This window comes from Sphingomonas sp. PAMC 26605 (assembly GCF_000241485.1).
Taxonomy (GTDB): Bacteria; Pseudomonadota; Alphaproteobacteria; order Sphingomonadales; family Sphingomonadaceae; genus Sphingomonas.
Map to the genome: position 1 here is coordinate 932,185 of NZ_JH584241.1, position 57,671 is coordinate 989,855.

Genomic DNA, 57,671 nt, shown 5'->3' on the forward strand with positions numbered 1-57,671 from the left:
GGGCGAGCCTCCGCCCGCCCGCCGCACTCTCGCGCGCAAGCGCGATCAAGCGCATGACGCTCAGTGCTTCCCCCGCCGGAACCGGCGCTGCGGCGCCTGCGGTAAGCGTCGCCACGACCCCTTCGTAATAGCCCCGCCAGTCGCCGCGTTCGCTCGGCACCGCCCGCGCGACGCCGTCGGCATCGGTCAGCGTGCCATAGGCATCGGGCGCATCCTCCCCGAAGCCAGGCGTCGTCGGCGGCAGCCCCGCGCGCAGCACCGCTTCCTGCGGATCGATGCCATGTTTGACGAAGCTCCCGCCGGTCCCGTGGAGCGCAAAGCGCGGGCGCGGTGCCGCAAGCAGGGTTGCCGCCGAGACGATCACCCGGCGCGCACCATAGTGCAGCGTGAGTTCGAAATAATCCTCGGTCGTTGCCGCCGTGCGCTGCGTGGCCAGATCGGCAGTGAGCGCTTCGGGCATCCCGAACAGCTGCAGCGCCTGGTCGAGCAGATGCGGGCCGAGATCGTTGAGCAGCCCCGCCCCCGCGGTCTCGCGCCAGCCGGGCTTGATCGCCGGGCGAAAGCGGTCCCAGCGCAACTCGGCGAGCGCGATCTCGCCGAGCAGCCCCGCATCAAGCACGGCACGCGCCGTCAGGAAATCTGCATCCCAGCGCCGATTGTGGAACGCCGACAGCATGAGCCCCTTCGCGTCCGCCAGCGCGATCAGCGCGGCACCATCGGCGGGATCGGTCACGAACGGCTTGTCGATCACGACGGGCTTGCCCGCTTCGAGCGCGGCCATGGCGAGCGGCGCGTGGAGATGGTCGGGCGTGGCGATCACCACCAGGCCGATATCCGGATCGGCAAACAGCGCGTCGGCATCGCGCACCGCCTTCGCCTCGGGCCAGTCGCGCGTCACCGCCTCCGCCCGCGACGTCACCACGCTCGCGAGCCGCAACCCCGCAACCGCGCCGATCAGCGGCGCATGGAAGGACGCCCCGGCGAGCCCGTACCCGATCAATCCGACATCTATCATCCGTGCACCCTAGCCGAGCCCCTGCGTCCGTGCCCAGGCCAGAAACAGCTCGGGCCAGGCCTCGGCGGGCTTCCCCATCGCGCGGCGCAGCCCGAAGCCGTGCCCGCCCGCCGTGAAGAGATGCGTTTCGACCGCAATCCGCGCCACCTTGCACGCCGCGCGGAATTCGAGCGTGTTCTCGACCTTGACCGTGGTGTCGTCCTCGGCATGCGCAAGAAAGCACGGCGGCGTCCGCGCCGTCACCGCGTGCGCGGTCGAATGCGCGAGCGCCAGCGTCTCGCTCGCAGCCCGACCGATCAGCAGATCGCGCGATCCGGGATGCGCCAGCTCGGGCGTCATCGCTTGCACCGCATAGATCAACGCCGCGACATCCGGCCGCGCCGCCAGCCGGTCGGCGGCATCGACCGGGCTGTAGACGCGCGCATCGAAACGCGTCGCGAGATCGCCGCAGACGTGCCCGCCCGCCGAAAAGCCCATCGCCGCTACGCGCTCGGGATAGACGCCATAGTCCCGCGCGCGCGACCGGATGACGCGCATCGCGCGCTGCGCATCAGCAAGCGCGACGTCAGGGCCCGCCGCCCAGCCCTCGCCCGGCAAGCGGTAGAAGAGCACGAACACCGTGAAGCCGCGCGCCGCGAGCCAGCGGCCCAGCTCATAGCCCTCCTTGTCGATCACCACGCGCGCATAGCCCCCGCCCGGCGCGACGAGCACCGCCGAGCCGTTGGCGATGCGCGGCCTAAACACGACGAGCCGCGGGCGGCTGATCCCGGTCATTGCGCGATCGGCCAACACCGGATCGGTGCTGCGCTCCTCGACCGTCTCGACCAACGCGCGCGCGGGCGCACCGGGCGCGCCGTGCGGCCACAGGTCGATCGTCTCCTCGGGCTCGGGCAAGCCGGCCACCGCAGCACCCGCCCTCCGCGGAGGTGCAGTCTGCGCGAGCGCGCTGCCCGCCAGCCCGCTCGCCAGGGTCCCGAGTATCGCGCTGCGCCGGTCGAGCATCCAACGGCTCCTGAAAAAGAGACGGACGATGCCGGGGTCCGGCACCGTCCGCGAGGGGAGGAAAGCGTTCGAGGTCAGAGCTTCATGCGTGCGCCGACCAGGATCGTGCGCCCGAAATGGTTGTTCTCGTAATTCCGGTTCGCGTCGAGATCGGTGTAGCGATAGCGATAGGTGTCGGTGAGGTTGGTCCCCTCGATCGACATTTCGAGCCATTTGGTGAAGCGATAGCGCACCGACGCATCGATATTGGTCGTCGCGGTATAGCCTTCGAAGACGTTCCCGGTGCCGCTGTTCTGGTCGACATACGGCCCGCGATAGCTGATCGAGCCGCGCGCGCTGAACTTGGCGTCCTCATAATAAAGCGTGCCGTTGAACGCCTTTTTCGACAGGCCGAACAGCGTCGAGGTGCGCTGCACCGCGGCCGGCGCGACCAGCCGGCAGGTGAACTGCGTCGCGCACACCAGCGTCGACGGTCCGACCACGCCGTAGCTTGCCGTGCTGTCGATGAAGGTCGCGTTGGCGATCCCGCCGAAATTCTTGAGGAAGCCCGGCAGGAACTTGAACGGCGCCTGCACCGACAGTTCGATCCCCTTGAGCGATGCACCGGTCCCGTTGACCGTGGTCGAGATGCTGTAGAGCTGGGTCGGATCGAAATTGATGAACGCGGGCGAGCTCGGCGGAAGCACGGCCTTGGTCAGCCCGGCGTCGGCGAGCGTCCCCGTGATCGTGCTCGACACCGGGAAGCTGTCGATCGATTTCTTGAACAGCGCGATCGAGGCGATCGACTGGGGTGCGAAATACCATTCCAGCGCGAGATCGTAGGCGGTCGCGCGGAACGGATCGAGGAACGGGTTGCCGTTGGTGATCTTGAAGTTGAACCCGTCGACCGACCCGCCCGGCGTCAGATTGCCGAGCGACGGGCGCGTCATCACCTTGGCGACGGCGCCGCGGACGATGATGTTCTCGGTCGGATAGAGCGCGACGTTGAGCGACGGCAGCCAATCGTCATAGTCGCGCTTGACCGTCGCCGCGACGCCGCTGACCAGACCGGCCGAGACCTGGTCGGTCCGCACATAGCGCACCCCCGCATTGAAGGCATAGCGTAAGCCAAACAGCTCGCCCTTGGTGTCGAACTCGAGATAGGCGCCCTTGACCTCTTCGGACACGCTGCGCGTGTTGCCGGGGTCGACGACGAGCGCGCGGTTGTAGAGGTTGGTATAGGCCGCCGCGGCGGGAATGTTGGCGATCGCATATTGCGTCGTGGTCCCGGCGGGCTGCCCGGCGGAACCGAGGCTGACGACATCCGCCAGCGCCGCCGTCACCGGGAAGCCGTAGACCGACCCCGGCGCGATCGCCGAGCTCGGCGAGCAATTGAGCGTGCCGAGCACCAGATCCTTACCGCCATTGCCGCACACCACGGTGTCGCGCGTGAAGCCGACGGTATCGAAGCTGAACTTGCGGTAGACGCCGCCCGCCTTGATCTGGAACCCCTCGGCGACGTCCCACTCGCCGCGCAGCTGCGCGGTACGGAATTTGTTGACCGTGTCGGACGGGCGATCGCGGATTTCGGAGAGCTGATAGCTGGTCGGATCGGCGACGTTGCCGCCGAAGGTCAGCTTGGGGCTCGCCATGTTGGTGTAATCGTATTGATACCCCTGCGCCGCCTTGTTGTCGAACAGGATGGTCGTCTCGACCGGGATGCTCGCGTCGGACTTGGACACGCCGCCGAGCAGCGTGAAGCGGAGCTTGTCGGTGACGTCCTGGTCCCAGGTGCCGCCGATCTGGTAGAATTCGGTGCTCGACTTGCGCAGATAATGTTCGTTGCGGTTGTACGCGTCGTTGAGCGTCGCCGAGATCAGATTGTTGTTCTTGTCATAGACCGGGTTGACCAGATCGATCGACCGCTCGTTGCTGCGCATGAGCACTTCGGCCCATTGCTCCTCGCGCGTTTCCTTGAACTTCGAATAGAGCCCGTCGATCGAGATCCTGGTCTTCTCGGTCGGCGCGAACTGGACGCTCGCGGTCAGGCCGAGCCGTTCGCGGTCATGCTTGATCACGCCGTAGCGCGGGATGCGCGGGTGGAAGGCGAGCGACGCCTTGTCGCACGCCGCGCTCGAGCGATAGACGCCGCCGCTGTTCGACGCGCGTGTCGTGAAGACCTGCGCCGCGCCGGTGCCGGTCGTGTTGAAATAGCACGGTGTGCCGTTGACCGAGTCGAACTGCGCCTGCGCCCAGCGCGTCGTGTTGTTGCCGAGCTCGAGCGTGTCGAGCTTCGAATAGGCGCCCGAAATCGATACGCCGAAGGTCCCGGCGTCGTTGCGCCACGACAGCAGCCCCGCGACGCGCGGGCCGATCGTCTTGGCGAGCGTATTGTACGAACCCTGCACCGACAGCGCGCCGGTGAAGCCCGTTTTCTTGCCGCCGAGCGGGTTGCCCGTGTTGAGATCGACCACCGCGCCGAGCGAGCCTTCGTCGAGCGAGGCTTCGGCGGTCTTGTGGACGACGAGCGAGCTGAACAGTTCGGAGGCGAAGACGTTGAAATCGAATGCGCGGTCGCGGTTTGCGCTGGCGCCATCGGTCGAGGTCGCGACCGTCTCCATCCCGTTGACGCGGACGCGGGTGAATTGCGCGCCCAACCCGCGCACGGTGATCGCGCGGCCTTCGCCCGCGTCGCGCTGGATCGAGATGCCGGGAATGCGCTGGAGCGATTCGGCGAGATTCTGGTCGGGGAACTTCGCGATGTCCTCGGCGACGATCGAATCGACCGCGGCGACCGAGTTCTTCTTCACGTTGAGCGCCGCCTGCAGTGACTGGCGGAAGCCGGTGACGACGATGTCCTGGCCGGTGCTATCGGCGGCGGAATCTGGGGTCGTGTCGGTGGCTTGGCTGTCAACTGGACCCGCGGTGACCGGCTGCGCGGGCGAGCCCGGCGTGGCTTGCGCAAACGCGGCGGCGGGCAGCAGCAAGGCGGCGACGATCGCGCCGGCCGAAACGCCGTGCTGTAGCTTCAAGCTTTTGGAAAGCGTGCTCATATCTCATCCCCCCTAACCGCCGCGCGTTGTCGCGGAGCGGTGATTGACACCGGTTGCTGCGCCGGCTCCTTGGCGGAGCTTCGGAACAGCGAGCGGGAGAGGGAATTCTACGCCGCGACGGCGCGTGACTCCTCTCCTGCGCGACGGTCGCTCTGCGGCGATCTCGTCCTGGCGCTATGAATGTCCATTTTGGTAACCGGTGTCAACGACGTTTTTGAGTCAGCTGCCAGGCTGGATGTAGGGGACGCGCGCGAACAGTTCGCGCTGCCAGCGGCGCGGATCGTCGGCGCGCTGGGGGACGCTGTCGATCATCATCGTCGCACGTTGGGCGAGCCCGTAGCGCGGCCATTCGGGCAGGCCTGGATGGTTCGGATCGCCGGTCTTGGCGAAGGCAACGAAGCTGTCCTGCAACGCGCGCGATGCGGCCCGTGCGTCGGCGCCCGTGCCGGTCTGCGACCCGCGCGCGCCGAGCGTGCCGAACGCTAGCGGAATGTCCATCGTATGAAAGGCGCCGCGCCGCGGATCGGTGCGCGAGCCGAAATTGACCTGATAGACCCAGGCCGGCGCCCCGGCTTGCGCGCGCGCCTCGGCCTCGATCACCTGACCGCGCCAGCTCCGCCCGGCGGTGGTCGCACCGTAGAACACATCGACCGGCGACCAGTCGGGGAAATGGGCGCGATATTGCGCGACGACCCATTCTGGGAGGATATCGATCCGCAGTTCGGGCGCCATCCGGGCGGCGATATTGTCCCAGCTGAGGCCTTTGATCTTGGGACCGTCGATCGCGATGAAGCCGCGCGTCTCGTCGCGGACATTTCCCAGGATCAGCGGAATACCGAGCCCCTGCGGATTGGCGTCGGGCCAGAAGGGATGCCGCTCGAGCCATTTCATGTCGAGCACCGGGCCGAAATAGACCCCGCCGCCGAGGATCGGATCGGTCGCATCGAGCGCGGCGACGAGCCGCTCGGGCGGCATCGCAAGCAACGGTGCCAGGTTATGCTCGTCGACCCCGAGCTTGCCGAGATAGGCGCGCGCGCGCGCGGTCGCGTTCAGCGGGCCCGAGGCGGTGACCTGCTGCCCGCTCATCGTCGCGGCGCGCTGGAACAGCCCGCGCGCGGCGGGCATGCCCATCATTGTGGCGATCTTGGCCCCGCCGCCCGACTGGCCGAACACCATCACGCGGTTCGGATCGCCGCCGAACGCCGCGATATTGTCGCGCACCCATTTCAGCGCGAGGATCAGGTCGAGCTGCCCGGCATTGCCGCTATCGGCAAAGCGCGGGTCAAAGCGCGCCAAGTACAGATAGCCGAGCGCGTTGAGCCGGTGGTTGACCGTCACGACCACGACATCGCCACGCGCCGCGAGCGGTGCGCCGTCGTTGAGCGGATCGGTGACGCTGCCGCCGGAATAGGCACCGCCATGGATGTAGAGCATCACCGGCTTGGCGCGCGCCGCGCTGGGGTCGGTCCAGATGTTGAGAAACAGACAGTCTTCCGACTGTGGCCCGTACAGCGTCCCCGATTGCGGTGCGACCGCGCCGAACTGGTCGGCGCGATGGACGTCGCTGCCGTAGCGGAACGGCGTCGGCGCGCGGAAGCGCTCGGCGCGGCCGTAGCGGATCCCGCGATACGCGACCGTTTCCCCCGAGCGGACCCCCTCGAAGCGGCCCGCCTGACACGCGATCACGCGCGGCGTAGCCGTCGCCGCGCGCAGTCCGCTCGCGCCGATCGCCAAGGTTGCAACGCCGCTGCCGAGCAGCGCGCGCCGCGTCAGCTCAGCGCCGGACATCGAGCCCGCCCGCGAGATAGGCATCGATGTCGGCCTGGCGGAACAGCGAAGCGTCGCCGGGCAGCGAATGCTTCAACGCAGCGAGCGCAAGGCCCGTCTTGGCCGCTTCGCCAATGTCACCGCCGCGTCGCAGCGCGTGGAGCACGCCGGCCGCAAACGCATCGCCGCCGCCGATCCGGTCGACGATCCCGGCGAGCACGACCTCGTCGGTCTGCGCATGGCCCTGGCGCGTATCGATTCGCGCGGACAGGCGGTGGAGATCGACATGCTCGACGTGGCGCGCCGTGGAGGCGATCGTCTGGAGCTTTGGGAACGCTTCGAACGCGGCCTCGACCGCTTCGCGTCGCCGATCCTCGCCATCGCTGCCGAAATCGCGATCGAGCAGCAGCGCGATGTCGCGGTGGTTGCCGAACAGCAGATCGGCGTGCGCGACCAATTGCGTCAAGATGCCGCGCGGGTCGCTGTCCCAGCGCTCCCACAATTTGCCGCGCCAATTGCCGTCGAACGAGATCGCGATGCCCTTGGCGGCGGCGGCTTGCGCCGCGGCGATCGCGCTGGCGGCAGGGACTGGCCCGAGCGCGGGGGTGATGCCCGACAGATGCAAGCGGTCGACGCCGTCTAGCAATGCGTCCCAATCCCATGCTTCGGTCGGCGTTTCGGCGAAGGACGTGTAAGCCCGGTCGTAGATCACCTCGGTCGCGCGCAGGCCGGCGCCCGAGGTGACGAAATACAGCCCCATCCGCTCGCCGCGCAGCAGGACGCCCGTGGTATCGACCCCCGAACCGCGCAGGCTGGTCAGCGCCGCGCGGCCGAGATCGTTGTCGGGCACCGCACTCGCGACCGCGACATCGTGCCCGAGTCGGGCGAGCGCGCTGGCGACATTGGCTTCGGCGCCGGCGATCCACACGTCGAGCTTCGGCGTCTGCATCAGCAGCTCGCGCCCGGGTGGCGACAGGCGCAGCATGAGTTCGCCGAATGCCAGAAACGTCATGTCACCCAATCCCCAACCGTCACCCCGGCCTCGTGCCGGGGTCCACTCCTAAACTCGACCCCCCGCATGCGGCGCGGTGGACCCCGGCACAAGGCCGGGGTGACGGTTGAAGGCTCAGCGCGCCAGCCAGCCGCCATCGACCGCCAGGATATGCCCTTGCACATAGGCCGCCGCCGCGCTGCACAGAAACACCGCCGCGCCGCCGAGATCGCTCGCATCGCCCCATTTGCCCGCCGGGATGCGCTCGAGGATCGAGCGGTTGCGATTTTCGTCGGCCTGCAGCGCCGCAGTATTGTTGGTCGCGATATAGCCCGGCGCGATCGCGTTGACGTTGATCCCCTTTGCCGCCCATTCGTTCGCGAGCAGCTTGGTGAGGCCGCCGATCCCGCTCTTCGACGCGGTGTAGCTCGGCACGCGGATGCCGCCCTGGAAGGTCAGCATCGAGGCGATATTGACGATCTTGCCGCCACCATTCGCGATCATGTGGCGCCCGGCCGCCTGGCACAGGAAGAACACCGACTTGAGGTTGGTGTCGATCACCGCGTCCCAATCCTGCTCGGTGAAATCGACCGCGTCAGCGCGGCGGATGATGCCGGCATTGTTGATGAGGATGTCGAGCCCGCCGAGCTTGTCCACGGTTTCGTCCACGACTCTTTGCACAGGCTCGATCGTCGACAGATCGGCCGAGACGATCTCCGCGCGCCGCCCGAGCGCGCGGATCTGCTGGACGGTGTCCTCGGCCGGGGTGCGGCCGACACAGGCGACATCGGCGCCGGCCGCGGCGAGCGCAACGGCGATCGCCTGGCCGATGCCGGTGTTGGCGCCGGTGACGATGGCGACCTTGCCGGTGAGATCGAAGGGATTCATTCGTCTTCTCCTCCCCTCCCGCAAGCGGGAGGGGAGCAGGAAGATCACGCCAGCTGGCAGATATCCAGCACGCTCATGTCGGTATAATCCTGGTTCTCGCCCGCCATCGCCCAAATGAAGGCATAGGCCTTGGTGCCCGACCCCATATGGATCGACCAGGGCGGCGAGATCACGGCTTCCTCGTTTGCCATGACGATGTGGCGCGTCGCTTCGCCCTCGCCCATGTAATGGAACACGCGGTCCTTATCGAGATCGTCGAGTTCGAAATAGAAATAGATCTCGCTGCGGCGCTCGTGGATGTGCGGGGGCATCGTGTTCCACACCGAACCCGGCTTGAGCACGGTCAGGCCCATCACCAGCTGCGCGCTGTCGCAGATGCCGGGGATGACCATCTGGTAGATCGTCCGCTCGTTCGATTCGGCGAGGGTCCCGCGCTCGAGCGCGGTCGCATCGGCGACCGAGATCATCCGCGTGGTGAACGCCTTGTGCGCGGGGCACGACGCCAGATAGAAACGCGCGCCCTCGCCCGAGAACTGCACGTCCTTCGCGCCCATCGTGACGTAGAGGCAATCCTTGTTGCCGAGCGTGAAGGTCTTTCCATCGACGGTCACCACGCCCTCGGCGCTGCCGACATTGACCACCGCGAGCTCACGCCGCTCGAGGAACGGATGCCCCGCCGCCGAGGCCGGCTCGGTCTGGTCGGGCAGCTTGACCGCACCGCCCGCGACTGCCACGCCGCCGATCACGAAGCGGTCGGCATGCGTGTAGTTGAGCACGCACTCACCGGCGCGGAATAGATCCTGGATCAGGTAGCGATCGCGCAGTTCGTCATTCGAGACGCATTCCATCATGTCGGGATGCGTGGCGTAATAGGTACGGTCGAACATGGGGCTCTCCGGGGTCAGGCCGCCTTGGCGGCAGCTTCGGGTTGGTCGATACGGTAAGCGCGGCGGACGAGGCCGCTGGTGAGTTCGTGCGCGAGCTCGGCGGCTTCCCAATCCTCGAGCCGGTGCTCGGCGACGAGCTGTGCGAGGAAACCGCAATCGATCCGTCGCGCGACGTCGTGCCGCGCCGGGATCGACAGGAAAGCGCGCGTGTCGTCGTTGAAGCCGACGGTGTTGTAGAAGCCCGCGGTCTCGGTGGTCATCTCGCGGAAGCGGCGCATCCCCTCGGGGCTGTCATGGAACCACCATGACGGTCCGAGCTTGAGGCACGGATAATGGCCCGCGAGTGGCGCCAGCTCTCTCGCGTAGACGGTCTCGTCGAGCGTGAAGAGGATGATCGACAGCGCGGTCGACGTACCGAAGCGATCGAGCAGCGGTTTCAACGCGTGAACGTAGTCGGTGCGCATCGGGATGTCGGCGCCCTTGTCGCGGCCGTGGCTCGCGAACAGGCCGGCATTGTGGTTGCGGAAACTCCCCGGGTGGATCTGCATCACCATCCCGTCGTCAATCGACATCGCCGCCATCTCGGTCAGCATCTGCGCGCGGAACAGCTCGGCGTCGGCCGGGGTCCAGGTCCCGCCGACGATTTTCCCGAACAGCGCCTCGGCCTCGACTGGCGAGAGGTTGGCGGTGGCGGCAGTCGGATGGCCGTGGTCGGTCGCGGTCGCGCCCGCCGCGCGGAAATCGGCGCGGCGCTTGCGGTGCGCGGCAAGGTAGCCGGTCCAGCTATGGACGTCCTCGCCGGTCAACTCGGCGAAGCGCGTCATCGCGCGGCCGAACTGCTCGTGCTCGACGTCGATCACGCCGTCGGGGCGATAGGTCGTGACGACGCGGCCCTGCCAGCCCGATGCGCGGATGCGATGATGCGCGCCGAGATCGTCCTGCGGGCCCTCGGTCGTCGCGAGGAAATCGATCTTGAAGCGATCGAACAACGCACGCGGCCGGAACGCCGGGCTGGCGAGCTTCTCGGCGATCGTGTCGTAATACAGATCGGCGGTGCTTGCCTCGAGCGCGACATCGAAGCCGAACACTTCGGCAAAGACATGATCGAGCCAAATTCGCGACGGCGTACCGCGGAACAGGTGGACGTTCTGCGCGAACAGCCGCCACGCTTCGCGCGGATCGGTCGCGGGGACGCCGGCGCGGCGCGGGATCGCCAGCGCATCGAGGTCGATCCCCTGGCTGTAAAGCATGCGGAAGATGTAGTGATCGGGCGCGAGCAGCAGCGCGGTCGCATCGCTCCACGGCGCATCGTCGGCGAACCAGCCGGCATCGGTATGGCCGTGCGGGCTGACGATCGGCAGGTCGGCGATCTCGGCGTAGAGCGTGCGCGCGATCGCACGGGTCGACGGGTCGCTCGGAAACAGACGGTCAGGGTTCAAGTCGAGTGGTCGTGTCATCATCTTCTCCCTTCCCGCTCGGCTTTTGCGGGCTTGGTAACCGGTGTCAGGGTGTCTCGCAAGATCGCAGCGCGGGAAATTCTTTAATGGCTCGGCGCCGCCACCGAGGCGCGACGGATCAGCGTCGACAGGAACAGCGACGGCTCCTCGACGATCTCCTCGCCGTCGAGCCCCGCGGTCAACTTCAGCGCGGCGGAGCGCGCCATCGATGCGATCGGCCACCGCACCGTCGTCAAGGGCGGCCAGACATGCGCGGCGACGGGCGTATCGTCGAACCCGACGATCGACAGGTCCTTCGGGATATCGAGTCCCCGCTGGCGCGCGGCGTGCATCACGCCCGCCGCCATCTCGTCATTGCACGAGAAGATCGCGGTCGGCCGCGGCATCAGGTCGAGCAGCCGCTCAGCCGCGGTCAGCCCCGATTCGAACGTATAGGTCCCATCGGCGATCATGCTGCGCGGGAGCGCGATGCCGGCATTGGCGAGCGCCTGTTCGAACCCCAGCCGCCGCTCGCGCGCCGAGCGGAAGCCGTGCGGCCCGGCGATCAGCCCGATTCGGCGATGCCCCTGCGCGATCAGGAATTCGGTCGCGCCGCGTACCGCCTCGCAATCGTTCGACGCGACCATGTGATCGTCGTCGTCGAGCCGCGCCGATCCCATCCGGACGTAGCGACAGCCGATCTCGGCGCAGAGCTGCGCGATCGTGTCGTTCTCGCTGATCGGCGGGAGCAGGACGAGCCCGAACAGCCGCTGCCGCTCGAGGAAATGGCGCAGATCGACCAGCATCGTCGGCGAGCCGCGATCGACCGGGCGCACGACCAGCTCGAATTCGGTGCCGTGCAGCGCTTCGAGAATGCCCTGCTGGACGTTCATCACCATCTGCGCGTTGGGATTGTCGTGGACCAGCCCGATCAGGAAATTGCGGCGCAGCGCAAGCGCGCGTGCCTGCGGGTTGGGAATATAGGCGAGTTCGGCGATGACGTCCTCGACGCGCCGCCGCGTATCGTCGTTGAGCAGCGGCGAGCGGTTGATCACGCGGCTGACGGTCTTCTTCGAAACGCCCGCAATCCGCGCGACATCGTTGATCGTCGGTTGTCCGCTGCTCTTCATCGCTCCTCGCATACCCGTGCAGGGGTCGGCTTGGCTAGTGGCCTGACCATCGCGCGCCCATCACGCCCTTGCCAAGCCGCCGCCGTCTGGGGCAAGGCGATGATACCGGTTACCAAAAGGCCTTGCCGTGCCCAAAGCGCTTCTGATCGATCCCACCGACAGCGTCGCGACGCTGGTAGAGCCGGCGCACGCCGGCGATACGCTGCTGTTCGGCGTGCATCCCGTGATCGCGTTGAGCGACGTTCCGAGCGGCCACAAGGTCGCGGTCGTACCGATCATGCGCGGGACGCCGGTGCTCAAGTTCGGCTTCCCGATCGGCACCGCCACCGCCGATATCGCGGTCGGCGCGCATGTCCATTCGCACAATCTCGCGACCGCGCTCGACGGCACGCTCGACTATCGCTTCACACCGGGCGCGGTCGCCGCGCCGCCGGGCGGATCCGACCGCGCAACCTTTGAGGGGTATCCGCGCGCCGACGGCCGGGTGGCGACGCGCAACGAGATCTGGGTGCTGCCGACCGTCGGCTGCGTCGCGCGCACCGCGACGCGGATCGCCGCGCTCGCCGACGCGGCGCTGGCGCGGGAGACCGGCGACGGCATGGTCGATGGCGTGCACGCCTTCACGCATCCGTTCGGCTGTTCGCAGCTCGGCGACGATCTCGACGGCACGCGCAGCATCCTTGCCGCGCTCGCCTGCCACCCCAATGCCGGTGGCGTGCTGATCGTCGGGCTGGGCTGCGAATCGAACCAGATCGCGGCGTTGCTCGAGGAAATCCCGGCGACGCGGCGGCCGATGGTCCGCACGCTGGTAACGCAGCTTGCCGGCGACGAGATCGACGAAGGCGTCGCCAAGGTCGCCAAGCTCGTCACGCTCGCGCGCGCCGGGCGCAGCACGGTCGGGCTCGACCGGCTCGTGCTCGGCGTCAAATGCGGCGGGTCGGACGGACTGTCGGGGCTGACCGCGAACCCGCTCGTCGGGCGGATCAGCGAGCGCGTCGTCGCGGCGGGCGGCAGCGTCGTGCTGACCGAGATCCCCGAAATGTTCGGCGCCGAACGCCTGCTGATGGACCGCGCGACCGACGAAACCGTGTTCGATGGCATCGTCACGATGGTCAACGGTTTCAAACGCTATTTCCTCGACCATAACGAGCCGGTTTCGGAGAACCCCTCGCCGGGTAACGTCGCCGGCGGAATCACCACGCTGGAGGAGAAATCGCTCGGTGCGGTGCAGAAGGCGGGTCGCGCGGCGGTGTCGCAAGTGCTGGCCTATGGCGGGCGGGTTTCGGCGACGGGGCTGACGCTGCTCGAAGCGCCCGGCAACGATGCCGTGTCGTGTACCGCGCTCGCTGCGGCGGGCGCGACCGCGATCCTGTTCACGACCGGGCGCGGGACGCCGCTCGGCTTCCCGGTGCCGACGCTCAAGATTGCGTCGAACAGCGACCTGGCGATGCGCAAGCCCGGCTGGATCGACTTCGATGCCGGCGCAGTGCTCGAGCACGGCTTCGCCCCGGTTGCCGAGGACCTCGCCGGGACGCTATGCGCGATCGCCTCGGGGGCTGCGACCGCGGCCGAACGCAATGGCGAACGCGAGATCGCGATCTGGAAACGGGGTGTCACGCTGTGAACCGACTCGACTATGCCGCGCTCGACGCGCTTCCCGCCGCGATCGCCCGGCCCAGCCGCAGCGCGCCACCCGCGACCGGGATCGTCCATTTCGGCCCCGGCGCATTCCACCGCGCGCATCAGGCGGTCTATGTCGACACGCTGCTTGAGCACGATCCGAGCTGGGGAATCGCCGCCGTCTCGCTGCGCAGCGCGGGCACGGTCGAGGCGCTCTCGGCGCAGCAGGGGCTCTACACGCTCGCGATCCGCGATGCCGCATCGGCGTTCCGCGTGATCGGCGCGCACAGCCGCTTTCTCGGCCCCGACGATGCCACTGAAACGCAGGCCCTGCTCGCCGACCCGGCGGTAAAGCTGATCACGACGACGGTGACCGAGAAAGGATATTGTCTGGCGGCGGATGGCAGTCTCGATCCTGCGCATCCCGACGTGGTGCATGATCTGGCCGCACCGGCGGTGCCGCGCAGCGTGATCGGCTGGATCGTCGGCGGGCTTGCCGCGCGACGGGCGGCGGGGACCGCGCCGTTCGTGATGATGCCGTGCGACAACCTCGCCAACAACGGCGCCAAGGTGAAGGCCGCGCTGGTGGCGTTCGCCGCCGCGACCGACGCGGACCTCGCCGCCTGGATCGCGGCGGAAGTCCTCGTCCCCGGCACGATGGTCGATTCGATCACGCCCGCCAGCGATGCCGCGTTGTACGAGACCGTCGCCGCCGCGCTCGGCGTCGAGGATCGCGCCGCGGTCCAGCGCGAGGCGTTCACGCAATGGGTGATCGAAGATGTCGGCTCCCCCGTCTGCGCAGCACTCGCGCGCGCCGGCGCGACGCTGACCGACAATGTCGCGGGCTATGAGCAGGCCAAGCTGCGCGTGCTCAACGGATCGCATTCGACGCTCGCTTATGCCGGGCTGCTGCGCGGCCATGCCAGCGTGTCCGAGGCGATGGGCGATGCCGCACTCGCCGGCTTCGTCGATGCGATGATCCGCAAGGATATCATCCCGACGCTTCAGCCGGTCGCCGGGCTCGACCAGGATTCGTATCGCGAAGCCGTGCTCGCGCGCTTCCGCAACCCGGTGATCGTCCACCGGCTCGACCAGATCGCCGGCGATGGCAGCCAGAAGATCCCGTATCGGCTCGGCGATACGCTCGCCGCGCACCGCGCGCGCGGCGCGATGCCGCAGCATGTCGTCGTGGCGCTCGGCTGCTGGGTCGCCTTCCTGATGCAGCGCGCGCGCGCCGGGGTGCCGATCATCGATCCGGCGGGCGCTGCTCTCGCCAGCGCGGCTGCCGAGGGGGACGCCGCGAGCGTGCTCGATCGGTTGATGGCCGCCATACTTGGCTTCTCGGGCGACCTCGCGAGCGATCCCGACACGCGTGCGGCGATCGCCCGCGCTGCCCAGTCGGCCTTCGACGGGGACTGGGCGATCCTTTCGGGCGACTGAGCGCGCCGGGGGAAACGCGATCCATCGCACACCCTCTTGTCAATGACACCGGTTTCCCATACCCACGGCGCAGAAGCCGAAAGAACGGCGCAGGGGGGATTGCGGCACGTGACGTCCGACACCGGTCAAACCAACATTAGCCGAATCGCGAACGAATTCGTCGCCGCGCGGCGCAACGCGACGGCGCTCGTCGAGTATCCGGGTACGATGCCCGCCGCGCTCGCCGAGGCCTATGCGATGCAGGACGCGGCGATCGCGCTGACCGACAAGCCGATCGCCGGCTGGAAGGTCGGGCGGATCAACCCACCGATCGAGGGCACCGACCGTCTCGCCGGGCCGATCTTCGCCGACCAGACCTTTGACGCGGGCGACACGCCGCGCGCGATGCCCGTCTTCGAAGGCGGATTCGCCGCGGCCGAGGCCGAATTCCTGCTCCGCATCGGCACCGCGCCCGACCCCGCCAAGCACGACTATACGCTCGCCGAGGCGACCGCGCTGATCGACCGCGTCTGCGTCGGCATCGAGATCGCGAGCTCGCCGTTCGGCGGGATCAACGATCACGGCGCTGGCGTCACGATTTCGGATTTCGGCAACAATAACGGGCTCGTCATCGGCGCCGATATCGCCGACTGGCGCGCGCTCGATCTCAACGCGTGGGACGTCGAGCTGACGATCGACGGCGCGACGACCGGCGTGGCGACCGCCGCGACGATGCTCGACGGTCCGTTCGGCGCGGCGCGCTTCCTGTTCGAGCTGATGGCGGCGCGCGGGATCGCGCTGTCGGCAGGACAATGGATCTCGACCGGTGCGGTCAGCGGCGTGCATCCCGTCGGAATCGGCGCGAACGTCGTCGCGATCTTCGATAACCGCCTCCGCGTGGAGTGCAGCATCTCCGCGCAATAAGACCGACCCGACATTTGCGGACAAGGCCCAGCATAGGGCCGCCGACAGGAGAGTGAGCATGGCGACGGCCGAATTTCCGATCGACACGGGCCCGGCAAGCGTGGGGGGCGCGGCAAGCGTGGCGGGCGCCGCCGGGCGCTATCGCTGGGTGATCTGCGGCCTGCTCTTCGCCGCGACTGCGATCAACTATGTCGACCGGCAGATGATCGGGCTGCTCAAGCCCAACATCTCGGGCGAATTCGGCTGGGACGAGAACGCCTATGCCGACATAGTCTTCTGGTTCCAGGCGGCGTACGCGATCGGCTATATCAGCTTCGGGTCGATCGTCGATCGGCTGGGCGCGCGCGTCGGCTATTCGGTCGCGTTCGTCATCTGGACGCTCGGCCACACGCTGTGCGGCTTCGCCGGATCGACCTTGCAGTTCGCCGCCGCGCGCGCGGTGCTGGGTCTCGGCGAATCGGGCAATTTCCCGGCCGGCATCAAGGCGGTGTCGGAATGGTTTCCGGCGCGCGAGCGCGCGTTCGCGACCGGGCTGTTCAACGCCGGCGCCAATATCGGCGCGGTCATCACCCCGCTGATCGTACCCGCGATCACGCTCGCCTTCGGCTGGCGGATGGCGTTCATCGTCACCGGCGTGGCGAGCCTCGTCTGGCTCGTCGCGTGGATCGCAATCTATCGCCGTCCGCGCGAACAGCCGCGCGTCTCCGCCGCCGAGCTCGCCTATATCGAGAGCGACCCCGCCGACCCGGCGCAGAAGATCGCCTGGACGCGCCTCCTCGGCTATCGCGAAACCTGGGCCTATGCACTCGGCAAGTTCCTGATCGATCCGATCTGGTGGCTCTTCCTGTTCTGGACGCCCGATTTCCTGTCCAAGGCGTATCACCTCGACCTCAAGAGCTTCGGCCCGCCGCTCGTCGTGATCTATCTGATCTCCGATTTCGGCAGCATCGCCGGCGGCTGGTCGTCATCCAAGCTGATGAAGCGCGGCTGGTCGGCCAATCGCGCGCGCAAAACGACGATGCTGGTCTGCGCCTTCCTCGTCATGCCGATCTTCTTTGCGCAATATGTCGCCAATCTATGGGCGGCGGTGGCGATCGTCGGGCTGGCGACCGCGGCGCACCAGGCCTTCTCGGCCAATCTCTACACGATCCCGTCGGACATGTTTCCGCGAAAAGCGGTCGGCTCGGTCGTCGGGATCGGCGGGATGGTCGGCGCGATCGGCGGGATGGGGATGGCTAAGTTCACCGGCTATATCCTGCAGACGACGGGCAGCTACACGCTGATCTTCGCGGTCGCGGGCAGCGTCTATCTGATCGCGGTCGGGGTGATCCACTTGCTCTCGCCGCGGCTGGCGCGTGTCGATGCGCTGTAAGCTCGCCCTGACGAGCCTGGCCGCAATCGCCGTCGCCTCGCCGGCGATCGCGCAGGAAAAGGACGGCCTGCTGTTCCGCGTCTCGGCCGATACGAGCCTGACCGCCGACGTGGCGGCTGGCGATCCCGTACCAAACTTCCGCAGCAATGTCGGTGTCGTCCCCGACGGCGCGATCGGCGGCGCGGCGCGCTGGGCCGACGACGGCTATGTCGCGTGGAAGGCGCCCGGCAACATGCGCGCCGGGCGCGGCACGCTGAGCTTCTTCTGGCGGCCGCGCGAGCCGCTCGGGCAAGCGCCGTTCGTGATCTTCCGCGCAGGGTTCGCCGATCATACCAGCTGGGACATGGCGTTCCTGCGGATCGACTGGAACGGCCACGGCTTCGATGCCTTCGTCACCGACGCCAATCTGTCGCGCATCCGCGTTTCCTGGACGATCCCGCAGACACCTGCGGCCGATGCGTGGAAGCATATCGCGTTCGGCTGGGACGAGACCAAGGGCGTGCAGCTCTTCGTCGACGGCGCGCTGGTTGCGCGCAAGGATCAGGTCGCCGATCTCGATTCGGGGCTCGACCAGTTCGGACTCGCCGGACGCGTGATCTCGCCGCACCAGGTGCAGAGCCGCTACCATTTCATGCGCGGCAGCGATCTCGACGAGATCCGCGTGTACGACCATCTGCTCGATCCCGCCGGCATTGCGGCACTCGCTGCGAAGCGCGAGCCCGCCGCCGTCCCCGCCGACACCGCTGGCCGCCGCACCGCCTGGCTCCATCGCTATGGCTGGGACAAGACGCTCCCGCCGGTGCTCGACGCGCCCGCCACCATGGTGCGGAAAGTCGAGTTCGCGGACGCGAAGGATCTCAAAGAATGGATGTGGAAAGGCGTCGACGGCATTGCCGAGACGACCTGGCCGGGCGTCTACAACCGCTCGAAGCTCCCCGGGCGCGACGACTATTTCGAGCTGCCCGACTGGAACGTCTATGTCGAAGGCGGCAAGCGCTACGATTTGACCGTGCCGGCGGGCGAGCGCTTCAACCGCGTCGAGATCCGCGGTGCGGCATACGGCGCGCTCTCCTGGTCGAATGGTGCCACATCCACTCTGCTCGCGACGCGCGCGAAGGGCGTCGTGCGCAGTGTCACCACTGCGCCCGAGCGGCAGGGCGGGACGCTGAGATTCGTCAACACGATGCAGGAGCAGCCGATCCAGGAGCTGTGGGCGTATGACGTCCGCCCCGGCGCCGAGCCCGCCGGACGCTTCAAACTGTCCTACACGATCGACGCCAACGCCTCGACGCGCATCGCCGCGCTCGGCCCGCTCGAAACCTTTATCGCCGGGCGATACGCCCCCGACGAACGCAGCACCGTCGTCGCGCTGCCGAGCGCGGGGATCAAGGCCGCCGTCGGCGCGGGTGCCGCGGGTGCCGGCGCACCGGTGCAGCCACGAACGCCCGGCCTGCCGATCGTCCATGTGCTGATCCCGGCAAGCTTCGGCGACGCCTATCCCGACGCGCCGCTGGCGCGCGCGTTCGATTACGGCTGGCAGAACCTCCACGACGGCCTCGACGGCATCGCGATCGACCTGCCCGCGCTGAAAGGCAGCGGCCCTATCGCGCTCGCCATCCGCGTGAAGGACCCGATCTGGCCCGCGCGCGACATGATCGACCTGTCGGTGTCGGTCCGCCCGGGCGAAGCGCGCACGCTATGGCTCGATTTGCGCGACCGCATCCTGTCGAACGACAGCCTGTATCTCAGCGTCGCATCGAACGACGCCAGCTTCGACGCCGCCGCGATCAACGGCGCCAAGATCAGGCTCGTGTTCAAGGACCGCGCCGCCGCGCTGCCCGAGCACATCGCCGACCGGCTCAGCCAGGTGAAGGACAATTGGGGCTTTCTCGTCGAGGAGCACACCGCCTCGAAGCGCGAGGCGCTCTACGCGCGCGTGTTCGGCGACATCGGCGACCTGCTCCGCGTCGATCCCGACAATGTGCTCGCGCGGCAATATTGGGCCGACATCGACTATCGCCCCGAGAACATGCCCGCCTTCGTCCAGCCGACCGCCCCCGCCGGCGTGCCGCTCTGGGCGTTCCGTCAGCTCGAGGATCTCAAGCTGACGAAGCAATTCGTCGATTGGTGGATCGACCATCGCCAGGTCCCGTACGGCGATTTCGGCGGCGGCATCTCCGACGATACCGACCTGACGCAGCAATGGCCCGGCCTCGCGCTGATGGGGGTCGAGCCCGACAAGATCAACGCCTCGCTCCGCGCGCTCGCTGACGCATCGTACAAGAACGGCATGCGCGTGAACGGCCTCGGCTATATCACCACCGACGAGCTCCACGCCTATGAAGAAGGGCTCAATTCGGACGCCGAGCGGCTCTATCTGAATTGGGGCGAGCCGATCGCGATCGAGCGGCTGATGGCGACCGCCAAGGCGCTGCAGGGCGTGATCCTCAAGAACCCCGCCGGCCATGTCCACTTCGCCAGCAACTGGTACGGCGGGCGGATGATGTACCGCGAGGGCGCATTCGAATGGCAGAAGCCGTATAGCTGGACCGTGCTGCACGCGCCGATCCTGCTCGGCCTGTACAACGGCAATGCCGCCGCGCGCGGCCTCGTAACCGGCACCGTCGATGGCTGGATGGCGCACGGCAAACAGGGCCCCGACGGGCTTTGGTCCTATCCCAACGAGATCAACTGGCGCAGTGACGCCACCCGCGTCGGCGATGGCGGCGGGGTGACGACGCCGCTGCAATCGGCCTGGGCGGCGTGGCGCTTCACCGGCGACGTGAAATATCTCCGCCCGATCGAAACCCGCATCGCCAGGGGCGGCGGCGGCGCGCTTGCCGAGTTCAACGAGAACGCCTTCACCGCGCTGCCCCAAGGCCCGACGTTGCTCGCCCGCGCGGCGAAGGGCGACGAGGCCTTTGCGCGCTATGCCGCCTGGTCGGCGAGCGGCGATGTCGGCGCGCTTGCCGCGCTCCATGCCGATGCGATCGCCGACAAGACGCAGCACATGGCGATGTATACCGAGGGCCATTGGTGGACCGACCGCGTCGAGCAGCCCAACGAGATCCTCCAGCGCGAGCGGCTCGGCGGGATCGCGCTCCGGCGCAACCAGACCTGGCCCGGCAATACGGTGAGTTGGCGCTTCGCCGAGCCAGGCGCGGCGGAGCAGGTCGCGATCCTGCTCCCGAACGCGACGACGACGCATTTCCGCGTGCTCGGCTACAACACGAGCACGACGGTGCAGGCCGCAACGATGACCGCTTGGAACGTCACCGCCGGGCGCTGGTCGATGACACGCGGCACCACGAGCGACGACGGAAAGACGATCACCGCAGCCGAAGCGCCCATGGCGATCGCGCTCGAGCGAAGCGCCGGCGTTCCGGTGTCCTTCACCCCGGGGGCGATGACGGTCTATGATTTCACGCTCGTCACGCCCACGGCGCCGGTCGAGACTCGGCCGGATCTCGGAATCGGCCGCGACGACATCCGGGTCGAAGGGCGCACGGTGCGGGTCACCGTGCATAGCCTCGGTGCGGTGGCAACGCCGCCCGCGCGCGTCTCGCTATGGGGCGATGCGATGATCGCGAGCGTCGCGCTCGCCCCGCTCCCGGCGCCGAACGATCTGCTGCCGCATACTGCGACCGTCACGCTGACAATCCCGGCAGGCCGCGCCCTGCGCGATCTCGCGGTGCAGGTCGATCCGGTCGATGGCGCAGCCGAGGTCACGCGACAGAACAACCGCGTCGCGCTCGCCGACCGCGCACGATGACGACGCGGCGCGCGATGCTCGCGGGCGGCGCTGCGCTCGCGGTGACGCCATGGCGGGCCGGAGCGGCCGCGAACGCGCTTCGCACCGCGCTCGACGCCGCACGAGCGCAGCGCGATCCGGTGGTGGCGTTGCGCACGCTGGAGCAATTCGAACCGGCATTGCTGCCGCCCGCCGCACGCCTCGATCTGACCACGGCGCGCGCAGGGCTCGCGATCGACGCCGCGATCGCCGCGCGCGGTATCGATCCACGCGCCAAACCGGCGGCGACGCGGGACGCCACGCTGCTGACGCTCCTGCTCCGCCGAAAGGTCGGCGACGGAATCGCGCTCGATGCCGTGACGCGGCGGCTCGAGCAGGAGCGCGCGCAGGCCGAAACGCGCGCCGCCCGGCTCTTCCGCGACATCGGCATAAGCGGTGCGAGCACCGGCGCGTGCTTCACGCGCCTGTGGCAGGACGCGCACGCGCTCTATCCCGATTCGGATGCCGGTCGCGACGCCGCAGTCGCCGAGATGAACCGATGGCTGGCGCTGTTCGCGGCGGACGTGCCCGCGCTGATCGGACCGGTACCGCCCTATTGCCGCGATGTCGCGGCGATCCGCCCGAGCGCGGCCGACCTCGCAACGGGCCATGTCGGCGTCCGCACCCTGCCCACCCCCGGCCATCCCGGCGGCTACATCGTCGATCTCACGCAGGTCCGCGATCGCCCGCGCTGGACGCTGCCGAGCGTCGTCGCGCACGAACTGCTGCCCGGCCACATGATCCAGCTCCCGATCGAGGCGCTCGCCGATCCGCATCCGCTGCGGCTCGATTACGCACCGTGCTTTCCGGAAGGCTGGAGCATCGCGATCGAACAGGCGATCGCCGACACCGGCGCTTATGCGCACGATCCACGCGCCGCGCTCGGCCAGCTGCACTGGCGATTGTTCCGGATCGGCCGCGCGCTGGTCGACCTCGCGATCCACTGCCAAGGCCAGTCGCTCGATGCGGCGCGCGCGCAGCTCGTCGCGTGGCAGGGCGAGCCCGTCGCCTTCGCGCCGTTCGACGCCGATCTCGCACGGATCGCGCACGATCCGATGACGCGCACCGCCGAGATGCTGGCCGCGCTGGCGATCGAGGACGGCGCGCGCGGGCGCAGCGGTGCCGCGCTCCGCCGCTATCATCAGGCGCTGCTGATCGACGGCCGGATGCGCAGCGAGGAGATCGGCCGGCGCGCCGAAACGTGACGGACGCCACCGTCCGCCCCACGATCGACCGAGTGTCAAAGTGTCTGGACAGACATGCCCCGATAGTGTCGAATACGCCAAGCGGGAGAGTCTAAACGACCAACAGGAGCAGGATCATGCGCACACCATCAACGATGCGGATTGGCCACCTTATCTTCGGCGTTTCGTGCGCCGCGCTCGCGATGACGGCGTTCGCAAAAAAGACCGAAGACACCAGCACCAGTACGACGACTGAAACCACCGCGGCGGCCACGACGCCGGCCGCGGCACCCGCCGGCGCGCCGGCAACGACGCCAGGCGCCGCTGCGCCCGCGGTCGCCGCTGACAATACCGACACGATCGCCGGGGTGAAGCTCGCCGCCTATACGGGCGACGCGAAGAAGGGCGAGGCCGACTTCCTTACCTGCAAGACATGCCATGCGATCGAAGCGGGGGTGAACAAGATCGGGCCGTCGCTGCACGGAGTCGTCGGGCGCAAGGCCGGGATCATCCCCGGCTTCGTCTATTCGACCGCCAACAAGAATAGCGGCATCACCTGGACCGAGGACAAGCTCTTCCAGTATCTCGAGAATCCGCAGCGCGTCGTGCCGGGGACCAAGATGACCTTCGCGGGCTGGCCGACCGACCCGCAGAAGCGCGCCGACGTCATCGCCTATCTCAAGGCGAATTCCTGACGCTCGCGTGATCACGGGCCGTCGCGGGGCCAGCCCCGCGACGGCGCGGATCGCACCGTCGCCGCCGGATCAGCCGGATCAGCCGGCGCGGCGCGTGCGTGACATCACGTCCGCCAGATGCGCCGGGAACGACAGCGCCAGCGCCAAGGCAACCCATGGCCAGGCGAGCCCGATCAACGCCGCACGCACCGCCAGCAGCAAGGCCGCGCCCGGCAAGAGGCACAGCACCGCGGCGCCCGGCGGCCAGTTGCGCCATCGCACCAGCCAGACCGCCTCGACCAGCAGCACGCCGAGAATCACGTCGATCGCATGCCCCTGCGCATAGAGCCAGGTCGCGACCCCGTTCACCCGAACGGGCCGTTGAGCCGCGCGATCGTCATCGTCAGATAGCCCGCGAAAGTGACCCCGCCGAGATACGGCAGCAGCAGCAAGGCGGCAGCAAGCGAGCGCGGCCACAGCGTATAGATCCACAGCGCGATCGCGACCCACCACGCCACCGCGTCGATCGCCGCCCAATCGGGCCGGTGGAGCCGGAAGAACAACAGACTCCACACGATGTTGAGCAAGCCGCTGAGCGCGAACAGCCCGATCATCCACTCGGCGCCGTGCCGATCGGGGATCGCGCGCCAGCCGGTGACCGCGGCGCAGGCGGTGATCAGATAGAGCGTCGTCCAAGCGACGCCATAGGCCGCGTCGGGCGGCGACCAGCGCGGCTGCGCAAGGCCATGATACCAGGCGCCGGTTTCGGTGATCGTCCCGCCCATCACCACGACGACCAGCGCGGCGAGCGCCGCGGCCGCGACCGGCAAGCCCCAGGCGGGGTGCAGCAGGGGCGCGTGGCGCCTCATGCCGGCGCCAGCCCGAGCAGATGGCGCATGTCCTTGAGGAAGATCCGGAGATGCGCGGCGGGCTCGGCGCGGACGAGCCGCTTGTGCATATAGGCGTCCCAGGTCAGCCGCTGGACATCGGGATCGGCACACATTTTGACGAAGCGCTCGCGCCGCTTGTCATTGGCGTACCAGAAATATTGCAGGATCCCGAGAATCCAGAACACCCGGCCATGCGCCCGCAGAAAGCGTTTGCGCGCCTGTCGTAGCGCCGCCGCCTTGCCCGTCGCGAGATAGGCCTCGATCGCTTCGGCGGCATAACGCCCCCCCGCCATCGCGTAATAGATGCCTTCACCCGAGGCGGGTGCGACGACGCCCGCGGCGTCGCCCGCGACGAGCACGTCGCGGCCATTGTCCCAGCGCTTGAGCGGCTTGAGCGGGATCGGCGCGCCTTCGCAGCGCAGCGTCTCACAGGCATCGAGCCCGGTCTGCGCGCGCAGCGCGGCGACCGATGCGCGCAGGCCGAACCCTTTGCGCGCGCTGCCGACGCCGATGCTCGCAGTGTCGCCGTGCGGAAACACCCAGGCGTAGAAATCGGGCGAATGCTTGCCCTGATAGAAGACGTCGCAGCGCGCCGGGTCGAAATCGATGCCGCGGTCACCCCCGCCATCGCCCCCGCCATCGCCATCGCCGCCGCGCGGTGCGGCGATGATCTCGTGATAGGCGAAGACGCATGGCACCGGCGGTACGCCGACGAGTTGCGTCCGCGCCACTTCCGACCGCGCGCCGTCGGCACCGATCACGCAGCGCGTCGCGATCCGCTGCTCGGCCTCGCCGCGCGTCGCGCGCACGACGACGACCGGATGCCCGGCGTCGCGCTCGATCCGCACGAAGCGGCCTGTCAACCGCTCGGCCCCCGCGATGGCGGCGCGCGCGCGCAGCCATTCGTCGAAATCGGCGCGATCGACCAATCCGACAAAGCCGTCGCCGACAGGCATGTCGACCACTTTGGCCGAGGGGGCGACCATCCGCGCGGAGGTCGCGCGCGCGACGAGCAGATGCTCGGGGATCGCGAAATCGGCGATCGCGCGCGGCGGTATCGCCCCGCCGCACGGCTTGATCCGCCCGCCGCGGTCGAGCAGCAGCACGCGCCGCCCGCTTTGCGCGAGATCGGTCGCGGCGATCGCGCCGGCGGGCCCCCCGCCGATAACGACGCAATCGAAGTCGGGGGTCATATCGCCACCTCGCGGCCGATCGCGCCGACGCGGCGCGGGACGTCGATCGCCAGCGCAGCGGCGAGCAGGAACAGCACCGCCTCGGCGCCGAAGACGAGCATGAAGGTCTCGGGCAGCGATCCGATCAGCGCACGGCCCGCATCGACCGCGACCGCCCCGGTCAGCCCGCCCAATCCGAACGCGATCGCTTGCGCCGCCCCCCACACGCCCATCCGCAACCCCGCCTGCGAATCGCCGTCGGCGCCCGCCAGCGCCATCATCGCGCCGATCGCGGCGACCGCGAACACGCCGTTGGCGAAGCCGAGCGCGAAGATATTGGCGAGGATCGGCCAGCCCGGCCCGACGCGCGCGGCGAGCGCGAGCCCGCCCAGCGCCAGCGCCGAGCCGAAGCAGCCGCCGACGATCCAGCGCTGCAACCCCCCGCCGCGCCGCGTGTCGAACGCCCCGCCGCCGACTCCGGCAAGGATCATCCCGAGCAGCACGCCGCCATGCTGGATCCCCGAGATCTGCGTCGATTGGCTCGGCGTCATGCCGAAGCGCAAGCCGGTGAACGGCTCGAGGATCAGATCCTGCATCGCATAAGCGAGCATCGACATGAAGACGAAGCCGGTGAAGCCGCGCGCGCGCCGATCGGCCCAGAGTGCGGCAAGCGCCGGGCGCAAGGGTGCGGGCGGCTGGCGCGGGACGCCGGCTGCGGCTTGGCCGACACCTTCGACGCCCCAGATCGCGAGCGTCGCGATCACCACCGCCGCCCCGGCAATGCCATCCACCACCGATTGCAGCCGCGCGAACGAGAAGGGATCGACGAGCTTGCCGGCGACCCCCGCCGACACCGCGATCCCGGCGACCATCATGATCCAGGTGATCGCCGCAGCCGCCGCGCGGCGTTCGGGGGCGACGCGCGTCGCGAGCACCGCCAGCAGCGACGTCCCGGCGGCACCGACGCCCGCGCCGATCAGCGTGAAGCCGAGCACGGACAGCGCTACGCCCAACGCCGCCGAGCGCGGCATGATCCCGATCGCCGCGACCGCGAGCATCGCGCCGCCCGCGAGCACGACCATCCCGCCGATCACCCACGGCGTCCGCCGCCGCCCGGCGTCGGAGCCATGCCCCCAGAGCGGGCGCGCGAGCTGCACCGCATAATGCCACGCGACCAGTCCCGCCGGGAGCGCCGCAGGCAGCGCATATTCGACGACCATCACGCGGTTGAGCAGCGAGGTCGCCAGCATCACGATCGCGCCGATCGCGCTTTGCACCAGCCCGAGGCGGACGATGCCGATCCAGCCAAGGCCGGCGCGCGTCACAGCCCGAGCACTCCGCCGAGCGCGAGCGCCGTCGCGAGCATGCCGAGCACGTAGAGGCTCGTCCCCGTCGCATTGTACCACGGCGTGAAGCGCAGCGGATCGCGCAGCAACCGCGCCATCAAGGCGAGCTGCCCGACGAGCAACGCGGCGATCACGGCGGCGACGAGCTGATGCTGCCAGTGCAGCAACAGCGCGACCACGGCGCATTGCGGGACGACCATCACGACGCACGCCAGCCGCGCCGCCCGATCGACGCCGAGCGTCGCGGGTAGCGAGCGGATCCCCATCGCGCGGTCACCCGCGACCGCCTTGAAGTCGTTGAGCGTCATGATCCCGAACGCGCCGGCGCTGTAGAGCAGCAGGATCGCCATGATCCGCCGCGACGGAAAAGCCCCGGCCATCGCGGCGGCGCCGGTGAACCAGGTCAGCCCCTCATAGGTCAGTGCGACCGCGCTCGGCCCCCAGATGCCGCTTTGCTTCAGCCGCAAGGGCGGCGCGCTATAGGCCCAGGCAAAGGCCAGGCCGAGGCAGGTCGCGGCAAAGACCCAGCGATCGGTCGCCGCCGCCACGAGCAGCGCTGCGCCGGTGCCGATCACCGCGATCCACAAACCCCATTGACCCGCGATCCGGCCCGACGGGATCGGGCGGCCGGGCTCGTTGATCGCATCGACATGGCGATCGAACCAGTCGTTGACCGCCTGGCTGGTGCCGCACACCAGCGGCCCGACCAGGGCAATCCCCGCGATCAGAAACGGCCAGCGGCTAGAAAGCGGTATCCCGGCCGACGCGACGCCGCACAGAAACGCCCAGATCGGCGGAAACCAGGTGATCGGCTTGAGCAGCTCGACGACATCGCGGAACCGCGGAGGCTGCGCAGCAGCGAGCGAAAGAGTCGTCACACGTGCCATCAGACGAGGCTATGGCGACGCCGCGGCGTCGTCAAATTATTTTGACAATGCCGATGTCAATATTTGTTGTCGGCCTCAATTGTCGCCCGAGACGAGGTTTCCGAGCCCGTGCCGATGGAGCTTCGAATAGAGGCTCTGTCGGCTGACCCCCAGGATCTCGGCGGCCGACGCGCGATTGTCCGAGGTATAGGCCAATGCCGCTTCGATGCAGAGCCGCTCGATCAGATCGGTCGATTCGCGGACGATGTCCTTTAGCGACATCCGCCCGACCAGCTCGGTCAATTGCTCGACCGAGCGCGGCACGTCGCGGTCCGCCGTCACGACGCTGCGCAGCCGCCGCCCGACATTGCGGATGGTGAAGCCGTAGCAGGTCGAGTCGTCCTGCGGTGCGGCGACCCCCGACAGCTCGATCTCCTCCTGCGCGCCATTTTCGCCGCGGAGGATGGTCGCGACGTTGCGCACCGTATCATGCTCGCGGATCTGCGCGACGATCAGGTCTAGATCGATCCCGGGGCGCCCGAGCCAGGTTCCGAGCGGGGCGCCGACCACGCGGTCGGCGGATGCCACGCCCGCCAGTTCGACGAATGCGGCATTGGCGACGAGGATCGTCAACGCGGCATCGGTCAGCACAAAGGCGTCGGGCATTTGCTCGATTACCGCACCGACCACCGCGGCATGCGACGAAACCGCCGGAGTCGCCGCCGCGGCCACGATCCGAACCAGCAGCAATGCGGCACGCCCCTGGCGGAATAGCCGTACCGAGACGTGCGCATTGCCGCGGTCTCCGGCAAGCCGGATCGCGACCGGCGCGAGATCGTCGCTCGCGCCCGCGGCGCCGAGATGCGCGATGAACCCGTCGCGATCCTCGGGCGCGACGATCGTCGCGATCGGCTGATCGGCGAGCGCGCCTTCCTTGAGCCCGAGCAGATCCAGCGCCGCCGGATTGCTTTCGCGGATCCGACGCGTCGCGGCGTCGACGATCAGGATCGGCTCGGTCCCGAGATCGAACAGCATGCGATAGCGCGCCTCGGCCTGGCGCAGCTTGATATAGTCGCGCTCGAGCGATTGCTGCGTCTGGAGCAGGCGCTGCTGCAGCGCGGCGGCGGCGCGCATCTCGCGTCCGATCGCGATCGCGCTGCCGTCGGCGCCCGTTCTCACCACGAGATAGCGGATCGGCACTTCGCCACCACCGGTAAGCATGTGATTGACTTGCCGCCAGCGCGCCGGCTCGGTGCTGTCGACGAGCATCTCGACGATCTTTGGCTGACTGTCCATCGCGACGACATCGCGCCACGGCTGATCGACCCAGTCGCGCACCCCCTGCGCCTCGAGCTCGGCATTGGGGACGGCGATATCGCGGATCACGCCCGCCTTATCGATCACCAGCGCGACGTCGCCGATCGAGGCAAGCAGCGCCACCGCCGCGTGGGGCGCGAGACTCCGCGCGACCGTTTCGGGATCGGAAAAGGCATTGGGTGCAGGATGGGGGGGACGATCGTTCATCGCCAAACCGTTCATACTCCTGAAGTCCTTCGTCCCGCGGCCTGCCTGTGCCCGCGCGACCCGACAATGGGATCAGCCGGTCATCGACGCAACCATCTCCTGCGCCACCGCATCGACCAGCGCGCCCGCGACGCGGACTGCGGCACGCGCATCGGGCGCGGTCCCGTCGGCACCGACCGCGGCGGCGCGGCTGGCATCGAGGGCGAACACCCGGCCACCGACCATCACGCAAATCCGCGGATTGCAGGACGCCGCGCGGATGCCGCGGACGATCGAGGGCAAGGGCGCGATATGGCAGTCGCACGTGATCGTCAATCCGACCAGATCGAACCAATCGTCGCGAACGCGCTCGCACAGCACCGCAGGGCTCGCCTCGGCGACGCGATCGGTCAGCCAGCCATTGGCGCCGAACAGTTCGTCGACCACCACGGTCCCGAAACTGTGCTGGTCGCCCTCGAGCGAGGCGAACAGCGCGCGTCGGGCTGGGCCCGGGCTATGACGATCGGGCGTGGTGCGGCCGAAGATCTCGTGCACCACTTCCTGGAGCCGCCACAGACCCATCGTCACGTCGACGAAGTCGCACCGATCCTCTTCCCAGAACTGACCGAGCAGCCGCGCAGCCGGTGCGAGCAAATCGACCAGCAGCGTCTCGCGCGAAACACCGCGCGCGATCATCGCCTCGACATGCTCGAGCAATTCGTCGGCCTCGACCTGGAGCGCGAGCGGGGCGAACGCCGCCACCTCGGCTTGCTCGATATGGTCAGTTTGCGATCGCTCCGTCGCCGGGTGGGGCGCCGCATGCGCGACGAGCAGGCGCGGGATCACCTCGCGCTCGATCAGCTGGTTCAGCGCGCGCGCCTTGTCGATCCCGACACCGCGCTGAACGCCGTCGGGTCGCTGACGCGCGTTCCGATCGCGCAGGCGGTTAAACCGTGCGCGTCCGCGCTGGACGAATTCCTCGAACCTGATCACCGAAGCCACCCCGACTCTCCCGGTCTGGTTGATCACGCGATGTACGTCGGCGGCCATGTTTGGCTGGTCCGGCGACTCGCAGCCTATGCCTCTCGCAAGTGTCTGGCAACGCACTATCGATTCCGCGCTGCACCATTTGTCAGAAGTTTTATACGTCAAATTATATTGACACTCTTGGCAGGCGGGCTCAGTCTTCGGCGTGGGAGATGGAGCGGGAAAGATGCAGGCACGCCAGCGTTCCGACACGACAGCGCAACCCAATCCGCGGGGCGGATTGTACACGCCCGAGCAGCGGGTGCGCCGCGATGCGACGCGCTGGACGCTGGTCCAGGGCGTGCTGGCGCCGGTCCAGTTCCTCGTTTTCCTGGTGAGCACGGTGCTCGTCCTGCACTATCTCGCCACGGGTCACGGGGCGACCGTCGCGACCGTGTCGATCGTGCTCAAAACGCTGACCCTCTATACGATCATGATCACCGGATCGTTCTGGGAAAAGGCTGTGTTCGACCGCTGGCTGTTCGCCGACGCCTTCTTCTGGGAGGATGTCGTCAGCTTCCTCGTGCTGGCGCTGCACACCGCCTATCTGGTGATGCTGGTGTTCGCGATTGGCAGCGAACGCACACGGATGCTGCTCGCGCTCGCGGCGTATGCCACCTATATCGTCAACGCGACGCAGTTCCTCCTCAAATTGCGCGCGGCACGGTTGCAGGGTGGTGCGCGCGCGGCCGGGCTGCAGGCGGTGGCCGTATGACCGCGATGCCGCTTAGCCTCCCGACAAGCGCCGACTGCGCCAAGCCGGTGCGGAGCGTGCTGCGCGAGCGCGGCCAGCGCGAGGTGTTTTGCGGGCTGACCGGGATCATCTGGCTCCACCGCAAGCTGCAGGACGCCTTCTTCCTCGTCGTCGGTTCGCGCACCTGTGCGCATCTGCTGCAATCGGCGGCGGGCGTGATGGTGTTCGCCGAACCGCGCTTCGCGACCGCGATCATCGAGGAGCGCGATCTCGCCGGCATGGCGGACTGCAATGCCGAGCTCGATCAGGTCGTCGACCGACTGCTCGCGCGTCGCCCCGAGATCAAGCTGCTGTTCCTCGTCGGCTCCTGTCCGTCCGAAGTCATCAAGCTCGATCTGTCGCGCGCGGCGCAGCGGCTGTCGGCGAAACACGCGGGGACGACTCGCGTGCTCAATTATTCGGGCAGCGGGATCGAGACGACCTTTACCGAGGGCGAGGACGCCTGCCTCGCCGCGCTGGTGCCCGAGCTTCGCGCGAGCGAAACCGGGGCAGCGCCCGAGCTGATGATCGTCGGCGCGCTGCCCGATATGGTCGAGGACCAGTTCCTGCGGCTGTTCGCGCAGCTCGGGATCGCGACGGTGCGCAGCTTCCCCGCGCGGCGCGCAGATGCGATGCCGCCGGTCGGATCCAACACGCGCTTTCTGCTCGCGCAGCCGTTCCTCGGCGAGACTGCGCGCGCGCTCGAGGATCGCGGCGCGGTGCGGCTCGATGCGCTGTTCCCGTTCGGGGCGGAGGGGACGAGCGCATGGCTGCACGCGGCGGCGCAGGCCTTCGGCATCGATGAAATGCACTTCCGTTCGGTGATCGCGCCCGGTCGCGAACGCGCCAAACGCGCGATCGCGCATGCGCGCGACCGGCTCGCCGGCAAGCGCATCTTCTTCCTGCCCGACTCGCAGCTCGAACTCCCTCTGGCGCGCTTCCTGGCGCAGGAGCTTGGCATGGTGCCACTCGAAGTCGGCACGCCGTACCTGCACCGCGGCCATATGGCGCAGGAACTCGCGCTGCTGCCCGCGGACACCGTGATCAGCGAGGGGCAGGACGTCGACCGCCAGCTCGACCGCGTCCGCGCGGCACGGCCCGATCTCACCGTCTGCGGGCTCGGCCTCGCCAATCCGCTCGAGGCCGAAGGGCTGACGACAAAATGGGCGATCGAACTGGTCTTCTCGCCGATCCACGGTTTCGACCAGGCGGGCGACCTCGCCGACCTCTTCGCGCGACCGCTGCGGCGGCGCGACGTGTTGCAGGTATGAGCGGCGCCCGCGCCCGCGCTTCCGGCCTCCGGTGGCTGCCATGCAGCTGACCGTCTGGACCTATGAAGGCCCGCCGCATGTCGGCGCGATGCGCATCGCGACCGCGATGGAAGGCGTGCATTATGTCCTCCACGCGCCGCAGGGCGACACCTATGCCGATCTGCTGTTCACGATGATCGAGCGCCGCGGCAAGCGCCCGCCGGTCACCTACACGACCTTCCAGGCGCGCGATCTCGGCAAGGATACCGCCGCGCTGTTCCAGACCGCGGTGCGCGACGCGGTCGAGCGATTCGCGCCGCAAGCGCTGCTGGTCGGGGCGTCGTGCACCGCCGAGCTGATCCAGGACGATCCGGCCGGGCTCGCCTCTGCGCTGCGGCTGCCGATCCCGGTGATCGCGCTCGAACTGCCGAGCTATCAGCGCAAGGAGAATTGGGGCGCGGCAGAGACCTTCTATCAGTTGGTCCGCGCACTCTGCCCCGTAGCGAAAGCGGACGCGCGGCCTGCGCCGGCGCGCAAGACCGCGAACATCCTCGGGCCGACCGCGCTCGGCTTCCGGCACCGCGACGACGTGGTCGAGATCAGCCGCTTGCTCGAAACGCTCGGGATCGGCGTGAATGTCGTCGCCCCCTTGGGCGCGACCCCCGCCGATCTCGCGCGGCTCCCCGACGCCGATTTCAACATCTGCCTCTATCCCGAGATCGCCGATACCGCCTGTCGCTGGCTCGAACGCACCCATGGGCAGAAGACGGTACGCACCGTCCCGATCGGCCACGGCGCGACGCGCGACTTTATCGCCGAGGTCGCTGCGCTCGCCGGAGTCGACCCCGCCGCCGCGCTCGACACGTCGCGCCTGCCATGGTGGAGCCGGTCGGTCGATTCGACCTATCTCACCGGCAAGCGCGTCTTCATCTTCGGCGATGCGACGCATGCCGTCGCCGCGGCGCGCGTCGCGCGCGACGAGTTCGGTTTCGAAGTGGTCGGGCTCGGCTGCTACAATCGTGAATTCGCGCGCGACATCCGCACCGCCGCCGCGCTCTACGGGCTCGAGCCGCTGATCACCGACGACTATCTCGAAGTCGAGGACGCGATCGCCAGGCTGCAACCCGAGCTCGTGCTCGGCACGCAGATGGAGCGGCACATCGCCAAGCGACTGCGGATGCCGTGCGCGGTGATCTCGGCGCCGGTCCACGTCCAGGATTTCCCCGCCCGCTACAGCCCGCAAATGGGGTTCGAGGGCGCGAACGTGTTGTTCGACACCTGGGTGCACCCGCTGGTGATGGGGCTCGAGGAACATCTGCTGACGATGTTCCGCGACGATTTCGAGTTTTCGGATGCCGCGGGCGCGAGCCATCTGGGACACTCTTCTGCCCCCCTCCCGCAAGCGGGAGGGGAGATTGGAGTGCCGAAGCCGAGCGCGAGCTGCTGAAGATCCCGTTCTTCGTGCGCGGCAAGGCGCGCCGCAACACCGAGCGCTATGCCACCGAGCAGGGCATCGCCGCGATCACGCTCGACACGCTGTACGACGCGAAGGCGCATTATGCGCGCTAGCGTCGCCCTTCCGCGCTCGGACGCCGGGTCCGCCAGCGTCCGCGTCGTGATCGTCACGCTCGACAATCATCTGTCGGGCGCGGTCGAGCGCGCGCAGGTCCGGCTCGCGCGCGAGCATCCGGGCGTCACGATCGGCTTCCACGCCGCCGCCGATTGGGAGGAAAAGCCCGAGACGCTGGAAGCAGCGCGCGCCGACATCGCGCGCGGCGACGTGGTGTTGCTGACCATGCTGTTCCTCGAGGATCATATCCGCGCGGTGTTGCCGCAGCTCCAGGCTCGGCGTGAGGCGTGCGACGCGATGATCGGGCTGATGTCGGCGGGCGAAGTGGTGCGGCTCACGCGGATGGGCGACTATCGCATGGACCGCCCGAGCGGCGGGATGCTCGCCTTGCTCAAGAAGCTGCGCGGATCGCCCAAGCCGGGCGCGAGCGGCGGCGCCAAGCAGATGGCGATGTTGCGGCGGCTGCCCAAATTGCTGCGCTTCGTCCCCGGCACCGCGCAGGACGTGCGCGCCTATTTCCTGACGATGCAATATTGGCTCGCGGCGTCGGACGACAATGTCGTCGACATGGTCCGCGCGCTGGTCGATCGCTATGCCGCCGGACCGCGGCTGGTGTTGCGCGGCACGATGCGTGCAGTCGCGCCGCGCGACTATCCCGAGGTCGGCGTCTATCATCCCGCTTTGCCGGGCCGGATCGCCACCACCGCGACCGAACTTCCGCGCCACCGCGGCGCGAAGGGCCGGGTCGGGCTGCTGATGCTACGCTCCTACGTGCTCGCCAACGATGCCGGCCATTATGACGGGGTGATCGCCGCGCTCGAGGCGCGCGGGCTCGACGTGATCCCGGCCTTTGCCGGCGGGCTCGACGGGCGGCCCGCGATCGAGGCGCTGTTCCTGCGCGACGGCGTGCCGATCATTGATGCGGTGGTCAACCTCACCGGGTTCAGCCTGGTCGGCGGCCCCGCCTATAACGATGCCGCCGCCGCCGAAACGGTGCTCGCCGCGCTCGACATGCCCTATCTCGCCGCGCATCCGGTCGAATTCCAGACGCTCCAGGCATGGGGCGCGAGCCGCCAGGGGCTGTTGCCGCTCGAGGCGACGATGATGGTGGCGATCCCCGAGCTCGACGGGGGCACGGTGCCGATGGTGTTCGGCGGGCGATCGGACGGATCCGACTCGCCGTGCACCGGCTGCACGCGCGGCTGCACCTTCCCGGCCGGCAGCGCCGTCCGCGCGATGCAGGCCTGCAGCGAACGCGCCGAGATGCTCGCGGCGCGGGTCGCGAAGCTCGTCGCGCTGCGCCGCGCCGAAAATGCCGAGAAGCGCGTCGCGGTCGTGCTGTTCAACTTTCCGCCCAACGCCGGCGCGGCGGGCAGCGCGCAGTTCCTCAGCGTGTTCGCCTCGCTCCACGCGACGCTCGTGCGGCTCGCGCGCGAGGGGTATCAGGTCGAAATCCCCGCAACGGTCGATGCGCTGCGCGAGGCGATCCTCGGCGGCAATGCCGCGCGCTTCGGGACCGAGGCCAATGTCCACGCCAAGGTCGGCGCCGACACGATCGTCGCGCGCGAGACCTGGCTCGCCGAGATCGAGGCCGCCTGGGGGCCCGCGCCGGGCAGGCTGCAATCCGACGGCACCGCGGCGCAGATCCTCGGGCGCCAGTTCGGCAACGTCTTTGTCGGGCTGCAGCCCGCGCTCGGCTATGAGGGCGACCCGATGCGGCTGCTGTTCGAGGGGCGCTTCGCCCCGACGCACGCCTTTGCTGCTTTCTACCGCTGGCTGCGCGAGGATTTCCGCGCGCATGCGGTGCTGCATTTCGGGACGCACGGCAGCCTCGAATTCATGCCGGGCAAGCAGAGCGGGCTGAGCGCGATGTGCTGGCCCGACCGGCTGATCGGCGACCTGCCCAACATCTATCTCTACGCCGCGAACAATCCGTCCGAGGGCGTGCTCGCCAAGCGCCGCTCGGGCGCGACCTTGGTGTCGTATCTGACGCCCGCGCTGACCAATGCCGGCGTGTACAAGGGGCTCGCCGCGCTGAAAGCGTCGGTCGAGCGCTGGCGCGTGGCGGTCCCGGGGAGCGACGAAGCGCGCGATCTGGCCGAACTGATTGCCGATCAGGCAACCGATCTTGATCTCGATTGCGGCTCTCGCGGCGAGGCGCTGGCGCCGGACGGTGGCTGGATCGCCGACCTCGCCGCCCGCCTCTACGAAATCGAACGCGAGTTGATCCCGCAAGGGCTCCACGTCGCGGGCGAGGCGGCGAGTCGCGAGGAGCGGATCGCGATGATCGCCGCAACGCTTCAGGCGCGTGGCGAAACGCTGCCGCACGACACGATCGTCGCGCTGGTCGATGGCACGCGCGTCCCCGATACCGCAGTGTTGCGCGACATGGCCGTGCTCGACGCCGCGCTCTCCGCCAATGGCGAGATTGACGGGATCGTCGCCGCGCTCGCCGGCCGCTATATCCACCCGGTCACCGGCGGCGATCTGTTGCGCAACCCCGAAATCCTGCCGACCGGGCGCAACATCCACGGCTTCGACCCGTTCCGCATCCCCTCGGCCTTCGCGGTCAAGGACGGCGCGGCGCAGGCGCAGCGGCTGATCGAGCGCAGCCTCGCCGATGCGGGGCATCTGCCCGAGACGGTGGCGATGGTGCTGTGGGGCACCGACAACCTCAAGAGCGAAGGCGCGCAGATCGCACAGGCGCTCGCTTTGCTCGGCGCGCGGCCGCGCTTCGACAGCTATAACCGGCTGGCTGGCGCCGAACTGGTCCCACTGGAAGAGCTCGGTCGTCCGCGGATCGACGTCGTCGTCACGCTGTCGGGGGTGTTCCGCGACCTGCTGCCGCTTCAGACGCGGATGCTCGCGCAAGCCGCGTTGCTCGCGGCGGAAGCAGACGAGCCCGACGAGCAGAACTTCGTCCGGCGCCACGCCCGCGCACACGCCGCGGCGCAGGGCTGCGACCTCGAGACCGCGGCGCTGCGCGTCTTCTCCAATGCCGAGGGCGCGTATGGCGCGAACGTCAATCTGATGATCGACACCGGCGCCTGGACCGATCCCGACGAACTCGCCGACAGTTTCGAGCGGCAGAAGGGGTTCGCTTATGGCGTCAAGGGGGCGCCGGTGCGCCAGGCGGCGGTTCTCAAGGCCGCGCTCGAGACGGTCGACTGCGCGTATCAGAACCTCGAAAGCGTCGAACTCGGCATCACCAGCATCGACCAATATGTCGACACGCTCGGCGGGATCAGCCGCGCGGTCACGCGCGCTAAAGGCAGTGCGGCGCCGGTCTATATCGGCGACCAGACGCAAGGCGCCGGCAAGGTGCGGTCCCTACAGGAGCAAGTCGCGCTCGAGACGCGGACGCGCGTACTCAATCCGGTCTGGACCGAAGGACTGCTGCGCCACGGTTACGAAGGTGTCCGCCAGATCGAAGGCAGTGTGACGACGACGATGGGCTGGTCGGCGACGACCGGCGAGGTCGATCCGTGGGTCTATCAGCGGATCAGCGAAACCTATGTGCTCGACGCCGAGATGCGCGAGCGGATCGCCGCGCTCAATCCCAAGGCTTCCGCGCGCGTCGCCAACCGCCTGATCGAGGCGTCCGAGCGCAACTATTGGTCCCCCGACGCGGCGACGCTCGCCGCACTCCATGCCGCCAGCGATGAGCTCGAGGATCGTCTCGAGGGCATCGTCGCGGTCGCGGCATAAAGGAAATTCCTATGGCTCTGCTCGATCCCCCCATGCGCGGCTTGGACGGCGAAGGCTCGCTCCAAGTCGGCCTCGACCCGAACGACCGGATCGGCAACGCCAAGGTGTTCGCGGTCTATGGCAAGGGCGGGATCGGCAAGTCGACCACCTCGTCGAACCTCTCCGCCGCCTTCTCTTTGCTCGGCAAGCGGGTGCTGCAGATCGGCTGCGATCCGAAACACGACAGCACCTTCACGCTGACCAAGAAGCTGATGCCGACGGTCATCGACGTGCTCGAGACGGTCGAATTCCACGCCGAGGAATTGCGGCCCGAGGATTATATGTTCGAGGGCTATAACGGCGTGATGTGCGTCGAGGCGGGCGGGCCGCCGGCCGGCACCGGGTGCGGCGGCTATGTCGTCGGACAGACGGTCAAGCTGCTCAAGCAGCACCATCTGCTCGAGGAAACCGACGTCGTGATCTTCGACGTGCTCGGCGACGTGGTGTGCGGCGGGTTTGCGGCACCGTTGCAGCATGCCGAGCGCGCGGTGGTGGTCGCGGCGAACGATTTCGACAGCATCTTCGCGATGAATCGCATCGTCGCAGCGATCAAAGCCAAGGCCAAGAATTACGACGTGCGCATGGCGGGGGTGATCGCCAACCGCTCGGCTGCGACCGACGAGATCGACCGGTTCAACGCCGCCACGGGGTTGAAGCGGCTCGCGCATTTCCCCGATCTCGACGCGATCCGCCGTAGCCGCCTCAAGAAATGCACTCTGTTCGAGATGGACTCGACCCCCGAGGTCGATGCCGCCTGCCTCGAATACAAGCGCCTCGCCGCGCAGATGTGGGCCGGCTGCGAACCCCTCGACGCGCAGCCGATGAAGGATCGCGAGATCTTCGAATTCCTGGGGTTCGAATGATGCTGGGTGTCGCTCCCCCTTTGCCCGTCATCCCCGCGCAGGCGGGGATCCATACGGGCAAACGTCTTCTGTCGCTTGCGAGCGTTGCGGCAATGGATCCCCGCCTTCGCGGGAATGACGGAATCGGAGGGCGGCGATGACAACCGCGAGCTACACCCACTTTCGCGGCAACCTCGAAACCTATTTCGATCGCACGGCGGCCAAGGCGTGGGAGCAGCTCACCTCCGACGCGCCGGTCAGCGGCATCCGTGCGACCGTCCGCGCCGGGCGAAGCGCAATGCGCGATACGCTGCTCTCCTGGCTGCCCGCCGACATGACCGGGCTGCGGCTGCTCGATGCCGGCTGTGGCACCGGCGCGCTCGCGGTGGCGGCGGCCGAGCGCGGCGCGCAGGTGGTGGCGATCGACGTCGCGGGCAGCCTCGTCCGGATCGCGCGCGACCGCGCGCCCGCGCATCTTGCGATCGACTGGCGCGTCGGCGATCTGCTCGACCCGGCGCTGGGCGCGTTCGACCATGTCGTGGCGATGGATTCGCTGATCCACTACCCGGCGTTCGACATCGTCGCCGTGCTGCAACAGCTCGCCGAGCGGACGCGCGGCTCGATCGCCTTCACCTTCGCCCCGCAGACGCCGCTGCTGATGGCGATGCTCGGCATGGGTCGGATGTTCCCGCGCGGCGACCGCTCGCCCGCGATCCTGCCGGTGCGCGATCGCTTGCTGCGCACGCTGATCACCAACGCCGTCCCGACCAGCCGGATCGCACGCGACCGGCGCATCTCAGCGAGCTTCTATACCAGCCACGCGCTCGAAATGGTCGCCGCATGAGCGGGTTCGCCGCCTTGAAGGCGTCGTTGCTGCCGCACGCCGACGCCCAGCACGGCCGGCTCGCCGCGGTCAGGAGCGGCGCGTTCTGGGGCCAGCTCGGCACGCGCTTCCTGCCCTTCGCCGATGCCGCCACCGCCGAGCTGCCGCTCGGCCGGCTGCTGCGGCTGTCGCTGTTCCAGGTCTCGGTCGGGATGGCGGCGGTGTTGCTCACCGGTACGCTCAACCGCGTGATGATCGTCGAGCTCGGCATGGCGTCGTGGGCGGTCGCGGCGATGGTCTCGCTGCCCTTGCTGTTCGCGCCGCTGCGCGCGCTGATCGGTTTCAAGTCGGATCATCACCAGTCGATCCTCGGCTGGAAGCGCGTCCCCTATATCTGGTTCGGCACGCTGCTCCAGTTCGGCGGTTTCGCGCTGCTGCCCTTCGCCTTGCTGGTGATGACCGGGCTCGGCCATGGTCCGACGATCGTCGGGCAGCTCGGCGCGGGCGTCGCCTTCCTGATGATCGGTGCGGGCATGCACACGACGCAGACCGCCGGCCTCGCGCTCGCGACCGATCTCGCGCCGCCCGACAGCCGGCCGCGCGTCGTCGCCTTGCTCTACGTCATGCTGCTGCTCGGGATGATGGTCAGCGCGATCGTGATCGGCCGGCTGCTCGACCATTTCACGCCGACGCATCTCGTCCAGATCGTCCAGGGCGCCGCGGTGCTGACGGTGGTGCTTAACATGACCGCTTTGTGGAAGCAGGAAGCGCGCCGCCGCGGCGGCACCGCGCCCGAGGAAACCCCCGCGCCCTTCCGCGAGATCTGGGCGCTGTTCATCGCGCGGCCGCGCACGCTGCGGTTGCTCGTCGCGACCGGGCTGGGGGCGGCGGCTTTCTCGATGCAGGACGTGCTGCTCGAACCGTATGGCGGGCAGATCCTTGGCCTGTCGGTCGGCGCGACGACCTCGCTCACCGCTTTGTGGGCGGTCGGCATGCTGAGCGGTTTCGCGCTCGCCGCGCGCAGCCTCGCCAAGGGCGGCGAGCCGCACCGGCTCGCGGGCTTCGGCGGAGTCGCCGGGATCGCCGCGTTTCTCTGCGTCATCTTCGCCGCCCCGCTGCACGCGGTGGCGCTGCTCGCGGTCGGCGCGACGATCATCGGCTTTGGCGGCGGGCTGTTCTCGGTCGGCACGCTGACCGCGGCGATGGCGATTTCGGACACGGCCGAGCTCGACGGCCGCAACGGCCTCGCGCTCGGTGCCTGGGGCGCGGTTCAGGCGACCTGCGCGGGGGCGGCGATCGCGATCGGCGCGATCGTCCGCGACGTGACGAGCGCCGCCGCGATCGCGCACGACCTTGGTCCGACGCTCGCCGACCCGGCGACCGGCTACGGTGTCGTCTACGGCGTCGAGATCGTCTTGTTGCTCGCCACGCTCGTCGTACTCGGCCCGCTCGTCCGACCGATTGCGCCCAATCAGACCATCCGGTTCGGCCTCGCCGAATTTCCGGCTTGAACCCAGGGGAGACCGCCCATGCATCCGACCCTCACTCCCGGCATCGATGTGGCGATGCTCGTCTTCTACGCCTTCGTGCTGTTCTTCGTCTGCCTGGTCTTCTATCTGCGCCGCGAGGATCGCCGCGAGGGTTACCCGCTCGAGCATGAGGTCAGCGGGCAGGTCGAGACCGAAGGCGGGCCGTTCCACACCGCGATCGCCAAGACCTTCAGGCTCTCGTTCGGCCGCGGCTTCGTCACCACGCCGACGCAAGGGCGCGAACCCGTCGATATCGCCGCACGCCGCACCGATCGCTTCGCCGGCGCACCCTATGCGCCGACCGGCAACCCGCTGATCGACGGGATCGGCCCGGCGGCCTACGCCAACCGCAGCAAACATCCCGACATCGACATGGAGGGGCACCCGCGGATCGTCCCGCTCGGCGCCTCGCTCGAGCTGACGATCGCGACGCGCGATCCCGACCCGCGCGGAATGCCGATCTATGGGTGCGACGGACTTCGGGCGGGCACCGTCACCGAAGTGTGGATCGACCGCGCCGACCGGCTCGTCCGCTATCTCGCGGTCGACGGCGCGGCGGGAGCGGGTGCGATTCTTGTGCCGATGATGATGGTGACGATCGACCGCCGCCGCGGCGCGGTGCTGTGCGACGCGATCACCGCCGCGCAATTCGCCGACGCCCCGCGCATCGCGACCGCCACGATCACGCTGTACGAGGAGGAGCGCGTGCTCGGCTATTTCGGCGGCGGCTATCTCTATGCCAGCGTCGACCGTCAGGAGCCGTTCCTGTGACCGAGCATGATTACGAGCCGATCCCGGGGCTGCCGGGACTGCTCCCGCCGGGCGAGCGCATCGTCTGGCAGGGCGCGCCCGACTGGCGGGTACTCGCGCGGCATGCCTATCATACGCGTGCGGTAACCGCCTATTTCGGTCTGCTTGGCGTCTGGGCGGCGATCGCCGCGGTTTCGCGCGGTATCCGCGGCCCCGGCGATCTGTCGGGGGTAGCGCTGACGGCGATGTTCGGGATCGTCGCGGTCGGCCTGTTGCGCGCCCTCGCCTGGGGCGCGGCGCGCACGACGCTCTATACCTTGACGAATCGCCGCGTCGTGCTGCGCATCGGCGTGGCGTTTCCGAAATGCATCAACTTGCCGCTGGCGATGATCGGCACCGTCGGGCTTGCGGTGCAGAATGATCGATCGGGCGACATTCCGCTGGCGCTGACCGGCGAGCGAAGGCTCGGCTATCTCGCGCTGTGGCCGCACGCGCGGCCGTGGCATCTTGCCGCGGCGCAACCGATGCTGCGCGCGCTCCCCGATGCGGCGCAGGTCGCGTCGCTGATCGCGCGCGCATGCCTTGAGGTGCAGCCGAGCGGCCAGATCGCGGTGCCCGTCGTGGCAGCGGCGACCGCCACCGGCTTGCGCCAGGCGGTGGCGGCATGAGCCAAGCCCAACCCCAAGCCGAACAGCTCCCGCGCGGCGCGCTGATCCTCGCCGGGTCGCTGGTCGGATTCGCCTTCCTGCTCACTGCGACCGTCCGCATCGCGCATATCCCGCCCGCCGGATCGCCCGCCGCACTGCGCGAGACGACGCATGTCGCGCCGCTGCAGTCGCGCTCGCTGCGCTTCCTCGACTCGGCCGATCGCGGCGTGCGGATCGAGGATGTCGGCACCGGGCGGACCGCCGGCACGATCACGCCGGGACAGCAGACCGGCTTCATCCGCGGGGTGATGCGCGGACTCGCGCGCGAGCGGCGGATGCACGGGATCGGCAGCGAGGCGCCCTTCACGCTGACGCAGTGGCGCGACGGCGAACTGACGCTGACCGACAGCGCGACCGGCCGCTCGATCGAGCTCAACGCCTTCGGTACGACCAACCGCGCCGCCTTCGCCGCACTGCTGAGCGCCCCGGAGACGTCGCGATGAGCCCGTTCCGCCGCGCCCGCTTCGACACGCCGTGCCGGATCGAGGTCGAGCATAGCGACGAATTCCTTTGCGCGCATGTCGAGCTCGCCGGCGGCGTCGCGATCAACCCGGGCGACCGGGTGCGCGTCCATGGCGATCCGATCCATGTCGCGTTCGGCAGCGCACGCGTGTTCGAGCGCATCGCGACGATCGAGCGCGCCGGGCCGATCGAGCGGCTGTGGACCAAGCTGCGCGGCCATTTCGAGATGCGCGAACTCTACGAAGTCAGCTTTTCGGATCGGAGACTGTCATGAACGCCATCACGCCGATTGCGCCCGCCGATACGCTGGCAATCGCCCGCGAAGACACGGTGCTGTCGCCGCGCTTCTACACCACCGATTATGCCGCGATGGACCGGATCGATGTCTCGCCGGTGCGCGCCGAATGGGACCAGCTGATCGCCGAGATGGTCGCCGATCCGAACCGGCGCCATTTCCGCCGCACCAATGCATTCGACGGCGTGATCGAAAGCTTGCCCGACGGCTTGCGCGAGGAATTCATCGATTTCCTGGTGAGCTCGCTCACCGCAGAATTCTCGGGCTGCATCCTCTATGCCGAGATCCAGAAGCGCGCGCAGAACCCCGACATCAAGGCGCTGTTCCGGCTGATGAGCCGCGACGAAAGCCGCCATGCCGGCTTCATCAACGATACGCTCAAGGATGCCGGAATCGGGGTCGATCTCAGCTTCCTCACCAAGACCAAAAAATACACCTATTTCCGGCCGAAATTCATCTTCTACGCGACCTATCTCTCGGAGAAGATCGGCTATGCGCGCTACATCACGATCTTCCGGCATCTCGCGCAGCATCCGGAGTGGCGCTTCCACCCGATCTTCAACTGGTTCGAGGAATGGTGCAACGACGAGTTCCGCCACGGCGAGGCCTTCGCCATCCTGATGCGGACCGATCCCAAATTGCTGCGCGGGCACAATGTGCTGTGGATCCGCTTCTTCCTCGTCGCGGTCTATGCGACGATGTACGTGCGCGACCATAATCGCCCGGCGTTCCACAAGGCGCTCGGGATCGACCCCGACGAGTACGACTACCGCGTCTTCACGGTCTGCTCGCAGATCACGCGCCAGGTCTTCCCGCTCGTGCTCGACACCGAGTCGCCGCGCTTTCGCGCCGGGCTCGAGCGGATGCGCCGGATCGCCGCCGGAATCGACGCCGCCAAGGCGCAAGGGGGGGTGATCGGCGGGATCAAACGGATCGGCCTGATCGGCGCGGCGGCGGTAAACTTCGCGCGGCTGTATCTGACGCCTGTCCAGCGCAACGCGATCCCCGCCTCGGCCCGGCTGGTTCCCGCCTGGTGACGATCCCGCCGCTCCTGTTCGCGCTTGTGATGTGGTTCATCGGGACGGCTGCAGTGGTGTGGCTCGACAGCCGACCGCGCGCGACTTTCCGCACAAGCTTCCGGCTCGCCGGCGTCGCGGCGGTGGCGGCGACAGGCGCAGTGTGGTGGTCGGCCGATGATGCGAGCTGGGGCGGCGCCTATCTCGGCTTCGCGGCGGCGATCGTGATCTGGGGCTGGCACGAGATGGGCTTCCTGATGGGGTTCGTCGCCGGGCCCAATCGCGCGCCCTGCCCGCCCGCGGCGACCGGCTGGACGCGATTGAGGCTCGCCACCGCGACGGTGATCCATCACGAAGTCGCGATCGCGGCGACCGCGCTGCTGCTGTTCGCGCTGACCTGGCGCCAGCCCAACCAGAGCGCGCCGCTCACCTTCCTTTTGCTGTTCGGTCTGCGGCTCAGCGCCGAGTTCAATCTCTATCTCGGCGTGCCCAACCTCAGCGACGAGGTCTTCCCGGCGCATCTCGCCTATCTCAAGAGCTATTTCCGCAAGCGCGCGGGCAACGCGCTGCTGCCAGTGTCGGTGATCGGCTCGAGCGCGCTCGCCTGCTGGGCGTGGAACGTCGCCGAGGCTGCTCCGACGCAGAGCGGCGCGGCCGTCACCGCGACCTTGCTCGCCGGATTGGCGGCGCTGGGGCTCGTCGAGCATCTTTTTCTTGTGTTGCCGCTGCGCGATGCCAGACTGTGGCAATGGGCGGCAGCAAAGACCCAAGCGGCCAAAGCCGCAATAAGCGAGTAGGAGGGGTACGCCATGGACTATGAGGCATTCTTTCAGGTCGAGCTCGACGCGCTGAAGGAGGATGGGCGCTACCGCATCTTCGCCGAGCTCGAGCGCAAGGCCGGCAGCTTCCCGCGTGCGCGCCATTATGCCGAGGACGGCGTCGGCGATGTCACGGTGTGGTGCTCGAACGACTATCTCGGGATGGGGCAACACCGCAAAGTGCTCGACGCGATGCACGCCACGCTCGATGCGTGCGGCGCCGGTGCCGGTGGGACGCGCAACATTTCCGGCACCACCCACGCGCATGTCGTGCTCGAGGCCGAGCTCGCCGATCTGCACGGCAAGGAAGCGGCGCTCCTCTTCACCTCGGGCTATGTCTCGAACTGGGCGGCGCTCGGTACGCTCGCCGCGCGGCTGCCGAATTGCGTCGTGCTGTCGGACGAGCTCAACCATGCCTCGATGATCGAAGGCATCCGCCACAGCCGCGCGGAGTGCCTGCGCTTCAAGCATAGCGACCCTGACGATCTCGATCGCAAGCTCGCGCAGATCGACCCGGCGCGGCCCAAGCTCGTCGCGTTCGAAAGCGTCTATTCGATGGACGGCGACATCGCGCCGATCGCCGAGATCCTCGACGTGTGCGAACGCCATGGCGCGCTGTCGTATCTCGATGAAGTCCACGGCGTCGGGCTGTACGGCCCGCGCGGCGGCGGCGTCGCCGAGGAACGCGGGCTGATGGACCGCATCACCGTGATCGAGGGCACGCTCGGCAAGGCGTTCGGCGTGATGGGGGGCTATATCGCCGCCTCGGCCGCCTTGTGCGATTTCATCCGCAGTTTTGCGAGCGGCTTCATCTTCACGACCGCGCTGCCGCCGGCGCTCGCCGCGGGCGCGACCGCGAGCATCCGCCATCTCAAAGCAAGCGGCTGGGAACGCGCGCAGCACCACGCGCGCGTCGCGCAGGTCCGGCGGCGGCTCGACGCGATCGGCATCCCGACGATCGACAATCCGAGCCACATCATCCCGGTGATGGTCGGCGACGCCAAGAAGTGCAAGATGATCAGCGACTGGCTGCTCGAGCAGCATGGCATCTATGTCCAGCCGATCAACTATCCGACGGTCCCGGTCGGCACCGAGCGGCTGCGGCTGACGCCGTCGCCGGTACATACCGACGGGGACGTCGACAGGCTCGTCGACGCGCTGTCGGAGATCTGGTCGCAATGCGCGCTGGCGCGGCGCGCGATGGCGGCTTGAAGGGACCTAAAGCGAGGCGGCTGATTTTCTGCGCAATCGCCATCTAACGTCACCCCGGCCTTGTGCCGGGGTCGACGGCTCAGCGCGGCACGGCGCCTGATGCGACAGCGGCACGGTGGACCCCGGGAAGAGCCCGGGGTGACGAGTCTGTGACGGACGGACTCCCTCTCTCGGCGTAAGACGGATTGTGCGGGCCTACTCTTCGAGCCCCCTGCGTACGCGCCGCGCGAACAGCCACGCCGCGCCGAACACCAGCGGCACCGCCCCGACCATCACCCATTCCTTCCAGGCATGCGCCGGCGCCGCGAGATAGCCGATCAGCGCCACCGCATAGTAACTGATCGCCACCACCGAGAGCCCCTCGACCGTTTGCTGCAACCCCAATTGCAGCTGGGTGCGCGTGTCCATCGACTCGAGCAAATCGCGATTCTGCTTGGCGAGCGCGATGTCGATCCGCGTGCGGAGCAGTTCGCTCGTCCAGGCGGCGCGCTGCGACAGATCGTCGAGCCGCGCGGAGAAGCTGTCGCACGTCCGCACCGCGGGCGTCAGCCGCCGCTCGGTGAAGTCGGCGAGCGTCTGATAGCCCGCAATCCGCCCGATTCCGAGCGTCTCGAGCCGGTCGAGACTGAGTTGCGCATAAGCGCGCGTCGCGCTCATCCGATAGCGCGTCTCGGCGAGCAGCCGTGCGAGCTCGGCCGAGAGATAGGTCAGTTCGTCGAGCAGTTCGTCGTCCTGCGTCCGCCGTTCGGACACCGCGTGCGTCAGATCGGCGAGCCGGGCCTCTAGCCGCGAGACGTCGGGGGTCAGTCGCTGCGCCAGCGGCAGGCCGAGCAGCGCCATGTTGCGATAATTGCCGAGCTCCTGCAGCCGCAGCACGAGCTGCGACGGTTCGTCGCGGAGCAGGCCATGGTCGATCAGCAGCAGCCGCCCGAACCCGTCGGTATTGAGCCGGAAATCCGACAGCATCGTCGCCTTTCCACCGGCGATCTGGCAGCGGATCAGCGCATCGGGCGCGAACAGCCGGTCGAGTTGCGCTTCGGGCGGGGGCTCGCTGCCCTGCGGATAGACAGCGATCTGCGTCGCGCGGATCACTGCGCCCGGCATGTCGGCAGCGATTTCGGGCGCGAGCGGATCGAACAGATCGGTCGCGAACGGCTGCTCGAACGCGCCTTCGCGCAGAAAGGTGTAACTCGCGAATTCGGTATGCCGCTCGAGCACCAGCTTGGTCGGGCCGAAATCGACCACCGCGTAGCGCGTATCGGGGGGAAGCTTTGTCGCGACGTGCCGCGTGATGCGCTCGAAATGCGCCGCGGCACCGCTCGCGCCCTCCTCACCGAGCACGGTGACGATCTGCATCAGGCGACACGGCGCCGCAAAGCGCGGCAAGCGGCGGACGTGCATTTCCTCGGCAAGCGCGGCGCGCAGCGGATGATTGTGGAAGCTCAGGCCATCCATGCGGGCGGCTCCGGACGAACCACGCGCCCACAGCCGCGGGGCTGCGGGCGGCGCGCGCTCATTGCCGCTGCGTCATCGCCTGCGGGTTGGCCAGCACCGCGGGCACCGCCTTGCCCGCAGCGCCGCCCTCGGGTGCGGCGGTCGGCATCGGCGGCGCTTTGAGCGTCGGGTTCGCCGCGAGCATCGAAATCCCGCCGAGCGGCTTGTTCTGCCCCTGGTGGCAGGTCTGGCAATTCGCCTTGTAGGGATCGCCATGCGGCCCCTTGCGATACGCCGGGAACACGCCCGTCAGCGAGTTGATATACTGCCCGTTGATATCGCGCACCATGCGGATGCCGTAATAAGCGGTGGCGCGCTGCGGGCGGCTGAGCGTCCAGGATCGGAACGACTGCGTATTGTGGCAATAGGTGCAATTGACGCCGAGCGCGGTGCTCATGTGCATCATCAGGCCATAGGTCTTTTCGGCATCCTTGATCGACACGACATGGCTCGGCGAAGGATATTGGCTGCTTGCCGCGACGCGGATCTGCGCCGTGCCGTTGAGATAGGTCTGGAACGGATCATAGGGCAGTGAGGCATAGCCGACCGCGACGTTGGGCGTGTTCTGGCCATGCTTGTTGCGCACGATCGAATCGGGATCGGCGACGCCTTCGGCGATCGCCCATTTGTAGACCGGCACCGCATTGCCGCGGTGGCAGGTCCAGCACGTCACGCCGGTCTGTTGGACGTGGCTCGACCATTTGCCGTTGATCTGCCGCGTCATCTGCAGCATCCGCCGCGCGACGACCTTGGTGTATTTCTCGTCCGACGCCATGTTGTTGGGGTTGTGGCAATAGTTGCAGCCCTGTTCGGGCGGCGCGACCCATTGGTTGATCGAGGCCATCAGATGGTTGAAGCGCTCGGTCGAGACGTCGCCGAGCACCTTGACGTTCTGATAGGTTTCGCGCGCGCGCGGGCCGCTATCGTCGGGGAGCGCATAGGGTGGCGCGGGGATCGCCGAGGCCTTGACCATGTGGCGCACGTCGATGATCTGGTCGCCGCCGGTGCCGCGATAGCCCGTCTGCTGCGTGATTTTCCGCCCGAATTCGCAGCCGCCCAGCATCAACGGGCCGGTCAGGGCAACGATCATCAACAAGCTGTGCCGCGCGGTCATTGCGATGCTCCCGGAAGCGTCGCGGGATCGACGACGCCGGTCCCCGGATAATTGGGCGCATAGCCGTGCTGGATCGCCCAGAGATACCAATTGTCGACCACGGTGCCGGTCAGCAGGATGCCGATCCCGCCGGTCAGCGTGGTCAGCACCGCGAACCACCAGGCCCAGCGATGGATCGATTCGTAGGTCGCGTTGAACCCCATCGTCCAGCGCCAGAACAGCGCCGCGCGCTCGGCGGCGGTGCCGCGATCGGTGATATGCTCGAGCTCGCGCTCGCCGCCGTAACGCCCGACCGCGAGGATCGTCGCGCCGTGCATCGCGAACAGCAGCGTCGACCCGTAGAGGAAGACGATCGAGAGGCAGTGGAACGGGTTGTAGAAGAGGTTGCCGTAACGGATCGAGAAGGCTGCGGTCCAATCCAGGTGCGGGAAGATCCCGAACGGCACCGCCTCGGCCCAGCTCCCCATCAGCATCGGCCGAATGAAGCCGAGCACGAGCATCAGCCAGATCGCGCTCGCGAACGCCCAGGGGACGTGCGTCCCGAGACCCAGCGCCTTGGCGCGGCGGAAGGTGCGCAGCCACCACAGCAGCACCGAGGTGGTCATCGAGAAGCCGGCGATCTGCCACCAGCCGCCATGCGCGAGCGGCACGAACAGCTGGAAGCCATATTCGGGTCCGGGCGGCTCGAGCGCGAGCCACGGCAGCTGCCGCGCGAACTGGATCGGGTTCCAGCCGACCGACGCCCACATGTTGAGCCCGATCACCTCGAACGCGAGGAAGCCGAACATCAGCGACAGGATGCCGAGCCCGCCGAGATAGATCGGCCCGATCTGCGCATTGCCGATCTTGCCCATCCAGTAGGAGAAGGCCGGCTTGCCGAGCCGCGGGAAATCATACGCCCCAAGCGCCGGCCCGGTCTCGGGCGCCCCGCGCAGCTGGATCTGGGTGAAGATGTTCTGATAGCTTGCCACGCGAAATCTCCCCTCAGGACCAGATCGGCAGGTTGAGCCACCAGCTCCACCATTCCGGCCAGCCGCGTGTCCACAGCGGCCCCGAGATGATGATGCAGACGGCACTCCAGAAGCCCGCGCTCAGCGCGAGGAACAGCCCGAGCCGGTGGATGCCGAGCGTGCCGATCGAATAGCCGATCGTGTCGCGGAAGAAGGCGTCCTCATATTCGGGCGACTTGACCTCGCCCTGCGTTCCGTCGGGGTTCTTCGCGGGGTTCGCCGCCGACAGCACCAGCCCGCCATGCAGCGCGAGCGCGAGCGTCGTGGTGAAGAAGAAGCTCACCGCGAGCATGTGCGCGGGATTGTAGTGGAAATGGAGATATTGGTAGCCGGTGTTCGACACCCAATCGAGATGGCTGAAGATGCCGTAGGGAAAGCCGAAGCCCCACGCGCCGAGCAGCATCGGGCGGATCACGACGAGCGAGACATAGGCGAAGATCGCGACGCCGAACGCGGCGGGGACATGATAGCCGATGCCGAGCTTGCGGCAAATCTCGACCTCGCGCAGCGCCCAGGACACGAACGACCCGACCGCGCAGATCGTGATGATCTGCCAGAACCCGCCCTCGCGCAACGGCGCCAGCGACAGACCGTAGCGCAGGTCGGGCGGCGCGATGCTGATCAGCCAGATGTTCCAGGTCGGCCCGAGCGACGCGGCATAGACGATCAACGCCGTGCCAAGCCCTGCAAACAGGGCCGTGGTCACCCCGAAGAACCCCACATAAAAGGGCCCGACCCAGAAGTCGAAAAGGTCACCGCCGAGCAGCGTGCCGCCGCGGACGCGGTATTTTCGTTCGAAACTCAGCAGCGCCATGACGCCATCCTCCACCGCCTGTCCACGGCTGAATCCGTGGCACGCGAATCCCTCACGCAAGTGTCCGGCTTCGAGCGGATGGGGCGGCTGTCACGTCCCATCCGCTCGAGCGCGCGCGCTATGGCGCTGGCGTCGTCGCCGGCGCGGTCGCTGCCGCCGGGGCGGTATGCGGACCATCGAGCCAGTTGAACCGATCGGTGCTGAGCAGGATGAAATGAATCAGCAGCGCCAGCACGAACAGGAAGGCGAACAGAGCGACGAGCGTGCGCCGCGGATCGAAGATAAGCCAAATTCTCCACATGACGTGGTCTCCTCGCTAAGATGGAAGATCAGTGAATCCAGGGGCGCCACATCCACACGAGGATGTGCGCGACGATCGCCACCGCGGTGAACAATGCGAAGCTGGTGATGAAGAGTTTATGGAACTCCTTCGCTTCTTCCGGGGTCAGATATGTCCCCGGCCCGAACCTTTCGTCTCGTTTGTCGCTCATTGCTGCGTCTCCATTCTGACGACCACGAACAGGAGCGTCAGAGGCGCTCCCCGGCTGCATCCACGCGGCACCTGCCGTGGGATCCTGGGTCCGCGCGAACGCGGAAAAAGACGCCGCGCGGTCACCCGCCGCGGCTTTCGGTGATGGCGTGCGCGAGACGTACCGGCGACACCGACGCTTCGCCGGCGCGGCGCGCGCCGCGTTCGGCGGCATCGCGGATCCGCTTCGCGGCGGAGATGCGGACCAATACGGGCTCGCGCTCGACCACTTCATCGAACGCCGCCTTGGCGGCATCGTCCCACGCGACCTCGCGCTCGATCCGCGCGGGCGTCGCCTCGACCGCATCGAGCTGCCCGGCGAGCGGCAGGATGTGGAAGAGCGCGTCGAACAGCGCGTTGCACACTTCCTGGATGAGATAGGTCGCGCCGGCATAGCCCATGAACGGCGTGCCAATGTGGCGGCGGATCACCGCGCCGGGGAAGCTCGCCGGGATATAGACACCGCGCGCGCCGGCCTCGGCCATGTACATCCGCTCGTTGAAGCTGCCGAACACGATCAGCGGCGGGTTGGCGCGGATCGCGTCGATCACTGCGTGATTGTCGGGCTTGATCCCGGCCGAGCGCGCGAAGGCGAAGTGGCACGGCAGCCCCATATCGCCTTCGAGGAACGCGCGGATGCCTCTCGCATAGGTTTCGGTCGCGACGATACCGAAGCTTGCGGTACCGAAGAAATCCTGCGTGACCGAGCGCCACAGATCCCACAGCGGCTTGATCGTGGTGTGCTTCTCGCGCTCGATGAACGGCTCCGGATCGAGTCCGAGCAATTCGCCGAGCTTGCGGAGAAAGAGCGTGGTGCTTTCGAGGCCGATCGGCGCCTGGAGGTAAGGCCGCTCGAGCGCTTCGCACAGCCCCCGGCCGAATTCGCGATACAGGCAGACATTGACCTGCGCGTCCGCGAGCTTGCGGACATCGGCGAGATGGCTGCCCAATGGGAAGACCATGCCGATTTCGGCGCCGATCCCTTCGATCAGACGGCGGATCTCGGCGAGATCGGACGGCATGTTGAAGCAACCATACATCGGGCCGATCAGATTGACCTTGGGGCGCTCCCCCTCCTTGAGCGGGCGCAGCGCGGGCACTTTCTTCGGGCCGAACTGCGTCCACAGCCAGGTCAGCGCGCGGTCGCCCGACTGCCACTGATCCTCGTCGATCGTGCGCGGCAGGAAACGCTGGATGTTGGTGCCCTCGGGCGTGACGCCGCCGCCGATCATCTCGGCGATCGATCCGGTCACGACGACCGCGGGCAGATCGGGGTCGAGCGCCGCCCAGGCGCGCTTCATCGCGCCCTCGGTGCCGTCGCGGCCGAGTTCCTGTTCGCCGAGCCCCGTGACGACGATCGGCAATTCGTGCGGCGGGAGCGCATCGGTATAGTGCAGGACCGAGGTGACGGGCAGGTTTTCGCAGCCGACCGGGCCGTCGATGATCACCTGCAATCCCTTGATCGCGGTGAAGGCGTAGACCGCACCCCAATAGCCGCCGGCGCGATCATGATCGAGGATGAGCGTCATGGCTCCACCTCCCTCGTCACCCCAGCGGAAGCTGGGGTCTCGTGGCAAGTGGCGCGCGCGTGCAGCGGGAGATCCCAGCTTTCGCTGGGGTGACGGATATGGGCTGGGTGACGGCCGCGGCTGGCGTCGCGGTCGTAAAGGACGAGGTTGGCCGCGACGCTCATACCCCGACGCTCTCTTCCGCCTTCGCGGCGGCGATGCGTTTGGCGGCGTATTTGGCCTTGAATTCGGGCCGGTCGACCGGCGTGTCTTCCCACACGCCGGCCGACGGCCCCACCCCCACCCCTTCGAAGAAGCGCGTCATCTTGTCGAAGCGCGCCCGGTTGGCGAGCGCGGCGTTGACCACCAGCGCCAGACTCCCCGCCCCCGCCGGCCCCATCAGCGGCCGCGCCGAGATGAGGTTGGTGAAATAAAGCGCCGGGATCGCCTTCTGCTTGGCATGCTGGACGACGGGCGTCGTGCCGATCGCGAGATCGGGGCCAAATTCCTCGACCGCGGCCAGATCCTGCTCGAGGCTCGCACGATACTGGACGCGGCACCCATGCGCCTCGAGCCAGTCGCGATCGGGGTCGGACCACACCGTGCGCGGGCACGCCGTGCCGACATAGGGGACGTCCGCCCCGCTTTCGATCAGCAGCCGCGCGACGAGCAGTTCGGAGCCTTCATAGCCCGAGACGGTGATCCGCCCCGAAATGGGTTTGGCGGCGAGCGCGCCGCGGATCGCGGGGAGAAAGCGGTTCTTGGCCGCATCGACCCTTCCCTGAGCAATACCGCACGCCGCGCCGATCGCGTCGAGCCACGCCGCCGTCCCCTCCGCGCCGACCGGCGCCGAACCCACTACGCTGCGCCCCGCCGCCTCGAACTCGCGGACGCTCGCGGTATAGAAAGGATGGATCGCCGCCACCGCGGCACAGTCGAGCGCGGCGTAGAGCTCGCGCCATTCGCGCGTCGGGACGACCGGGCCGGCGGCCAGGCCCAGCGGCTCGAGCAGCAGCCCGATTCCGGGCGGGTCGGCGGGGAACATCTCGCCCAGGAGCGTCACGCTCGGCCGGTCGGCGCGGTGCTTCGGTGCGGCGACGGGGCCGTGCTCGGCTTCCTTGCGCGCATAGGCGAGCATCGCGCCGGCGAGCACGTCCTTCGCTTCGGCGTGCGTCGGGACGCCGAAGCCGGGGACGTCGATGCCGATGATGCGCACGCCGTTGATCTGGTCGGGGAGCAATTGCAGCGGAACGCCGCTCGCGGTCGGCACGCAGAGGTTGGTGACGATCACCGTGTCGTACAGCGCCGGGTCGGCGAGTTGATGGACCGCATCGCGAATGTCCTCGAACAATTTTCCCGTGACGAGCGTCTCGGACGAGAAGGGGACGTAGCCGACGCTGCGTTTGGCGCCGTAGAAATGCGAGGTGAAGGTCAGGCCATAGACGCAGCAGGCCGAGCCGGAGAGGATCGTCGCGGTGCGGCGCATGCGTAAGCCCACGCGGAGCGAGCCGAACGCCGGGCACATCGATTGCGGCTGATCGTGCGGGCCCTTGGGATAATCGGCGTCGTAGCGTGCGAGCAGGTCGGACTTGCCGGCGAGTTCGGCGGCTTCGCGCAGGGTGGCGCCGCTTGAGCAGCCGCCTTGGGCCGAAAGGTCGATCCGGTCGCGGCCTCTCTCCTCCCTTCCAGGGAGGGGAGCGGCGACGAGGCGCGCGTCAGACGGCATCGTAGATCACCTCGAGCGTCGGCTTCGCCACGAACGCAACCCCGCGCATATCCGACTGGCTCGCGGGTTTCAGCGCGTAATCCGCCCCCGTCACATCCGCCGAGAACAGCCCGAGCAACCCGTCCTGATCGAGCGGCGTCGGCCGCAGCGGCGGCGCCTCGGCGACGTTGACCGCGAGCTGCTCGAACAGGCTCGCCCACTGCCCGCCGGGCTTGCCGATGATCTGATAGTTGGCGCTCTTCTTGCGGATGTCCTCGTTCGCCGGGATCGCGGTCAGCACCGGAATCCCGACGGCATCGGCAAACGCATTGGCTTCGCCTGTGCCGTCATCCTTGTTGAGGATCATCCCCGCGACGCCGACATTGCCGCCCATCTTGCGGAAATATTCGACCGCCTTGCAGACGTTGTTGGCGACATAGAGCGACTGGAGGTCGTTCGAGGCGACGACGATCACCTTCTGGCACATGTCGCGCGCGATCGGCAGGCCGAAGCCGCCGCACACCACGTCGCCGAGGAAATCGAGCAGGACATAGTCGAAGCCCCATTCGTGGAAGCCGAGTTTCTCGAGCGTCTCGAAGCCATGGATGATCCCGCGCCCGCCGCAGCCGCGACCGACTTCGGGCCCGCCGAGCTCCATCGCGAACACCCCGTCGCGCTGGAAGCAGACGTCCTCAATCCCGATCTCCTCGCCCGCGAGCTTCTTCTTCGAGCTCGTCTCGATGATCGTCGGAGTCGACTTGCCCCCGAACAGCAGCGACGTCGTGTCGCTCTTGGGGTCGCAGCCGATCAGCAGCACGCGCTTGCCCTGCTGCGCCATCATGTAACTGAGGTTGGCCAGTGCGAACGACTTGCCGCTGCCGCCCTTGCCGTAGATCGCGATGATCTGCGTTTCCTTGGTCACCGGCCCGGTCGGAACGGGATCGGGCTCGTACGCGGCTTCGTCGCGCAGCGGGCCTGGGTCGAGCATCGTCATACCGCACTCCAATCGAGCACCATCTTGAGACAGGCGGGGTCGCCGAACGCGGCGGGATAGGCCTCGACCACCGCCGCGGCCGGGCGGACATGGCTGATCAGCCCGTCGAGCCGCAGCGCGCCGGAAGCGATCAGCGCGCTGGTCGCGGCGACATCGTCGGGAGTGAATTCGGCGGAGATGCGCAACCGCGCCTCGCGCTGGAAGGCGGGCGGAAACGCGAAGTCGAGCCGGTCGTAAAAGCCCGCGAGCACGATCTCGCCGCGCTTCGCAAGCCGCGGGACGATCGTGTCGAGAATGGCGGACGCCCCGCTTGCCTCGCAGATCGTCGCATAATCGCGGCGCGCGTCGTCCGCCGGGTCGATCACCGCGTAGCCGACGGCGTCGCGCCGCTCGGGGTTGGTTTCCCAGACGGTCGGAGCCGCCGCGCCCAGCGCGAGCGCGATCCGCGCCACCAGCCGACCGACGATACCGTGGCCGATCACCAGCTCCGGAGCAGCGCCCCCCGCCACGGCATGATAGGCCGTCGCGGCCAGCGCAGTGAGGATTCCGTCGGCGCCGAGCGATTCGTCGACCGGCAGCGCGCGCGCCGACGGCAGCACGACGCGCCGCGCCGATCCGCCGAACAAACCACGCGCGCCCTCATAGCAATTGGCGCCGGGAACGAACACCCATTCGCCGATCCGCCCGCGGACCTCGCCACCCGCATCGACGATCCGGCCGACCGATTCATACCCCGGGACCAGCGGATAGCCCATGCCGGGAAAGGCCGGCATCTTGCCCGACCAGAGCAGTTTCTCGGTGCCGGCGCTAATCCCGCTCCAGGCAATCTCGATCAGCACGTCGGCGGGGCCGACCGGGTTCAACGCCAGACGTCGCAGAGCAACCTGTTCGGGAGCCTCCAATACGATCGCCAACGTCTCCACCCTGCATCCCCTGCAGCGGCCCTTTAGGGTCCTGATGGTGTCAGTCTATATGGACACTTAACATTGTCAATCTTGATTGACGAAACACCTCATCGGTCGGCGATCACGACCCGGCAGGTAATCGGTAGCGCGGTCGGCAAGGGCCGCGCGCGCGAAAAACCGGCGGTCGCGAGCATCGCACATATTTCCCCTGCGGACCGGGGACGGCCCGAGCCCATCGCCAGCAGATACCACCCGAAATACGCATCCCCGGCGGGTTCGGCGCCGGGGGTCTGTGCCATCGGTTCGGCGATGAGCAAGCGTCCGGCCGGCGGCAGCGCGGCATGGATCGCGCGCAGCAGCGCAAGCGCAACCGCGTCGTCATGATCGTGCAGCACGCGGACCAAGGTGATCAGATCGTATCCGTGCGGCACCGGATCGCTCAGAAAGCTGCCGCGATGGACCGTCAGCCGCGCCTCGAGGCCGGCCGCCGCAAAGCGGGCTTGCGCGCGGTCGCCGACCGCGGGGAGGTCGAACAGCGCCAGCTCGAGCGTGGGCACGCGCGCCGCGACCGACTCGAGAAAGCCGCCCTCGCCGCCACCGATATCGAGCAGGCGCCGATGCCGCGCGAAGCGGTACGCGTCGAGCGTCTGCGCCGCGACGAGCGGCTGCGACGCCGCCATCAGCTTGGAATATGGCGCGACCGACTCGGCATTGCCAGGGTCCGCCCCACCCGCATAGCGCCAATAATCGGCCAGCGCCCCGCCCCCGCCGCCGCGCCGCAACAGCGCCACGGGATCGGCCAGATCGGCGTAGAGCAAGGCGTGATGCGCGACCATCTCGGCGATCCCGCGATTCCCGCGCAGCGCCGCCCCGGCGCTGCCCAGCACCCAGCCGTCGCCGAGTCGCTCGACCAAGTGCAGCGCCGCCGCGGCGCGCAGCAAGCGCAGCGTGCCCTCTGGCGGGACGTCGATCTGCGCGGCGAGCGCGGCGCAGTCGAGCGGGCCCTGCGCGAGCCGGTCGAGCAACCCGGTCGCGACGCACGCGGCGAGCGTCTGCGAATAGACGAACCCCGCGACCAGGTCGAACAGGCCGCGCGCCCGCGCCCGCGCGATCGGACGGGTCAGCCAGCAGCGCGCCGCGAAACGCTGGAAGCGCGGCGAGGCCAGCCAGCGGTTGCGCCACGCGAGCCGGATCCCCTGCATGGCGGCCGACACGGATTTGCTCGAGAGAGGCTTTGACATGTCTTTCACAGTGGACGATGCTCGCTGTCCAGTCGAGTGGACATCGGCTGGGTGAGGATCGCGACATGAGCTCGCAGGACACTGTGTTGGTCGTCGGTGCCGGGATTGGCGGTCTGGCCAGCGCCGCGTTGCTTGCCGCACGCGGCGTGCCCGTCACGGTGGTCGAGGCGGCGGCCGGCCCCGGCGGCAAGATGCGTGAAATCGTCGCGGGCGGCGTGGCGATCGATGCCGGGCCAACGGTGTTCACGCTGCGCCAGGTGTTCGACGAAATCTTCGCCGACTGCGGCAGCGCGCTCGAGTCGCATTTGACGCTGACCCCGGCGACGGTGCTGGCGCGCCATGCCTGGGGCGACGATCGCCTCGACCTGTTCGCCGATCCCGCCGCGAGCGAGGCGGCGATCGGCGCCTTTGCCGGCGCGCGCGCCGCCGCCGGCTATCGCGCCTTCCGCGCCGAGGCGCGGCGAATCTTCGAGACGCTCGATGCGCCGTTCCTGCGCGCGCCGCAGACCAATCCGCTCGGGCTGACGTGGCGGATGGGATGGCGCGGCCTGACCGACCTCAACCAGATCCGGCCCTATGAAACCTTATGGTCCGCGCTCGGCACGCATTTCGACGATCCGCGGCTGCGGCAATTGTTCGGGCGCTATGCGACCTATTGCGGCTCCTCGC

The 57,671-nt window shown here is 68.3% G+C and carries 50 protein-coding genes (1 of these 50 running past the window's edge); 23 read left to right on the forward strand and 27 right to left on the reverse strand.

Annotated features, from left to right (window positions below; all coding sequences use genetic code 11):
* From RH90_RS04205 to RH90_RS04245, 9 genes are all read right to left on the reverse strand, one after another.
* A partial coding sequence (locus tag RH90_RS04205; protein ID WP_081476868.1) for an oxidoreductase occupies positions 1–1,015 on the reverse strand: 1,015 nt, incomplete at its 3' end.
* A gap of 9 nt (positions 1,016–1,024) precedes the next feature.
* Positions 1,025–2,017 (reverse strand): alpha/beta hydrolase, encoded by a 993-nt coding sequence (locus RH90_RS04210; RefSeq protein WP_010184081.1) that lies wholly within the window; start codon positions 2,015–2,017, stop codon positions 1,025–1,027.
* Positions 2,018–2,091: 74 nt separating this feature from the next.
* Entirely contained in the window at positions 2,092–5,049 is a 2,958-nt protein-coding gene (locus RH90_RS04215; RefSeq protein ID WP_010184082.1) for a TonB-dependent receptor, read from the reverse strand.
* Positions 5,050–5,268: 219 nt separating this feature from the next.
* On the reverse strand, positions 5,269–6,837 hold the full coding sequence (locus RH90_RS04220) for a carboxylesterase/lipase family protein (RefSeq protein ID WP_010184084.1): 1,569 nt from the start codon (positions 6,835–6,837) through the stop codon (positions 5,269–5,271).
* The gene (locus RH90_RS04225; RefSeq protein WP_010184085.1) at positions 6,824–7,828 is read right to left on the reverse strand and encodes a sugar kinase; all 1,005 of its coding nucleotides are present in this window, start codon (positions 7,826–7,828) and stop codon (positions 6,824–6,826) included. The genes RH90_RS04220 and RH90_RS04225 overlap by 14 nt, the downstream gene beginning before the upstream one ends.
* Before the next feature lie 114 nt (positions 7,829–7,942).
* Positions 7,943–8,695 (reverse strand): 2-dehydro-3-deoxy-D-gluconate 5-dehydrogenase KduD, encoded by a 753-nt coding sequence (kduD, locus tag RH90_RS04230; RefSeq protein WP_010184086.1) that lies wholly within the window; start codon positions 8,693–8,695, stop codon positions 7,943–7,945.
* Positions 8,696–8,739: 44 nt separating this feature from the next.
* Positions 8,740–9,582: a 5-dehydro-4-deoxy-D-glucuronate isomerase gene (gene kduI, locus RH90_RS04235; protein ID WP_010184087.1), complete on the reverse strand. Its 843-nt coding sequence runs from the start codon at positions 9,580–9,582 to the stop codon at positions 8,740–8,742.
* Between the two features lie 14 nt (positions 9,583–9,596).
* A complete protein-coding gene (gene uxaC, locus RH90_RS04240) occupies positions 9,597–11,039 on the reverse strand; it encodes a glucuronate isomerase (protein ID WP_029625027.1) in 1,443 nt (480 codons plus the stop codon).
* Positions 11,040–11,122: 83 nt separating this feature from the next.
* Positions 11,123–12,148, reverse strand: coding sequence for a LacI family DNA-binding transcriptional regulator (locus RH90_RS04245; RefSeq protein ID WP_010184091.1), 1,026 nt, complete (start codon positions 12,146–12,148; stop codon positions 11,123–11,125).
* Positions 12,149–12,275: 127 nt separating this feature from the next.
* Here RH90_RS04245 and RH90_RS04250 point away from each other — a divergent pair, with 127 nt between their 5' ends.
* The 7 genes from RH90_RS04250 to RH90_RS04280 all read left to right on the forward strand — a co-directional run bounded on the left by RH90_RS04250 (position 12,276) and on the right by RH90_RS04280 (position 23,152).
* A complete protein-coding gene (locus tag RH90_RS04250; protein WP_010184092.1) occupies positions 12,276–13,772 on the forward strand; it encodes a UxaA family hydrolase in 1,497 nt (498 codons plus the stop codon).
* The gene (locus tag RH90_RS04255; protein ID WP_010184093.1) at positions 13,769–15,208 is read left to right on the forward strand and encodes a mannitol dehydrogenase family protein; all 1,440 of its coding nucleotides are present in this window, start codon (positions 13,769–13,771) and stop codon (positions 15,206–15,208) included. The genes RH90_RS04250 and RH90_RS04255 overlap by 4 nt, the downstream gene beginning before the upstream one ends.
* A gap of 108 nt (positions 15,209–15,316) precedes the next feature.
* Positions 15,317–16,111 (forward strand): 2-keto-4-pentenoate hydratase, encoded by a 795-nt coding sequence (locus RH90_RS04260; RefSeq protein ID WP_010184094.1) that lies wholly within the window; start codon positions 15,317–15,319, stop codon positions 16,109–16,111.
* Between the two features lie 58 nt (positions 16,112–16,169).
* Positions 16,170–17,483 carry an MFS transporter gene (locus tag RH90_RS04265; protein ID WP_010184097.1) on the forward strand — a complete coding sequence of 438 codons (1,314 nt, stop codon included), beginning with the start codon at positions 16,170–16,172 and terminating at the stop codon, positions 17,481–17,483.
* Positions 17,473–21,255 carry a LamG-like jellyroll fold domain-containing protein gene (locus RH90_RS04270; RefSeq protein ID WP_010184098.1) on the forward strand — a complete coding sequence of 1,261 codons (3,783 nt, stop codon included), beginning with the start codon at positions 17,473–17,475 and terminating at the stop codon, positions 21,253–21,255. The genes RH90_RS04265 and RH90_RS04270 overlap by 11 nt, the downstream gene beginning before the upstream one ends.
* On the forward strand, positions 21,252–22,478 hold the full coding sequence (locus RH90_RS04275; RefSeq protein ID WP_010184099.1) for a DUF885 family protein: 1,227 nt from the start codon (positions 21,252–21,254) through the stop codon (positions 22,476–22,478). Before RH90_RS04270 ends, RH90_RS04275 begins: the two co-directional genes overlap by 4 nt.
* 116 nt (positions 22,479–22,594) lie before the next feature.
* Complete coding sequence (locus tag RH90_RS04280; protein ID WP_157134514.1) at positions 22,595–23,152, forward strand: c-type cytochrome; 558 nt, start codon at positions 22,595–22,597, stop codon at positions 23,150–23,152.
* A gap of 78 nt (positions 23,153–23,230) precedes the next feature.
* Here the strand turns inward: RH90_RS04280 and RH90_RS04285 are convergent, their stop codons facing one another.
* The 7 genes from RH90_RS04285 to RH90_RS04315 form a co-directional block, all read right to left on the reverse strand.
* Complete coding sequence (locus tag RH90_RS04285) at positions 23,231–23,500, reverse strand: hypothetical protein (protein WP_010184102.1); 270 nt, start codon at positions 23,498–23,500, stop codon at positions 23,231–23,233.
* Complete coding sequence (locus RH90_RS04290) at positions 23,497–24,000, reverse strand: TspO/MBR family protein (protein ID WP_010184103.1); 504 nt, start codon at positions 23,998–24,000, stop codon at positions 23,497–23,499. Before RH90_RS04290 ends, RH90_RS04285 begins: the two co-directional genes overlap by 4 nt.
* Positions 23,997–25,214, reverse strand: coding sequence for a geranylgeranyl diphosphate reductase (locus tag RH90_RS04295; protein ID WP_010184104.1), 1,218 nt, complete (start codon positions 25,212–25,214; stop codon positions 23,997–23,999). The genes RH90_RS04290 and RH90_RS04295 overlap by 4 nt, the downstream gene beginning before the upstream one ends.
* Entirely contained in the window at positions 25,211–26,518 is a 1,308-nt protein-coding gene (locus RH90_RS04300; protein WP_010184106.1) for a BCD family MFS transporter, read from the reverse strand. The genes RH90_RS04295 and RH90_RS04300 overlap by 4 nt, the downstream gene beginning before the upstream one ends.
* Positions 26,515–27,426, reverse strand: a complete 912-nt coding sequence (gene chlG / locus RH90_RS04305) for a chlorophyll synthase ChlG (protein WP_010184107.1) — start codon at positions 27,424–27,426, stop codon at positions 26,515–26,517. The genes RH90_RS04300 and chlG overlap by 4 nt, the downstream gene beginning before the upstream one ends.
* A gap of 75 nt (positions 27,427–27,501) precedes the next feature.
* Positions 27,502–28,929: a transcriptional regulator PpsR gene (gene ppsR / locus RH90_RS04310; RefSeq protein ID WP_037492633.1), complete on the reverse strand. Its 1,428-nt coding sequence runs from the start codon at positions 28,927–28,929 to the stop codon at positions 27,502–27,504.
* A gap of 72 nt (positions 28,930–29,001) precedes the next feature.
* Positions 29,002–29,958: a cobalamin B12-binding domain-containing protein gene (locus RH90_RS04315; RefSeq protein WP_010184110.1), complete on the reverse strand. Its 957-nt coding sequence runs from the start codon at positions 29,956–29,958 to the stop codon at positions 29,002–29,004.
* Positions 29,959–30,121: 163 nt separating this feature from the next.
* On the opposite strand from RH90_RS04315, the gene bchF reads away from it, so the two are divergent.
* The 15 genes from bchF to hemA all read left to right on the forward strand — a co-directional run bounded on the left by bchF (position 30,122) and on the right by hemA (position 45,688).
* Positions 30,122–30,649 (forward strand): 2-vinyl bacteriochlorophyllide hydratase, encoded by a 528-nt coding sequence (bchF, locus tag RH90_RS04320; RefSeq protein ID WP_010184112.1) that lies wholly within the window; start codon positions 30,122–30,124, stop codon positions 30,647–30,649.
* Positions 30,646–31,938 carry a ferredoxin:protochlorophyllide reductase (ATP-dependent) subunit N gene (locus RH90_RS04325; RefSeq protein WP_010184114.1) on the forward strand — a complete coding sequence of 431 codons (1,293 nt, stop codon included), beginning with the start codon at positions 30,646–30,648 and terminating at the stop codon, positions 31,936–31,938. Before bchF ends, RH90_RS04325 begins: the two co-directional genes overlap by 4 nt.
* 40 nt (positions 31,939–31,978) lie before the next feature.
* Positions 31,979–33,364 (forward strand): ferredoxin:protochlorophyllide reductase (ATP-dependent) subunit B, encoded by a 1,386-nt coding sequence (bchB, locus tag RH90_RS04330; RefSeq protein WP_010184115.1) that lies wholly within the window; start codon positions 31,979–31,981, stop codon positions 33,362–33,364.
* A gap of 14 nt (positions 33,365–33,378) precedes the next feature.
* Complete coding sequence (locus tag RH90_RS24735) at positions 33,379–33,486, forward strand: light-independent protochlorophyllide reductase subunit B (protein ID WP_010184116.1); 108 nt, start codon at positions 33,379–33,381, stop codon at positions 33,484–33,486.
* Positions 33,476–37,195 carry a magnesium chelatase subunit H gene (locus tag RH90_RS04335; RefSeq protein WP_010184117.1) on the forward strand — a complete coding sequence of 1,240 codons (3,720 nt, stop codon included), beginning with the start codon at positions 33,476–33,478 and terminating at the stop codon, positions 37,193–37,195. The genes RH90_RS24735 and RH90_RS04335 overlap by 11 nt, the downstream gene beginning before the upstream one ends.
* 11 nt (positions 37,196–37,206) lie before the next feature.
* Positions 37,207–38,097 (forward strand): ferredoxin:protochlorophyllide reductase (ATP-dependent) iron-sulfur ATP-binding protein, encoded by an 891-nt coding sequence (bchL, locus tag RH90_RS04340; RefSeq protein WP_010184119.1) that lies wholly within the window; start codon positions 37,207–37,209, stop codon positions 38,095–38,097.
* A gap of 136 nt (positions 38,098–38,233) precedes the next feature.
* The gene (gene bchM / locus RH90_RS04345; RefSeq protein ID WP_010184120.1) at positions 38,234–38,920 is read left to right on the forward strand and encodes a magnesium protoporphyrin IX methyltransferase; all 687 of its coding nucleotides are present in this window, start codon (positions 38,234–38,236) and stop codon (positions 38,918–38,920) included.
* Positions 38,917–40,410, forward strand: a complete 1,494-nt coding sequence (locus tag RH90_RS04350) for a BCD family MFS transporter (protein ID WP_010184121.1) — start codon at positions 38,917–38,919, stop codon at positions 40,408–40,410. Before bchM ends, RH90_RS04350 begins: the two co-directional genes overlap by 4 nt.
* Before the next feature lie 18 nt (positions 40,411–40,428).
* Positions 40,429–41,199: a photosynthetic reaction center subunit H gene (puhA, locus tag RH90_RS04355; RefSeq protein WP_010184123.1), complete on the forward strand. Its 771-nt coding sequence runs from the start codon at positions 40,429–40,431 to the stop codon at positions 41,197–41,199.
* Positions 41,196–41,846, forward strand: a complete 651-nt coding sequence (gene puhB / locus RH90_RS04360; RefSeq protein ID WP_010184124.1) for a photosynthetic complex putative assembly protein PuhB — start codon at positions 41,196–41,198, stop codon at positions 41,844–41,846. Before puhA ends, puhB begins: the two co-directional genes overlap by 4 nt.
* A complete protein-coding gene (gene puhC / locus RH90_RS04365) occupies positions 41,843–42,328 on the forward strand; it encodes a photosynthetic complex assembly protein PuhC (RefSeq protein WP_010184125.1) in 486 nt (161 codons plus the stop codon). The genes puhB and puhC overlap by 4 nt, the downstream gene beginning before the upstream one ends.
* The gene (locus RH90_RS04370) at positions 42,325–42,621 is read left to right on the forward strand and encodes a hypothetical protein (RefSeq protein WP_010184126.1); all 297 of its coding nucleotides are present in this window, start codon (positions 42,325–42,327) and stop codon (positions 42,619–42,621) included. Before puhC ends, RH90_RS04370 begins: the two co-directional genes overlap by 4 nt.
* Positions 42,618–43,679, forward strand: a complete 1,062-nt coding sequence (gene acsF / locus RH90_RS04375; RefSeq protein WP_010184127.1) for a magnesium-protoporphyrin IX monomethyl ester (oxidative) cyclase — start codon at positions 42,618–42,620, stop codon at positions 43,677–43,679. Before RH90_RS04370 ends, acsF begins: the two co-directional genes overlap by 4 nt.
* The gene (gene puhE, locus RH90_RS04380) at positions 43,676–44,455 is read left to right on the forward strand and encodes a putative photosynthetic complex assembly protein PuhE (protein WP_010184129.1); all 780 of its coding nucleotides are present in this window, start codon (positions 43,676–43,678) and stop codon (positions 44,453–44,455) included. The genes acsF and puhE overlap by 4 nt, the downstream gene beginning before the upstream one ends.
* Positions 44,456–44,467: 12 nt before the next feature.
* A complete protein-coding gene (hemA, locus tag RH90_RS04385) occupies positions 44,468–45,688 on the forward strand; it encodes a 5-aminolevulinate synthase (RefSeq protein WP_010184130.1) in 1,221 nt (406 codons plus the stop codon).
* Positions 45,689–45,883: 195 nt separating this feature from the next.
* Here the strand turns inward: hemA and RH90_RS04390 are convergent, their stop codons facing one another.
* The 11 genes from RH90_RS04390 to RH90_RS04435 all read right to left on the reverse strand — a co-directional run bounded on the left by RH90_RS04390 (position 45,884) and on the right by RH90_RS04435 (position 56,975).
* Positions 45,884–47,143 carry a DUF3422 family protein gene (locus RH90_RS04390; RefSeq protein WP_010184131.1) on the reverse strand — a complete coding sequence of 420 codons (1,260 nt, stop codon included), beginning with the start codon at positions 47,141–47,143 and terminating at the stop codon, positions 45,884–45,886.
* Between the two features lie 58 nt (positions 47,144–47,201).
* Positions 47,202–48,296 carry a photosynthetic reaction center cytochrome PufC gene (gene pufC / locus RH90_RS04395; RefSeq protein ID WP_010184132.1) on the reverse strand — a complete coding sequence of 365 codons (1,095 nt, stop codon included), beginning with the start codon at positions 48,294–48,296 and terminating at the stop codon, positions 47,202–47,204.
* Positions 48,293–49,267 (reverse strand): photosynthetic reaction center subunit M, encoded by a 975-nt coding sequence (gene pufM / locus RH90_RS04400; protein ID WP_010184133.1) that lies wholly within the window; start codon positions 49,265–49,267, stop codon positions 48,293–48,295. Before pufM ends, pufC begins: the two co-directional genes overlap by 4 nt.
* 13 nt (positions 49,268–49,280) lie before the next feature.
* The gene (pufL, locus tag RH90_RS04405) at positions 49,281–50,120 is read right to left on the reverse strand and encodes a photosynthetic reaction center subunit L (protein WP_010184134.1); all 840 of its coding nucleotides are present in this window, start codon (positions 50,118–50,120) and stop codon (positions 49,281–49,283) included.
* Between the two features lie 118 nt (positions 50,121–50,238).
* On the reverse strand, positions 50,239–50,421 hold the full coding sequence (pufA, locus tag RH90_RS04410) for a light-harvesting antenna LH1, alpha subunit (protein ID WP_010184135.1): 183 nt from the start codon (positions 50,419–50,421) through the stop codon (positions 50,239–50,241).
* Between the two features lie 28 nt (positions 50,422–50,449).
* Complete coding sequence (gene pufB / locus RH90_RS22475; RefSeq protein WP_010184136.1) at positions 50,450–50,611, reverse strand: light-harvesting antenna LH1, beta subunit; 162 nt, start codon at positions 50,609–50,611, stop codon at positions 50,450–50,452.
* Positions 50,612–50,732: 121 nt separating this feature from the next.
* Positions 50,733–52,178, reverse strand: a complete 1,446-nt coding sequence (gene bchZ / locus RH90_RS04415; protein ID WP_010184137.1) for a chlorophyllide a reductase subunit Z — start codon at positions 52,176–52,178, stop codon at positions 50,733–50,735.
* A gap of 160 nt (positions 52,179–52,338) precedes the next feature.
* Positions 52,339–53,883, reverse strand: coding sequence for a chlorophyllide a reductase subunit Y (gene bchY / locus RH90_RS04420; RefSeq protein ID WP_010184138.1), 1,545 nt, complete (start codon positions 53,881–53,883; stop codon positions 52,339–52,341).
* Positions 53,873–54,856, reverse strand: coding sequence for a chlorophyllide a reductase iron protein subunit X (locus RH90_RS04425; RefSeq protein WP_010184140.1), 984 nt, complete (start codon positions 54,854–54,856; stop codon positions 53,873–53,875). Before RH90_RS04425 ends, bchY begins: the two co-directional genes overlap by 11 nt.
* A complete protein-coding gene (gene bchC, locus RH90_RS04430) occupies positions 54,853–55,779 on the reverse strand; it encodes a chlorophyll synthesis pathway protein BchC (RefSeq protein ID WP_029625029.1) in 927 nt (308 codons plus the stop codon). The genes RH90_RS04425 and bchC overlap by 4 nt, the downstream gene beginning before the upstream one ends.
* A gap of 89 nt (positions 55,780–55,868) precedes the next feature.
* Positions 55,869–56,975: an acetylserotonin O-methyltransferase gene (locus RH90_RS04435; protein WP_232280299.1), complete on the reverse strand. Its 1,107-nt coding sequence runs from the start codon at positions 56,973–56,975 to the stop codon at positions 55,869–55,871.
* A gap of 92 nt (positions 56,976–57,067) precedes the next feature.
* Here RH90_RS04435 and crtD point away from each other — a divergent pair, with 92 nt between their 5' ends.
* Positions 57,068–57,671, forward strand: partial view of a 1-hydroxycarotenoid 3,4-desaturase CrtD gene (crtD, locus tag RH90_RS04440; RefSeq protein ID WP_010184143.1) — the 5' end (the start) only. The gene runs 959 nt beyond the window's last position; only the first 604 of its 1,563 coding nucleotides appear in the window; its start codon is at positions 57,068–57,070; the stop codon falls past the right edge of the window.

Coding starts and splice junctions, on each gene's coding strand:
- RH90_RS04210 (WP_010184081.1), bottom strand. CDS start 2,017: ATGCTCGACCGGCGCAGCGCGATACTCGGGACCCTGGCGAGCGGGCTG.
- RH90_RS04215 (WP_010184082.1), bottom strand. CDS start 5,049: ATGAGCACGCTTTCCAAAAGCTTGAAGCTACAGCACGGCGTTTCGGCC.
- RH90_RS04220 (WP_010184084.1), bottom strand. CDS start 6,837: ATGTCCGGCGCTGAGCTGACGCGGCGCGCGCTGCTCGGCAGCGGCGTT.
- RH90_RS04225 (WP_010184085.1), bottom strand. CDS start 7,828: ATGACGTTTCTGGCATTCGGCGAACTCATGCTGCGCCTGTCGCCACCC.
- kduD (WP_010184086.1), bottom strand. CDS start 8,695: ATGAATCCCTTCGATCTCACCGGCAAGGTCGCCATCGTCACCGGCGCC.
- kduI (WP_010184087.1), bottom strand. CDS start 9,582: ATGTTCGACCGTACCTATTACGCCACGCATCCCGACATGATGGAATGC.
- uxaC (WP_029625027.1), bottom strand. CDS start 11,039: ATGACACGACCACTCGACTTGAACCCTGACCGTCTGTTTCCGAGCGAC.
- RH90_RS04245 (WP_010184091.1), bottom strand. CDS start 12,148: ATGAAGAGCAGCGGACAACCGACGATCAACGATGTCGCGCGGATTGCG.
- RH90_RS04265 (WP_010184097.1), top strand. CDS start 16,170: ATGGCGACGGCCGAATTTCCGATCGACACGGGCCCGGCAAGCGTGGGG.
- RH90_RS04270 (WP_010184098.1), top strand. CDS start 17,473: ATGCGCTGTAAGCTCGCCCTGACGAGCCTGGCCGCAATCGCCGTCGCC.
- RH90_RS04275 (WP_010184099.1), top strand. CDS start 21,252: ATGACGACGCGGCGCGCGATGCTCGCGGGCGGCGCTGCGCTCGCGGTG.
- RH90_RS04280 (WP_157134514.1), top strand. CDS start 22,595: ATGCGCACACCATCAACGATGCGGATTGGCCACCTTATCTTCGGCGTT.
- RH90_RS04290 (WP_010184103.1), bottom strand. CDS start 24,000: ATGAGGCGCCACGCGCCCCTGCTGCACCCCGCCTGGGGCTTGCCGGTC.
- RH90_RS04295 (WP_010184104.1), bottom strand. CDS start 25,214: ATGACCCCCGACTTCGATTGCGTCGTTATCGGCGGGGGGCCCGCCGGC.
- chlG (WP_010184107.1), bottom strand. CDS start 27,426: ATGGCACGTGTGACGACTCTTTCGCTCGCTGCTGCGCAGCCTCCGCGG.
- ppsR (WP_037492633.1), bottom strand. CDS start 28,929: ATGAACGATCGTCCCCCCCATCCTGCACCCAATGCCTTTTCCGATCCC.
- RH90_RS04315 (WP_010184110.1), bottom strand. CDS start 29,958: ATGGCCGCCGACGTACATCGCGTGATCAACCAGACCGGGAGAGTCGGG.
- bchF (WP_010184112.1), top strand. CDS start 30,122: ATGCAGGCACGCCAGCGTTCCGACACGACAGCGCAACCCAATCCGCGG.
- RH90_RS04325 (WP_010184114.1), top strand. CDS start 30,646: ATGACCGCGATGCCGCTTAGCCTCCCGACAAGCGCCGACTGCGCCAAG.
- bchB (WP_010184115.1), top strand. CDS start 31,979: ATGCAGCTGACCGTCTGGACCTATGAAGGCCCGCCGCATGTCGGCGCG.
- RH90_RS04335 (WP_010184117.1), top strand. CDS start 33,476: ATGCGCGCTAGCGTCGCCCTTCCGCGCTCGGACGCCGGGTCCGCCAGC.
- bchL (WP_010184119.1), top strand. CDS start 37,207: ATGGCTCTGCTCGATCCCCCCATGCGCGGCTTGGACGGCGAAGGCTCG.
- bchM (WP_010184120.1), top strand. CDS start 38,234: ATGACAACCGCGAGCTACACCCACTTTCGCGGCAACCTCGAAACCTAT.
- RH90_RS04350 (WP_010184121.1), top strand. CDS start 38,917: ATGAGCGGGTTCGCCGCCTTGAAGGCGTCGTTGCTGCCGCACGCCGAC.
- puhA (WP_010184123.1), top strand. CDS start 40,429: ATGCATCCGACCCTCACTCCCGGCATCGATGTGGCGATGCTCGTCTTC.
- puhC (WP_010184125.1), top strand. CDS start 41,843: ATGAGCCAAGCCCAACCCCAAGCCGAACAGCTCCCGCGCGGCGCGCTG.
- RH90_RS04370 (WP_010184126.1), top strand. CDS start 42,325: ATGAGCCCGTTCCGCCGCGCCCGCTTCGACACGCCGTGCCGGATCGAG.
- acsF (WP_010184127.1), top strand. CDS start 42,618: ATGAACGCCATCACGCCGATTGCGCCCGCCGATACGCTGGCAATCGCC.
- hemA (WP_010184130.1), top strand. CDS start 44,468: ATGGACTATGAGGCATTCTTTCAGGTCGAGCTCGACGCGCTGAAGGAG.
- RH90_RS04390 (WP_010184131.1), bottom strand. CDS start 47,143: ATGGATGGCCTGAGCTTCCACAATCATCCGCTGCGCGCCGCGCTTGCC.
- pufC (WP_010184132.1), bottom strand. CDS start 48,296: ATGACCGCGCGGCACAGCTTGTTGATGATCGTTGCCCTGACCGGCCCG.
- pufL (WP_010184134.1), bottom strand. CDS start 50,120: ATGGCGCTGCTGAGTTTCGAACGAAAATACCGCGTCCGCGGCGGCACG.
- pufA (WP_010184135.1), bottom strand. CDS start 50,421: ATGTGGAGAATTTGGCTTATCTTCGATCCGCGGCGCACGCTCGTCGCT.
- pufB (WP_010184136.1), bottom strand. CDS start 50,611: ATGAGCGACAAACGAGACGAAAGGTTCGGGCCGGGGACATATCTGACC.
- bchZ (WP_010184137.1), bottom strand. CDS start 52,178: ATGACGCTCATCCTCGATCATGATCGCGCCGGCGGCTATTGGGGTGCG.
- bchY (WP_010184138.1), bottom strand. CDS start 53,883: ATGCCGTCTGACGCGCGCCTCGTCGCCGCTCCCCTCCCTGGAAGGGAG.
- RH90_RS04425 (WP_010184140.1), bottom strand. CDS start 54,856: ATGACGATGCTCGACCCAGGCCCGCTGCGCGACGAAGCCGCGTACGAG.